Here is a 57,671-nt window from a genome sequence, read left to right on the forward strand (position 1 = left end):
AGAGCTCCTACCGGCTCAAGGAGAAGCTGAAAGCGGGGCTCGTGCGAATGGACGACGCGACGACGACGTAATCCGGGTGGGGAATTTTCGATGCCCCGAACTGAGGACATTTGGGTGACCCTTGACACGCGAGTACAGATCCAGCAGCACGGCCAGATACAGCCAGCCCTCCAGCGTCCAGACGTAGGTGATATCGCCGGCCCAGACTCGGTTGGGCTGTGGCACTCTGAACTGACGGTCAAGCGTGTTTGCCGCCACGGGCAAGCCGTGCGACGAGTACGTCGTGGCCCGCCACTTCTTCACGGTCTTGGCCCGGAGGCCATCGTGGCGCATCAGCCGCGCCACGCGATGCTCTCCCACCTGGTGGCCCTGCTTGCGGAGCGCCCGCCAGATGCTCGGACTGCCGTAGGTCTGGCGACTGTCCTGATGGAGCACGCGGATGGTGACCAGGAGCGTCCGATTGGCGGCCGCCCGCCGACTCTCGGGACGTCCGCGCCACGCATAATACCCCGCAGGGGAAACCGCCAGTGCTCGGCACATGAGGCGGATCGGATAGCGACGGTCGTGTTCCTGAATGACTCGGTATCTCATCGCGACTCCTTCGCGAAGAACGCCGCCGCACGCTTTAAAAAATCCCGCTCCTGCTTCAGCACGGCATTTTCACGCCGGAGCTGGATCAGTTCCGCCTGTTCGGCCCGGAGAGATTGCCGGGTCTGTCCACGCTCCTCTGCCTGCTGCTGCTCCGCTCGCCATCGGTAGAGGAGATGATCGGCAATCCCCAGATCCCGCGCCACCTGGGCGACGGGATGCCCTGACTCCCGGACTAACCGCACGGCTTCTTCCTTGAACGTCTCCGTATACGACCGTCGTGTCTTCGTGCTCATCCTGTCCTCCGATTTTCTCATTCTCCCACGTATGGAAGTGTTTGTGAAATCGGGGGAAGGTCACTCTAAAGAGTTACCGATTCTGAGGACTAGGCCTCTCACCAACCTCAGCATATAGTTGAGAACAAGAGCGACTCAACTCACCCGTGCTGGTCCCAGTGAGAGACAAAGGAGGCGCGATGAAAAATCGATATAGCCAGCGAGTATCAGTAGATTGTTCCGCCATGTTTGCCGGGGAAAACGTTGTTTCCGAAGGGCGGATTCTCGACCTCTCCCTCCCAGGATGCCTCATGGAAAGCTCGAAAAAGATGTCCGCCGGTGAATATATCCAACTTCGGTTATTTCTGCCGGACCACCAGGCTCCGCTACATGTCGCACTTGCCGCCATCAGATGGGCCGAAGGCTCGAAGGTTGGCATCGAGTTCATCCGCACATCCCAATCTGAACAACATCGACTTGAACAATTCGTGCGGCGGAGTTCCAGATGCGATGCTTCATCGACATTGAGCGATAGGGGTGTCCTTGCTGGAACAGCGTGGAATGAGAAACAGTCGTAGCTGTTTCCGCAGATTGATCCCCAGGGAAGTACTTGCCATGCCGAAACACTTCAAACTCCGTACTTACCAGAGAGCCATGATTTGCGGAACGGGATACTATCTCTCGGAAGATTTTCTGGGGAAAGGCACCGTCTGGGATATGTCATCGGGAGGATGGCGTATCCAAGGAGACCATCAAGTCAAGATCGGCATGCTACTCACCCTGCGAATGGAGCTGCCTGAGGAGAAAATGCCGTTGGAAATCGAGCAGGCTGTTGTTCAGTGGGTCAGCGGAGAGGACTTTGGAGTCCGTATCAAGAAAATCCGTCGGTCGGCGGCCATTAAACTAGAGCGTCTTATGGGACACCACCTGTGCATACTTCCTCCTGTCGAGCACTAGACATCCTTCACCTCTTCCGTCGCTTCTTCCAGATCAGTAAGATCAAGATCTGCGCGTTCCTTCAACATGGAGGGATGCAACCCATACTTCTTCAGCATCTTGTAGAAATCCGCCCGATATCTCCCGGCGAATTGTGCAGCCCGCGAAATATTCCCGCCCGTCATTTGCAGCACATTACGCAAATAGGAGCGTTCAAACTCTTCCTTCGCCTCGGTTAGTGGCTTCAAGCCGATATCTGACGCCACACCAGCCGTAGGGAGTAACTCTGGCAATACCATATCTTGCCGGGACATTACGACAGCCTTTTCGACAGCATTTTCGAGCTCTCGCACATTGCCAGGCCATGGATACACCATGAGTCGATGCATGGCTGCAGGAGTAAAGCCACGAACATCCTTATTCGAACGTTTAGCGCTCTGCTTCAAAAAATGCTGCGCAAGAAGCGGAATATCGTCTTTCCGCTCCCGCAGCGGGGGGATAGCTAGAGGGACTACGGATACTCGGTAGTAGAGGTCATGACGGAAGGTTCCGGCTTTTACGCTTTCTGTCAGGTCCTTGTTCGTGGCTGTAATGATGCGCACGTCTACCTTGGTTGCGTAGTCCGCCCCCACCTCCCGCACTTCTCGCTCCTGTACCGCACGTAGAAGTTTCACTTGCATGGGTAAGGACATTTCAGCAATCTCGTCGAGAAAGAGAGTGCCCCCATTCGCACTTTGGAAGAGACCTCGCTTGGCCGCGACTGCATTGGTGAAGGCGCCGCGAATATGTCCGAATAATTCACTTTCAAAGAGGGTCTCGCTGATTGCCGCACAATTTAAGGCTACAAATGGCCCTTTGGAACGACGACTATTGGCATGAAGTACGCGCGCGAGCACTTCTTTCCCAGTTCCGGTCTCTCCGGTCAACAGAACGGTCGCATCTGAATCTGCAATCTGCGCAACTTGCTGGAACAATCGTTGCATTGCGGGACTTCTGGCAATCACGTTCTCCAGTCCGTATAGCTCCTTGACTAAAGATTTTAGGCGCTGAATCTCACGCGTCATTCGTAACTGAATCAGCGCCTTGTCGAGGGTCGCCTTTAGTTCTTTATCATCGAACGGCTTCGTCAGGTAGCCGAAAGCCCCGCGTTGCATCGCCTCGACGGCATTGGGAATGCTCCCATGAGCCGTAAGAATGATGACCGGCAGGCCCGGCTGGATCTGCATGAGTTCTTCGGTCAAGGCCAACCCATCTTCAGCTCGCAACCTCAAGTCAGTAATAGCGATGTCAAACGTTTCCTGCCGAGCAGCCGTGAGCGCATCGCGACCACCGGTGCACGGCGTCACAGAAAACCCAAGCGCCGACAGCCGCATCCTCAACAGATGCAACAATCCTTCGTCATCATCTACAACGAGAATGCGTTCCTGCTCCATGACGGCCCCTAGGGTTTGGAGGACTCCGGCTGTTGAGGTGAAAAAACATTCGACGGAGGTTTGATCGGGCGGGTCTTTCCCCTCATTTCCTGATCAATGCGCTTGAGGGCTTCTAACTGACTCGTGAGCTCCTCAATTTTTCTATCTCGATCACTGACTTGTCGTTGCAAGCTTTGGAGCGTAGCCGGCTCGACCGACATCCGCGGGTGTTCTCTTCTGGAATTGAACAATTCCGCCTTCCGCTCCTGGTCTTGAAGTTCCCGTTGCAACGCCTCGAGCGACTGAGCCTCACTATCCTGCAGCGCCCGTAATTGCTGAATTGTGAGTTCGCGATCAAGCAAGTCGTGTACGGTCCGCTCAATTGCCTGGGCCAAAAGCCTCTGTGTATGTGCAGTAGCCGGAGCATTCCAGACGGAACGCATCCAGGACTGATCGGCAGGCACTTCTTCTGACTGCAACAATTGCAGCCAGAGGCGACTCGACGCTGCCAGCTGACTCTTCGGCGCGACAGCAATAACTTTCTCAAAATACTGGCTTGCTGACTCCCGACTTTCATACAGAGACGCCAAGGCACGCGTGAAGAATACATGATCGCAGGTATTCTTACTAGCGCATTTTGGCACTAACTGGATTTCTTTACGTATAATGGCCTGCAACGCCTTTCCGTCGCTGCCATCACCATAAAAATAGGGTGTCTGGCCGGGGGGCGGAGACACAGTGCTGCAGGCTGACAAGAGGCCGAGTCCTAGCAGTACTGCCATGTTTCGCAGATGCCACACTATGCCAGTATCCCCGGTTTTGTCAGACACAAAATGAACCGCACAGTCGTTCCTTTTCCGACTTTACTTTCGACCCAGATACGCCCACCATGGGCTTCCACTACCTTTTTGGCCAGCGCAAGCCCCAATCCACTGCCGACCGAGACATGTCGTGTCTTGGTGCGGCCCTGATAAAAGCGCTCGAAAATATGCGGAACTTCCTCCGTCGGTATACCCGGCCCACAGTCTGTCACATCGACGAACAGCAACCCTTCATCACGCCGCGGCTCCATGTGCAACTTCACGGCCGCCCCCTCCGGGCTGTACTTCAACGCATTCGAGAGCAGATTGTCCAGCACTTGTTCGATACGAGCGCTATCAGCCCTCACCCAATGGCGTTCGACCGGAGCTTCGACCAGGAGTCGCACTTGTTTCGCATCCGCCAACAACCTGATTTTATTGACTGAGATGTCAGCGACCCGCCTCAGGTCGGTCGGAGCAAACCGGTACTCCATCATGCCGGACTCCATTTTCGACAAGTCGAGAATGGTCGAAATGAGGTACATCAACCGTCGGCTACTGTCGGACATGATCCGCAATGTCGTCCGCTGGTCCTGCGTCAGCGGGCCGGGAATTTCATCCAAGAGAAGATGGGTCCCCTCCTGAATCGAAGCCATCGGCGTACGCAGTTCATGGGACACATGGGCAAGAAACTCGCTCTTGATATCGTCGAGTTGCTGCAGCCTGGCCCCCATCCACTTCACCGTATCACCCAATTCTCGAAGTTCACGGGGTGCCTGACCATCCATTGTCGCCCGGAAATTCCCCTGCCCCATTTCCTGAATCGTCGACTGCAGTCGGCGCAACGGTCGCAGGATATTGTAACTTGCCACCGCAGCCATACCGAGCCCGAACATCAATGCCACCAACACCAACTGCCGTGTGACCGCTTCTGCATGAACTGAGCTCGCATGCGACTCATTCACCCCCACTGCGATACGCGCCTCATGGAGCCCGATGTACTGCTGTAGAGTCGACGCCATCTTCCCGGCCAGAGCGTCTCTCCGTTCATCATAGGCTGCGCTCGATTCCGCGGGTCGCCCAACGCCCTCAGCAAGTTGGGTGTGAAAAAGAGCCAAATGCGCCTGCTGGATCCGCTCGACTTCCCTCACCAACCGGATCTCCGGCTCGGAGGTGTCCCGCATGAGCAAGCCTTGCAAGACCAGTTGAAAATCTTTGCTTTCGGCGTCGAAGTGCTCGAGAAACGTGGCGGCCGGCACAGCCACATACTTTTTCTCGCTCTGAACTTGCTCGTAAAACGAGCTCAGCAGCCGTTTGGCCGACTCAATTTCAGGATGATGATGGGAGCCGACCTCGGTATTGAGGCCGGCCAATGTTCGAATTTGCAACAAAGCATAAATGTTGACGGCTGTCATCACCGCGATGATGACCACATACGTCAGAATCAGTCGCCAGAAAATCGAGAGGCGCACGACGGCGCATCCTCCCCGGTGAACCGCACGAGAACCAGAGCAATCGGCAGTGCAGGTTAAGCCATACACCACTTCGTGCACACCCTCAACAAGTTCTCCATATTGTGCAACGCACAGGGATGGATTCTGGATGGCTGGTACGCCTCCTATCGGGCGGAGTCGTGGAACTGCGATTGATACAAACGTTGTCGTCTGGAGGTTGCGGATAGGGCAACAAACAGGTGGCCGCGAAAGATCAGCATGCCGACCATGAGCGGTGGGGTCAGCAGCAGCGCGATCATGCCGGTCAGTTCCGCTGAAATCCCGAAATCTGTCAGCCAGGCGCTGAGCACGGTAAACGGCACAAACACCAGTTGAATGAAATCCAACCCGGCCCCCCGCCCCAGCTGACTGGATAGTTTAAAAAAGAGGGAGAGTCCAAGAGGCGCCAGTACCAAGGCCATGGGCAGGAACCATTCGATCCAGTTATCGAGCACGAAATCGTAACTCCGCTTCAAAACATCAAGGGGCGAATCGTGCCGGGTGAGATAAATGACTTCCGGGGCTGGATTCAGAAGGATAAACACGAGCAGCAAGCAGGCCGTGACTAGAAACTGGCTGTCAGGGTTCGCGCGCAGGCTCGTATCCAGCAGCAAGGTGGGAATCCACAACACGAACCCGACGCTTATCACGTCCCAGAAATAGTGCCCCATACTCTCGATCACGTCGCCGAGGGTAATGGCCCGCATACCCTTAATCGCCTGCTCGATCAAGCTGAGGATAGCCCCGATCAAGCAGGCATTGACCGCACCCAGCAGAAACCCGCCCAGCATCCCCAGGGGGCGGGCGATCTGGTGAGCCAATAACATGAGCAGCGTAAATACAATCACGGCGGGTATCGCCAGCCATCCACGGACCAGGGAACGACTGGTGGCGTGCAGGGCCTCCCGATAGAGATGCAGGGTAGAGGTCACGACAGTCAGCATGGATCAATCGAAAGGAGGTAGATGTTCATCTCAGAATGCCTCCGCCTGGAGAACCCTGTTCCATCTATCGGAGGCGGACAATAAGCCGGATACACCCGACAGGTCAAGTCGATCAGCACTGCCCTTGGATCTGGAAGCGTCGCGGGATACAGCCCGCCACGCGCTATTGACTTGCGCGTCGATATGATTATGTTCTTTCACTAGATACACCCACCCAGGAGTGAGCCACATGGATATGAACAGGATGACCATCAAGCTACAAGAGGCCTTGCAAAGCGCATCAGCCCTCGCCATGCGCAGGGGGCACCAGGGCATTGATGTCGAACACCTGCTCCTTGTCCTGATGGAGCAAGAAGGAGGGATTGCGGGATCCTTGTTTGAACAAGCCGGGGTGTCTCCTGCCGCCGTTCGCCAAGCAGCAGAGCAGGCCTTGACCAAGGTGGCTCAAGTGCATGGCCCCGGCGCGGCTCCCGGGCAGATTCATCTCACTCCCCGCCTGAGCTCGCTCTTGACTAAAGCTGAAGACCGGATGAAGGAACTCCGTGACGAGTTCGTGAGTGTTGAGCACATTATCCTGGCAATGGTGGAAGAAGGTGGAATCTTTCGCCGGCTCAATCTCACACACGAACGCCTGCTGACGGCCTTGCAGCAGGTACGAGGAAATCAACGAGTCACCAGCCAGGACCCGGAAGGCACGTACCAGGCGCTCGAAAAATACGGGCGAGACCTCACGAAACTCGCCGGGCAAGGCAAGCTGGATCCGGTCATCGGCCGAGATGACGAAATCCGGCGGACCATCCAGATTCTCTCACGTCGCACCAAGAACAATCCCGTCCTCATCGGTGAGCCGGGTGTCGGCAAAACGGCCATCGTGGAGGGACTTGCACAACGCATCGTCAAAGGCGACGTACCGGAGGGGCTCAAGCAAAAACGCGTGGTCGTCCTCGATATGGGTGCGCTCGTCGCCGGGGCCAAGTTTCGCGGCGAGTTCGAAGAACGATTAAAAGCCGTCCTCAAGGAAATTCAGTCGGCGCAGGGGCAAGTCTTGCTGTTCATCGACGAACTCCACACGGTGGTGGGAGCCGGCGCTGCGGAAGGTGCCATGGATGCCGCGAATCTACTCAAGCCTATGCTGGCCAGAGGCGAGATGCACCTTATTGGCGCCACCACCCTCGACGAGTATCGTAAACACATCGAGAAAGACGCCGCGTTGGAACGCCGCTTTCAAACGGTCCTCGTGGATCAACCGACCGTCGAAGATACCATTTCAATCCTCCGCGGCTTGAAAGAACGCTACGAAGTGCACCACGGGGTGCGGATCAAAGACGCGGCGCTGGTTGCAGCAGCCAAATTATCGAACCGCTATATCGGTGACCGGTTCCTGCCTGATAAGGCCATCGACCTGGTCGACGAGTCTGCCGCACGCCTTCGAACGGAGATCGACAGCTTGCCGGCCGAGTTGGACGAAGTCTCGCGCAAGGTGCTTCAGCTTGAGATCGAACGGGAAGCGCTGAAAAAGGAAACGGATGCGGGCAGCAAGGCACGGCTGCAATCGATTGAAAAAGAACTGACCGAGAAAAACCGCGATCTCCAGGCGCTCAAGACGCGCTGGGAGTCCGAGAAAAACTCGGTCAGTAAGCTCAGAAAAATCCGTCAGCAGATCGAAGAAGTGAAACAAAAAATCGAGCAGTTCGAACGAGCGTACGACCTGAATAAGGTCGCTGAGCTGCGCTACGGCGAGTTGCCACGGCTCGAACGGGAGCTTGAATTGGAACAGCAACACCTCGGCAAGAAACAAAACGAAAGCCGCCTGCTCAAAGAGGAAGTGGATGAGGAGGATATTGCCGCCGTCGTCAGTCGGTGGACCGGCATTCCCGTTACCCGCCTGGTCGAAGGCGAAATGGAAAAACTCCTTAAGCTGGACGAACTCCTCCACCGACGTGTGGTAGGGCAGGAGCAGGCTGTCACAGCAGTCGCGGATGCCGTCTTGCGGGCGCGTTCCGGCATCAAGGATCCCAATCGCCCCATCGGATCGTTTTTGTTCCTCGGGCCCACCGGTGTCGGTAAAACAGAACTGGCGCGGGCGCTATCGGTTACGCTGTTCGATGATGAGTCGAACCTCATCCGCATCGACATGTCAGAGTATATGGAGAAGCATACGGTCGCGCGACTGATCGGCGCCCCTCCCGGCTATGTCGGTTATGAAGAAGGCGGCCAGCTCACCGAAGCCGTGCGGCGACATCCGTTCTCCTTGATTCTATTCGACGAAATCGAAAAGGCGCACCATGACGTCTTCAATATCCTCTTACAGGTACTCGACGATGGGCGGCTGACCGATTCCCAGGGCCGAACCGTGGACTTTAAGAACACCGTGCTGATCATGACGTCGAACATCGGGAGCCAGCACATCCTGGAAGCACAACAAGCCGGGGCCTCCTATGAAACGATGAAAGCTCAAGTGACCGGCGAACTACGGGCACACTTCAGGCCTGAATTTTTAAACCGGGTCGATGAAATCGTGGTCTTCCACGCCTTGGGGAACGAACACCTGACGAAGATCGTGGACATCCAGCTGGAGCGGTTACGTGCCAGACTGGTGGAGCGGCGGATTACCCTGACGGTGACGCCGGACGCGCTGCAGAACCTCGGGCGGCGCGGATATGATCCCGTGTATGGGGCGAGGCCGCTGAAGCGGCTCATTCAGCAGGAAATCGAAACCCCTATGGCGCGCCAGCTGATCAAAGGCGAGCTACGGGATGGAGATACGGCCGTGGTGGATCTGAAGGACGGGCACATTGCCATCGTACCGACGATCGCGTCATAGATGACGACCGCACAAGTGTAGAGGGGCGGAACACTCGGACGGCGCTATCCGATGAACACCGCCCCTCCCTTTGTGTCCGTGTCTTTGCCGCTGAAGCGTTTCTTATCGATCCGCCATTCGGTTTGCGACACGTCCAGGCGATGCCCCTTGATCGTGTGGAAGGAACCCCGGCTGAACACGACCCGGTTTCCCTCTTTTAACTCCAAGGTAAAGACGACCGTCCCCGACTCTTCGTGCTTCAGCGACACACTCGTCGGACTCTTGGCGAGCTGATAGGCGCGCCGCTCATTGAAGGTCAGATTGCTATCGACCACTTTCGCCATCATGCGGCCCACGTCGTCGAACAGCGCGAAGTTCACGAGCAATGCCCGCGCCGGTTCCTTGATGGCCACTTCAAATTGCGGCACCCCTTCGATATCGATGATGCCGTTGGAATTCCGATACAGATTGGAACCGACTTCAATATCCATCGCCGCGACTCCTTATCCTGCACGGCACCGGGAGGTGCCCGTCATGCCTTCTTGATACGGTCCAAAATCAACGCGATACAGCCGCCTAACAATCCTCCGCCCAGAATCGTCGTCAACAACTCGACCAGCTTGAGCTCCCACACCGATCCTTGAGCCTGGAGCGCTTCGCGGATCCCGCCCTGCAGCAGAATCACCGCCAACGCCATGGTCGCACCGACAATGAACCACCAGGCGAAGACTCGCGCCGTATGGATGACAGGAGATTCCTTCACAACTCGACTCGTCGATCAAAACTCCGGTACTGAATCGCTTCGGCCAGATGCGCGGGACCGATACTATCAGACTCGGCCAGGTCGGCAATAGTACGCGCCACACGAAGGATGCGTCCATGGGCACGGGCAGAAAGCCCTAACCGGGTCATGGCCTGCTCCAGCAGCTCACGGCTCTGCATATCCAATGCACAATACTGCTTCAGGTGGCGCGGTTTCAATTGGGCATTGGTGTAAATCCCATCGCCACGATACCGTTCCGCCTGGCGCGCCCGCGCAGCCATCACCCTCGAGCGGATCACAGCGGAAGAATCGCTCGTGGCCACGTCGTCGCCAAGCGCGCGAATCGGCACAGCCGGCACTTCGATCTGCAGATCAAGACGATCCAGCAACGGGCCGGACAAGCGCCCCCGGTACCGTCGCACTTGCGCCGCACTACAGACACAGTCCTTGGTCCGATCTCCATAGTAGCCACAGGGACAGGGGTTCATTGCAGCCACCAGCATGAACCGGGCAGGAAATCGCAGGGAACCACTGGCGCGCGTCACGGTCACATGCCCATCTTCAAGTGGTTGCCTCAGGCCGTCCAGCGTCGCACGCCCGAACTCGCCGGCCTCATCCAGAAACAGCACCCCGTTGTGGGCCAACGAGACTTCTCCCGGTCGTGGTATCGTTCCGCCACCGATCAGGCCGGCATCGGAAATACTGTGATGTGGGGCCCGAAACGGCCGCCGCCGCATAAGAGGCTGCTCTTTGGACAATTGCCCGACCACGCTATGAATGCGACTGGTCTCCAGCGCCTCCTCCTGAGCCAACAAAGGCAAGATTCCGGGCAGGCGACGAGCCAGCATCGTCTTGCCTGCGCCCGGGGGTCCCATCATGAGCAGGTTATGTCCGCCGGCTGCAGCCACCTCGATGGCCCGTTTCGCATGCGCCTGCCCCTTCACGTCGGCAAAATCTTCATCTTCGGGAAGCCCGGAAGAGGCCGAACCATCCTGCGACACCGACACCTTCGCGATAGTCAACGCGCCGCGCAAGAATTCCACGGCCTGCGGCAACGTATGAATCGGGAACACTTCTGTGCCCTCGACTAGAGCCGCCTCCCCGGCGTTCTCAGCAGAGACCAGCACCGGATGACGACGGCGACAGACGGCACCGATCGAAAGCGCGCCGGGGATAGGCTTCAGGCGACCGTCCAGCGAGAGTTCACCTACAAACACAAAATCCTTCACCGCTTCAGGCGGAATGAGATCTTCTGCCGCCAGAATGCCCAGGGCAATGGCCAAGTCCAGGCCGGCACCTTCCTTCTTGATATTGGCGGGCGCCAGATTGACCGTGACTTTTTTCACAGGAAAGTGAAAGCCGCTATTTTTGAGCGCGGCACGAACCCGGTCACGACTCTCACGCACCGTGGCATCGGGCAGTCCGACGATAGAGAACTGAGGAAGACCGGAAGAGATATCGACTTCCACGTCAACCAGATGCGCGTCGACGCCCACAATCGCTGCACTTAAAACGTTGGCCAGCACAGTCCCCCCGGGTATCCGTCGTTCGGATCGAAAAGTGCACAACAAGCAATCAGCTGCAAACCGGCTTCAGTGGCCGAATTATAGGCAGTCGATCCCGCTGAATTCAATTGCCACTTCCCCGTCTCTTGTTGGCCCTCCTCCCTGCTGTAGCGTGCCCTGCGGCTGTTCTGTATAATGCGGCATGCCCACAGCATGTCACCCTCGGCGCAGTGCAGTCCCTCCATCTAGAATAATGGGGCCGTCGGGAACCAGTCAGGGGACGGTATTCAGACGCTCACATCGACCGCACCTTCTCGCGACCGCGCTGTCACTGGCGCTTCTTTTCCCTGCCATCGCTCTCAGCCAACCCTGGAACGACAAACCGGGCTCAACGATGCAGCCGGTCGCCCAGCCGTCACGAACGTCGTCGGTGTATATCGGGTCCGTCATGGCCCTGCTCGCCACGTTTGAAGACGCCGGCATTCTGCCACCGGAAGGTACGCCTCAGGCCAATGGCATCATCAAGGCCGTCATTCAGTTTCAATCGGCTTTTTTAAAGAGTCATCATCCCGCGATCCGGCAATTCTTTACCGACGCCCATCGCGTCAAGCTTGGCCCTCGCGCCGAGGAAGTCGAAACCTCCTTTCGTCGAAGCGGCTGGTCGGCGGATACTTTTGACGCAGTGATGGCGGTCGGTCAAACGGACAATGCCTGGAACACCCAGGGACTGAGTGATGGATTCCGTGAATTCAATATCGGCAAGCCGGACTTCGATATTCTTGCGCGACTGTATGAACAGAGCCGCGCCGCATTCTCCACACAGGGCAAGACCTTTCAGGAAGTCTATGCCCAGCGGCGCCGGGAAATGCCCGGCACAAAGTCGGAATGACCGTCCCCTAGCAGCGAGCGCCGACGATAGCGGTCGCATTTTTTCTCACGATTTGTAGCCCGAGGAGGCATCATGGCAACGAAAGCGTACATTCTCATCAAGGTCAAGGCAGGCAAAGGCAAGTCGGTGCTCAGCGCCCTGAAGAGCATTGCCGGCGTGGAGCAGATTCACGCCTGTTTCGGCCAACCAGACATTTTCGTCTTTATCAATGTGGCGGATGAACGGGCGCTCTCGGATGTCGTGATTACGCGGATTCATGCGATCGAGGGAGTGGAGGAAACCGACACTCACATCGTGGCGGAAACCTAGCTACAGGTATTCGACCGGCACAACCCGTCCACCCTGCTTGGCTGAAGCATAGCAGGCTTCGGCAATTTCAACCGCACGCTTGCCGTCTTCGATCGTCACCGGAGGCGGCAAGCCGTTGCGCACAGATTTCACAAAAGCGCGGAGCGTCCCGAGCACAGTCGGCTCCGCAATGCTCGGCCAGTTGCCGGCGCCATGCCTGGCAGAGACCAGCGCCACTCGCTGCCCGCACCAGTCCGCCGATAACTGCCCTTCGCTTCCAATCAACTCCACTCGCCCGACCCGTCCTGACGACACCCGCGACACATCCACAAGGCACACCAGACCGCCACTAGTGGTCAGACGTCCCACGATCCGACGCTCTGCGCCATCCGGCGGCACCACATCCATCTCGCAGGACACCGTTAGAATCTCGTCTCCTGTCAAGACACGAGCCAGGTCCAAGAGATGAATACCGGTCTCGAGCAAAGAGCCGCGTCCGCCGAATCCCCGCCCGTCCTCACTCATCCCATGAGGCTCCATTCGACTGGCCAGGCTAAGATATTGGAGGGTGCCGATCTGTGCCTGTTGCTCCCGCAGCACACCCACGGCGGCATCAAACCGTAACGTGTGTGCAGTCATCATGATCTGCCCGCTTCTCTGCGCGGCCTGCGCAATGGCACGGGCGTCCGTTGCCGATATCGCCAGCGGCTTCTCAACCAACAATGCTTTCTGCGCCTGTACCACAGCCAGGCAGATCTCCCGATTGAGTTCCGGCGGAGTCACGACGACGACGGCCGCCACACGAGGATCCGCGATCAACTCATGATAGTCGGGATAACAGGGCACCGCCGGCGCGAACGCCAGACCATTTCCCCCGGCGGTCCGACGGCGGCTGACCGCCGCCAGACGTGCTTCAGGCAGGTCCTGCAGAAGGTGCTTGGCGTAGCGGCTACCATGATGGCCGACGCCGATCAGTCCGATTCCAAGAGGTAAACCCGGTTCGTGAGACATCGTTGTCGCGCACTCTACCGACCGCCCGGCAACGGGTCAATATGCCGTGACCACTCAGCCCTCGCCTCGATTGACAACGCCCAAATACGCTCCCTATAGTACCGGAGGAATTCGCCCGAAGCCGACGTCAATCGAGAAAGGACCTCATCGCCCATGACTACTCAGGCAGCACCCTTTTCACTGGATCAGATCGGAACCGGTACGGCTCGCTTCCCGAGTGGTATGGCCATTCCCACCGCGACGGATGCCATGGTGGATCCCTATATCCGCACGCGCGTGAGCAAAGACGTGCAGGTGGAATGTATCCAGTTCTGGCCGCAAGACAAGACCGCCTACCCCGGCATTGTGCTGTTGCATGACTGGTGGGGCATGAATTCTCAGATTACGGATCTTGGCGCCAGATTGGCCTGCGAAGGCTACGGAGTGATTATTCCCAAGTTATACGGACGACTGGGCGGCATGGTCACCGCCAACGCCGAGGTGGCAGAGGCACTCATGGCCAAGTGCAATGAAAAGCTCCTGCTCCAGGACATCAATACCTGCTGCGAATATCTCAACACCACGGAACACACCAAGCGCAATATCCACGGTGTCGTCGGGTTCGGGATGGGTGCGTCTCTGGCGATCCGGTTCGCCTGCCAGCGCAAGCGACTGCGGGCCGCAGTCGCATACTATGGAAAGGTCACCGCTCCCGACCAACTGACGAATATGATGAGTCCGTTGCTCTATCACCAGGCCGAACAGGACACCTGGGCGACGCAGCAGGATGTCGATCATCTCCGGGCCGCCGCGAGCCAAGGGAAGCGCATCGAGATCAAGACCTACCCGGGGGCCTCTCACGCCTTCTGTGACGAGACACGTCCGGCCGGCTACCAACCAGAGGCCGCAACCCAGGCCTGGGATACCACCGTCGCATTTCTCAAAACCTCTTTTCAAGGAACATAGCGGACACCGATGGGCAAGGCCGCCGGTCATGGAGGGCCGTGCAGTGCCTCTCGCCCGCTGCTCCGCACGGAAAGAAAGTATTCGCACTCATGCCGAATCATTCAGTTCGCACCCTGCTCATCGCCTGTTGTGTCACCGCCTTGCTGGCGGCGGCAGTCGTTGCCGGAGCCGATGAGCCGTCGCCCCAAGCCAAACCGACTCTTGCCAATCGCCTGCCCGCCTTTCACGACCTGGTGCGGGCCGATGCCGCACCGCTGGCGGCCCTCCCAACCCAGGGCGATTCGCTGAGCCTGTTTAAGACGGTAATCGGCCCGCAGCTGGGCTTGAACGACGTCGCCATGACCCTCGGAGCCAAGGGTCTCACGCCTGCCATGAGCCAGGAACTCCTGATCCCCGATCTCACCAAGTCGGCCAATGAACTCGTGCGGGGACTTGCCGCATGGCAACTCACAGAAGCCGCCAAAGATTCCAGTATCTCCGCGGGAATAGAACAACGGGAGAGCCTACAGCGACAGATCGAATCCCAGATGACCTGGTTGACCGAAGGCACGACCCTGGAGACACCTCTGCGCCAGCTGTTGGCGCTGCTCAAAGAATTCCCGACACAGGAAGCAGCCGTCCCCCTACAGGGAACGGCCGCTCAAATCGAAGCATGGGCAATCGATACCGTACATCGGGAATGGTTCCGTCTCTACAATTGGAAGGATCAGGTCCGTCAGCAGCGTGGCCTCACACGATTGTGCGGCACATGGCAATGGTCGATTCACAATCATCAGAACCATCGCGAGGAAAAAACGGCCGTGATCTTCGCCCCGCCTGGAATCGCGTCGTCGACCAGTCCTGCGGAAATCATCGTCCTTGGCGACAGCGTCTATTTGCGATGGGAAACCAGGGCGGGTGTGCAGGAAGACAGTCTGTTATTTTCCGGAGAAGGCCAACGCCTGGAAGGAACATTTGTGAATACGGCAGGCGGATGGGGGTCGATTACCGGCAAACGTACCGCGACCTGCGTGACGGACGGAGGGGGAAAACCTGCGCCGTCACCACGTCGCCAGCATCACTGAACACGTTCCGCGCGCCAGGCGGTCCAGGCCACACAGGCCCATCCGGAAATAAAGGAGACACCGCCGAAGGGAGTCATCGCCCCCATCCACTTGATTCCCGCCAGCGCCACGATATACAAACTGCCGCTGAACAAGAGAATCCCGATGCAAAAGAGCCAACCGGCCTTCACCGCCAGCGAATCGTCCGTCTCACGAACCAGCCAGGCTACGACAAACAGACCGAGAGCATGGTACATTTGGTAGCGTGCCGCCGTTTCATAGACGGCAAGCATGGAGGGATCCAGAATCGATTTGAGCGCATGGGCGCCGAAGGCACCTGCGGCCACGGATGTTGCAGCGAACAGGCCGCCGAGAAACACAAACCGGAACGAGCGCGCCGACACAGCCATACGATCCTCCTGAACAGCCACGGCCCTTGGCAAAGGCACGGCGCGCGATTCTAACACGACTCTCGCTAAAAAATGGGCACACCTACCCCGCTTGAATGTCCCCGTTGCCTGATGGCGAATCCTGACGCCGCTCAATATTGCGAATGCGGCTACGACTTTACGCCGCACTTCCAGGGATTCCCCATAAAACCCGCCTCCGACATAACGGTTCGCAAACGCCTGTTCCCGGACGAAATGGGGCGCGGCAGTTTTCTGCTCGGCATTCTGCTGATCTGGCTGGCGCTCTCTGTCGGCGAACTCTATCGCATACGCATCGAACTGCCACGCCGCCCGAAGATGGAATTAGGGCTCAGCAGTCTGATGGTCGGCATGACCGATCTTGCCGCCGCGCTTGTCGTCGGGGCGATCGGCTGGGCCTGCGTGTGGATTGTGCTGGCAGCTCAGAGCAAGCGTGACGGCAGTCTCTGCCCGAAGCGCACCACGTTCATCGTCACGTTGGTGGCTGCCGGCGTGCTCTTCGTGACTCGAACGATCGACCCGAGCGTGCTCGTCCAGCACGTGATGCAGATTCTGTTCATCCTGGCCATCGCGATTGCGTCGTATTATGCAGGCTGTCGGAACTGGTTGGGGAAATGGTGATCGCCCCCGGCCGACTCTGCTTCGGATGACCGAAAAGTGAATCGCTGAGGGAAACTGCTGCGGAGACGGGAGGAAGACCTGATCGTATCGACTGCGACCGCGTCACTTTTGGCAGAAGTAGAGATAGAAGTCGGCAAATTCCTCAGCGGGAATGCCTAAATGCACCCGCTTCGTCGTATTGCCACACAGCAGGCTCCATTCCGCCGCAATCTTTGCCAGTTGCTCATCGTTCACACCGTGCGTGCTCCACAGATTGACCGACGCAGAGCTGAGCACAACGGTGATCGTCTGCAGTGACGGCCCATAGCTGAACTTGAACTCATACCCGCCTCGAAACAAGAGGATCACACCTTCACGGGATCGAAACCCTCGATGCTTGCACTGCGTGCACACCAGTACGTCCAACCCGGTATAAGGATCGTAACCGGAGGCGTCGGTGCTCAGGAGCCCGTTGCATTTGTGGGTCGGACAGCGGAGAGGGGTCGGACCGTTCGATGCGACCAGGTCAGGACCAGGAACTGCTCCCGCGGGTGGTTCCTTGGGATCTGTCGGCCCTGAAGAATTATCGTGCGGCACAGTGACCTCGGCGGTGCGTTGTACCATCCCTGAATCTCCCGCAAGAGCGCGTCAAAAGTACGATGCCACGGTCAACTATGGCAAGTATATCAGACATCGTCATATGCCCAGGACGCGGAATACATCGGCAAATACCCTTCTGAAAACGGTCCGAAACCTAGAAGATCGATGAATGCGCCGCCCCACTCTAGCACGTTGAGTTTCTTCATAAAGGTTTTTGACGGGGCTCAATGTGTGCAGAGAATAGTTCGCACATCGCACCGGCTCAAATTGCAAGCTGCCAGGTCCTGTGACCCTCTCAATCACCATTGACAGAAACAGTCTGCTCATGTATCCATTGGATACATGAGCCCTGAAGAATTCAAACGCGCCAGATTGGCTCTCGGTCTCACCCAACAAGCCCTTGCGGACCAGCTCAAACGCAAGCGGCTCGCCATTGCTCGCTATGAAGGCGGGACACGCGCAATCCCCGGCGTCGTCGAAGTGGCGCTGCAATCCTTCGCACAGTCATCCCGGATTCCGCTCGTCGGGGTTGTGGCTGCAGGCGATCCCGTCGAACCCATCCCTCAAACCGAACGCATTGAGGTCCCCAAGAGCATGCTCGGGCGAGGAGAAACCTTTGCTTTGCGGGTCAAGGGAACCTCCATGCGCGACGACGGCATTCTCCCCGGCGATGTGGTCGTCGTACAGAAACAAGATGTGGCTCGAAACGGCCAAACCGTGATTGCCCTTTTGAACGGCGAGGCCACGATCAAAACCTATCACCGTACAGCAGGCGTAATCGAGTTGCACCCGGCCAACGAAGCCATGACGCCTATCCTGGTGCACGAAACCGACACGTTTCACATTGAGGGCATTGTCGTCGGCGTGATCCGGCATCTGAAACGCTAGGTGCGCTCATCAGACCGCGTGAGCGAAGACCATGGATCGTCAGATTGTCTGCTTTGCCATCCCCTCTCTGCAAATCGCGCTGGCGCGGTTGAGCCAGCCATTACTCAGAACCCGTCCGCTCGCGATCGCCACGATCGACACTCCTCGTGCGCTTCTTCGTGAGATCTCCACCGAGGCGGAACAAGACGGCCTCCACGTCGGCATGACACTCGACCGAGCGCGCCGCCTCTGCCCGTCCCTGCACGTTCGTCCCCCGAATCCTCGCCAGGTCGCCACAGCCAACCATTCGATCCTCGGTGTGATCCAGCGGTATGCTCCGACCTGGGAGCCCGTTCTCCCCGGTTCTCTCCTGATGGACCTCACCGGGACCACACGCCTCTTCGGGTCAACCTGTGATGTGGCGGCCACAATTCAAGCGGAGGTGCTCACACAGTTTCACCTCGAAGGCGTGGCCGGCGTGGGAAGCAATAAACTCGTCGCACAGACAGCCGCGACCCTGGTGGAACCCTCCGAACTCTACGATGTCCAATCGGGATCGGAGCGCTTCTTTATGTCCCCTCTGTCGATTCGAGCCTTGCCCGGCGTGCATCGCCCCTGCATGCGCACGGTACTGAAGCGATTGCACGATCTCAACCTCCGCTCGTTGGGAGACGTGGCAGACAGCCCTCTAGACGCCCTCGAAGCGGCACTGGGCAACTATGCCGGACAACTATCCCGATGGGCACAGGGCATCGACCCAACGCCGGTCCTTCCGCCGGTCGCCCATCCGGTCCTGAACGACACCGTCACCCTTAACCCCGATGAGGTGGACGATGCACGGCTCCAGGGACGACTGGCAGATAGCCTGCAAAGACTCTGTCGCACCCTCCGTAGCCAACACCGGATGTGTGGCGGGCTCTCCTTGACCCTTCGCCACAGCGATCAGCGCGAGGTCACCTCGAAGGCGCGGGTGATTCCGGAAACCTGCTGGGAGATCGATCTCTCCGGACTGCTCCAGGGGCTCTTTCAACGCGCCTTCCGGCGGCGTATCCGTCTTCGCGTGATGACGGTCACGTTGACCGACCTCACCGGCTTTGCTGAGCAGGGATCGCTGTTCGAAGAACGGCCACCGGAGGAGCAATGGGCTCGTAACCGGAGCCGGCGACTCGCCGTCGCCCTCGACCACCTGCATCAACGGTTCGGTGAACAGGCGATCCGTTATGGGAGAACGCAGTGAATGTCGTCCGGCTTCGTGCATCTCCACACCCATTCATCCTATTCGCCCATGTGGGGCATCCCGACGCTTGAAACCCTCTGTCAGGCTGCTCGCACACAAGGGCAGGACAAGCTTGCCCTCACCGATACCAACGGCCTGTATGGAGCCATCCGGTTTTTAGAGGTCGCGAAGCACGAAGGGTTGAAACCGATCCTCGGGGCTGAGCTCGTTCATAAGGCACACCGTGCAGTGCTGTTGGCCAAAACGCCGGCTGGTTATGCCAATCTCTGCCGTCTTCTCTCCGCTCGTCACGAGGAGAGCACCTTCGATTTCATCGCGGCTGTGGCAGGCTATCGAGCCGGGTTAATCATTCTGTCCGACGACCTGTCAGCATTAAAAGCTTGGCGCAAGGACTCCCCGAAAGATTTGTATGTCGAACTTTCTCCGGGATCGGATATCCAGGAGGCGCTCACCTTCAGCCGGGACAACAGGCTGCCGCCGGTGGCCACCACCCGCGCAGCCTGTCTTCATCCTGCCGACTTCGATGCGCATCGTCTGCTGCGCGCCATCGCCGACAACACGACATTGTCCCGGCTCCGCCCGGAACGCTGTTGTGCACCATCCCACTGGCTCATGCCGCCGACAGTCATTGAGCGGTACTTGCCGCATGTGTCCGAATCGCTTACCAACAGCCGGCGTATTGCCGACGACTGTTTCACCAACTGGAGCTTCAAAGAAACGATCTTCCCCTCGTTCCGTCAACTTTCGACAGAAGCTGCATTTGAGTCGCTGCGCACGAAGACCTACGAGGGCGCACAGCGGCGCTATGGCGCCCTATCCGAGACGGTGCGGCACCGGATCGAAGCAGAGTTGGCTGTGATTCGAGAAAAACGCTATGCCGACTACTTTCTGGTGGTCGATGAGATTGTCCGGGAAGCGCCTCGTACCTGTGGACGAGGATCCGCAGCCGCCTCAATCGTCTCTTATTGTCTGGGCATCACCCATGTCGATCCGATTCGACACAATCTGCTGTTCGAGCGCTTCCTGAACCCAGGCCGGCATGACCCGCCGGATATTGACATCGACTTTCCATGGGACGAACGTTCGAAGATTCTCGAACGGGTGTTTGCGCGCTATGGGGCAAAACAAGCGGCGATGGTCGCCAATCAAAATACCCTTGCCCCGCGTGCAGCCATGCGTGAGATTGCCAAGGTCTACGGCCTACCGGCCGCTGAGATCGGCAAGGTGCTGGATCTGCTTCATCGACGCGCCGATTTCGTGAATGTGACCGAGGATTCGACCTTACAAACCTGGGCAAACGAAGTCTGTCGCGCCCTGCAATTGCGCCCACCCTGGCCGGACATTATCTTCCGGGCCGGACAACTGCAGGGACACTTCCGCCATCTCAGCCTCCACCCCGGCGGAGTGGTCTTGGTTCCCGATGAGATCCGCCGGTATGTTCCGGTGGAAACCTCTGCTTCCGGTTGGCCCGTCATTCAATGGGAAAAAGACCAGGCTGAGGATGCGGGGTTGGTCAAAATCGACCTGCTCGGCAATCGTTCCCTCGCCGTCATTCGTGATGCCCTGGTTGCCGTCCACCGCAACACCGGCCGCCTGATCGACTACGAACTCTGGGATCCGATCAGCGATCCGGTCACACAGGAATTGATCCGCCGCGGGGATACAATGGGCTGCTTCTATGTCGAGTCTCCGGCAACCAGGCTCTTGCTCAAAAAACTGTGGACGACCATGCCGAAGGCACGCCGGGCCCACGCGGATGTCTTTGAATATCTGGTGGTCGTGTCTTCCATCATCCGTCCCGCCGCCAATGTCTATGCCGATGACTTCGTCCGCCGATCCCACGGCCATCCCTACCGCTCGTGGCATCCCTTGCTGGATGAGGTCTTGGCTGAGACGCACGGGATCATGGTCTACCAGGAAGATGTGATGAAGGTGGCGGTGGCCTTGGGCGGATTCTCCGTACACGACGGCGATCAGCTGCGCAAGATCCTCAGCAAGAAGCACAAGGAACGGCAGCTGCGAGACTATCAGCGACAGTTCTACGAAGGGGCTGCTGCACGAGACGTTCACCGATCGACGACCGACAAGATCTGGGCCATGATCATGAGCTTTTCAGGCTATAGCTTTTGTAAGCCGCACAGTGCGAGCTACGCCCAGGTATCCTTCAAATCGGCCTACTTGCGGGCACATTATCCGGCCGAGTTCCTGGCCGCCGTTATCAGTAATCAAGGCGGGTATTATTCGGCCTTCGCCTATCTGTCAGAGGGACGGCGCATGGGGCTCACGATTCTTCCACCGGACATTAACGCCAGCGACTGGGCCTATCGTGGATCGGGCCGGGCCGTCCAGGTTGGCCTGATGCAGCTCAAAGCCCTACGCAAAGAGTTCGCTCAGAGGATTGTTGTGGAGCGGAAGAATCACGGCGCCTATCGCTCGCTACAGGATTTTCTCGTCCGAGTGAATCCTGAGATCGCCCAGGCCACGCTGCTCATCAAATCGGGCTGCTTCGATTCCATCGCCGGAGAACTGACCCGGCCGGCGCTGATCTGGCGACTCTTCGCCGCCCAGTCGGGGAAACCTGCGGGCTGTCTGCCGATTCCACCGGAGTACTCGGCTCAGCAGAAGCTCGGCCATGAACTGGAGCTGTTCGGCTTTCCCCTGAGCGGACATCCGCTGGAGTTCTTCAAAGACGTAGTCGCGGGCCGATCGCATCTCCCGGCACGGGACCTGGCACAACATGTCGGGAAGCACGTGACCCTCCTCGGTTGGATGGTAACGGAGAAAATCGTGTCCACGAAGCAAGGCGAGCCGATGGAGTTTGTCACCTTTGAGGATCAGACCGGCCTGTATGATGCCACCTTTTTTCCCGACATCTACCGGCGGTGCTGCCACCTCCTCGCCTCAGATCAGGCCTACCTCGTCACCGGTGTGGTGGAAGAACATTTTGCGACCGTGACGGTCACAGTCACACGACTTCGCCCCTTATCCGCTCCCGGCGCAGAGGATACCATCGTACTTGAGGAGGACGCGGGAGAACCGTACACTGAGCGGCATGACACTCTCTCCCCTGATCCGCTTCGGCACCTCCACCTGGACCTATGAAGGCTGGAAGGGGCAGATCTATACTCGCACCTATACGAAAACCGGCTTCACACGCGACTGTCTCGGGGAATTCTGCCAATATCTCTACAAAGGCGAGCCACTCTTTCGCACCGTGGGGAATGATGCGACGTTTTACCGGCCTCCCACAGCGAGCCAACTCTCACGGTATCTCAACCAGATCCCAGAAGACTTCGAGATGTGCGCCAAGGTCTGGGAAGAAATCACCATCCCCACCTATGCCACACATGCCAGGTACGGGATCAAAGCCGGACAGCGGAATCCGAACTTTCTCAACGCGGACGCCTTCATCAAGCTGGTTGTACAACCCTATCGGGACGCACGATTCGGCCCGCACACAGGGCCGTTCCTATTCGAATTTCAACGCCACGGACTGTCCGTCCAGGAATTCTGCAGCGAATTAGACGGGTTCTTCGCACGTCTGCCGAAAGACTTCCGGTATGCCGTTGAAATCCGGAATGCGGGGATGCTGGGCCCTCAGTACCACGAGGTGCTCAGACGACATGACGTGGCGCATGTGTACAATCACTGGACCTTCATGCCGTCCCTCGCCGAGCAGCATCAACGGATGAGGACCTTTACCGCACCGTTCAGTGTGTTTCGTCTCCAGACCCCCCTCAAGATGACCCACGAGGCAGCTAAAAAACGTGCCGAACCGTACAACAAAATTGTCGGTGAATTGCCTGAGATGCGGCAGGACACCGTACGACTTGTTCGACAAGCAGTCGGCGAAAATCGAACCACTTATGTACTGGTCAACAACCGGGCGGAAGGCAATGCGCCCCTGACGATTCAGGCCCTCGTAGAATCACTGCGCGAGTAAGGGCACCTTCTGACAGTGTGATGTTGGCCCATCACCTGCTTCCCACGCAGGCGCCCTCCAATTCGACCCGGCTATCCCCGCTCTAAGCTTTCCCATCACCACACGCAACCGGACCATCCGGTCCAGGGGTTCATTCGACGAGCCCATACCTTTATCGCGCCCGCCTCCGTCTTTCGATGCATAGCGCAGACTGCTGATCGCGACTATTCTTCATCAAGAGCGTTTCACAACGGATACCAAGCCGAGGTGGGAATCTCCTACCACCTTCAGGGGGTATATATGAGTCCTGTTGCCACTCCAACCACACCGCCGCTCCAACTCATCACCATCGATCGCCGCGTAGAAGACCATCACAGCTCCTGCAAAATTCCTGCTCCAGGCACACAGGCGCCGACAAAACGCCATACCTACCGTATGATGGCGTTGGCTGCGGTGCATGCCTATATCGTGTTTCACCTTATTTCATGGCATGTCTTCGGGATCGAACTCTGGGGAAAGACGGCCATGATGGGTGTACCGTCCTTGGCCAAAGGAACCATCAACGCGGCCTCGATCATGGTGCTGCTGATCTTGGGCTCCATCCTGATCTGGGGGCGTGGATTCTGTGGCTGGGCCTGCCACATGCGCGGAGCGATCGAATTTGCCGATTGGATTCTTCGTAAGTTGAAGGTCCGCCGGTATCTCGCCCTCCGAGAGAAGAATATTCTGGTCAACACCCCTCACCGCTGGCTCCTGAGAATCGGGGCCCTGTTCGTTCTCCTGCTGCCGGTCATCATTCTGATTCACAACGTCGGATTCACGCCCAAAGTCAATGTGATGACTCCACCGCCTATTGCAGACTTGCCAGGGTATGAAGGTAAGGCATTCGCCAAGGCCGCCTTCTTCAATTTCGAAATCAAACCGACGTGGAATGACTTCCTGCTGGCCTTCGGGTTGGCGGTCTTTATTCAGTTCACCATGAGCGTCCTGTTGAATCTGCGCTACGGCCAAGGCGCATTCTGCCGAATTCTCTGCCCCTATGCCACGATGATGATCCCGCTCATGAACATCTCCCCGGTTCAAAAAAAGATCACACGCGTGGCTCAGTGCACCGGCTGCCGGGATTGCAGCAACGCCTGCCCCCAGGGTATCGATGTCAGCCGCGAAATTTTTCATTTCAACGGCAAGGTGGTGAACACGGAATGCATCAAGTGCTACGCCTGCATCGATGCCTGTGATGACAACGTGCTTCAGGATACGGCGGCGCCGGGCGTGCCGCAAACCGATCGCTTGAAGCCGTACGAAAAACGCCCCTGGCAGCAGGAATTGATTCGAAAAGACGGGCTGCTTACTAATGCCAGACACATGCAGGTGTTCGAACCTCTCGGACCCGTTGCTGATTTCTCATCGATGATCGTGGCGTTGATTTGCGGAGGAATCACGTCCCGCTTCGGAGGCTTCTGGTTTTACCCCGGAGCCATCATTTCGTTCATTGTGTTCAGGGAATGTTGTTTGCGCGTGCAGCGATGGCGGGCTGTGGAGAGAATCCAGACATCTATCGTATCCGTCAAATCGTGATGTGTCGACCGGCAGTCGGTTCAAGATAGGTTCTCATCAATCGTTTACAAGGAGGCGCATATGAATACAGTCGCACGAGTGAGAGACTACTCAGGCCTGGTTGCAGAGTTTACGATCTACTTGAAGGAGAAAAAGTCTTATTGGCTGGCGCCGATCATTTTCGTCTTAATGGCCCTGAGTGCGCTCGCGTTCTTCCTCGAGGGAAGCGTGTTAGCGCCCGCCATCTACTCCGTGTTCTAATTCTTGTACGCGCGCCCGCCCCCAGAGCGGGCGCGCGCCGCTTGCCCCACGACACAGCCAGCATTCCTCGCTGCCGCATTGCCTCACATCGCAACACTTGTAAGTCCGAAACCTTCCGCAGGAATCACTGCCTGCCCGGTTGCAGCTGCGTACGCCTAACTCTCACCGGGATCACACGTATTCATCGTGATCGGGCGGTGAGATGTGCTTGTCGTTTTATGTAATAAGTTGTATGGTGCGCCCATCTAGTCACGACGTGCTCATGAACGAGCGCGACCATCACAATCCAAAGGAGGTCTCCGATGGCAAAACAACCAAGCGGGCGCGGATCCGTGAAGTTAAGCGCTGCGGCAAGTGCGATCAAGAAACGGCTGAAGGGTGTCAAGGTAATCGATTGGCATGAGGTCGGCACGCCGCATCCGGAAGTCGTGATCGGCACCGTGCAGACGGGCGTGGCGAACTTCAAGGCCAACCTCGGCACGCTGGCGAAATTGAAGGAACTGCGTGATCTCCATATCCTCATCAACGGCACGCCGCGGCCGGACATCGCCCAAATCAAGTTCACGCTGCGAGGCTAAGTACCGATCGTGCAAGGACCAGCCGGACAGTACCCGACATTGCAGGTCCATCCGGGCCGACGATGCAACCTGCAATGCTTGCATTGTTATTCCGATTCGGGACCGGCGGTGTCTGAACAGTTGGAGATCGATCTGCTGGAGGGAGTGGTCGCCGATGCGGCCTCCATCGGATACAGGGTTATGTCGGTGTCGGGCGGCGAGCCCTTGTTGTATCCCGGGCTTGCCCAACTCCTTCGGGCGGCCCATACCTCGGGACTCGTGACCACCGTCACGACGAACGGCATGCTTCTCGATCAGCGTCAACTGAACGTCTTAGGGGCTGATTGCGACCTGGTCGCGATCAGCCTCGACGGCATCCCGGAATCCCACAACTTCATGCGGAACTCCACGCGGGCATTCGACGACATGTGCGCGCGTTTGCCGGCACTCCGGGCCTCCGGCATCCCCTTCGGCTTTATCTTCACGCTCACGTTCCACAACGTACACGAGTTGGAGTGGGTCGCAGATTTTGCCGTCGAGCAGGGCGCCTCCCTTCTGCAGCTCCATCCGCTTGAACCGGTCGGCAGAGCCACCTGCAGACTGGGCGAATCCTATCCTGACGGCGAAGAGAATGCGGCGGCCGTCTGCGAGGCCGGACGTATCCGCGAGTTGTACGAGGGCAAGCTGGAAGTGCAAATCGATCTCGCAACGGTTCCGGCGATGCTGGAGCATCCGACGCGCGTCTTCGTGAGGGAAGCGACATTGTGTGGCGCGCAGACCGTGGCCGACGTCATTGCCCCGCTGGTGATCGAAACCAGCGGCATCGTCTCACCGTTGCAGTATGGATTCCCGCGTGCCTGGTCCTGGGGAAACATCAAGGAGCGATCGTTGCCGGATCTTGCCGCAGACTGGCTCGCCCGCGACTATGCAGCCTTCCTCACGCTGTGCCGCCTCGTCTATGAACAGGCGGTGCGCAACGACGACGAGCCGGTGTTGAATTGGTACGAACAGGCGTATGCCGCGGCCGCGCAATTTTCCCCCACGCAGGTGCGCGAGAACCTGATGCAGACCTGTTCATCTGAAAGAAGCAGTCAGTAGCAGGCGGGTCGCATCCCTCCCTCTCACAGAGCCCACCTCGGAAGATCACCGCAGTTTGTCCCTTGCCACTCGCCGTCTTTGTGCTCCTTCAACACGATCCCGGCGAACCGCTCGAGTTGACCGGGAGTCCTGGTATCGGCCGGATCACTCGCGTTCACAAAACTATCCTGCGCTGAATCCCAGATGTAGACCTTGATCTCTTTACCCGGTTCATTGGGGACGAAGTGGAGGGAGTTGCACTGGTCATCGTAATGGATCTTGTGTGTTTTGCCCCACATACCCTGGGTATGGTCGACGATGTTCGGCGGCAACGACGTCGATGAAGGCGCACGACCGGGAACGACGGCCGATGCCGACTCCCCCTTGACCGTACCGATGCCCTCCACATTCAAGGTCTCCTCCCGTCCGCACATGTTCATCACGGTCATCTCCGAGGTGGTGATCTCGAGAATTCTCCATTGGTTCGCCAACCAGAAGTCGTGGTGTTTCTGGTCGCCATAGTCGCAGTCCGGTTTGCCTTCCAGTTGATGGTCTGCACGAAAAATGCCCGTGAGGTTTCTATTGTTCCTATCATGCACCTGGGCGAAACAGCATTCCGGTCGCTGGGGACAGTGAATCGCTCCGAGCAGAAACACATCCGCCACGCGGGTGTCGCAATCCGGTTCGGATAAACCGGCAGCCTGATTCTCAGGCCCATTCGACGCAGACGAGGCTTGTCCCTGCGTGTCGTTCGGCACCTCAAGTCCGGAACGTTGCAGCACACCGGGATGCCCAGAGCTCAGGAACGCCCTTTCCTGTTGCACCACGTGGGACAGTTCGTGGCCAAGGAGGGATACGGTTCCTCTTCTCCCCAAACCGGCCGCCGCCGAGCCCAACACAATTTCATGGCCGACCGTGTACGCCCTGGCCTGGACGGCCGTGGCCGAATCCGCGGCCTTGCCATCGCGATGCACACGCACCTTCCCAAAATCATGCCCGAAACGCGACTCCATCTGCGCGCGCAGTCCGGCCTCTAGCGGCTCCCCCGGCGACGCAAGCACCTCATGGACGAGGGATGGGGTCGCGCCAGTCCAGGCATGCGGAAGTCTCTCTGACACCTGTCTGGCGCGACAATCCGGACAGGCGTTGCCGCAGGAGCAAGATCGATCACCCCGACGGCCATCAAACGAGGCACTCCGTTTCGTGGACAAAACAGCCGAACTGGGCCAGTAAACCTGAAGTCTTCGTATCATCATCGACCTCCTGTCGCCATGCTTGCACCTTCTCTTCGGTCCGGATCGCTACTGCATGAAGCTGAATTGTTCCGCGTACCACTTGAGATACGAGCCATCGGAGTTCTCTTGATTCATGAGATTGATGCGATCTTGCTCCAACCCTGCCTCATCGAGTCGATCGTACTCACGGAGTTGATCATCTGTGACATCGTGCAGTCTCTCAAAAGTGAGTCTGTCCTCGCCTGCGATCTCAACGAAATACCGATCGATGGTCGCATCATACCCATACTTCACTGAATTCCAGCTCCCTTCTGGCGTCTGGAAATGAATCCACTTTCTGACGCCTCCGACAAGCTTTTCGAGCCGGACTGTATCCTCCTCAGCCGCTGCGAGGTCCACGAGCGAAGGATGGCGATAACCAGGCTCATTCGCCACACCAGGGTGCACATGGGAGATGGTCAACCACCTGACTCCCGGTGTATTTCCCGGATAGACCACACCGTTCCTTGAGCCGACCACAACCGCATAGGTCCCGGCCGGATACTCACCCGTTCCAGAAATCGCCTTGAGTATCGCCACCTCAACTTGATCCGCGCCGCGATTCGTGGCCCATGCCGTGTAACGTTCCAGCAGTGATTCTCTATCCGCAGCCTTCGCCACGATCGTTCCTGGTGACACCGGGCCTGGGGTCGGTACCAGCGCGGTGCAGTTGGTCGGGTTGTCTGAGAACCGGCACCAGGTTCCGTTCGGCTGCTCCTTCCACCTATGGCCGTTCTTCAGATCGACCTCGTTGATGTACTTGCCGTCACCGTCGCTGATCGAAACCTTCTCCGCACGCTTCACGATGGCGAGTTCTTGATCGGCCAGGTCCTTCGGCAATGCATCGGGAAACTCCCTCCGATTCCCCGTTCTGGCCAAGAGTGCCGACTCTTCCGATGACAGGTCGGGAAGTCCCCTTGGAACCTGTCTCGGCGACACAAGCCCCTCTGGAGAGAGCAACTCAGTGATCGTTCGGCTGCTCGACGCCTCGTCGGGAATCAGCTTGGACGGCATCGTCGGACCATTGGGTAGATTCGGAAACACCAGTGTCAGGTCACGGACTACGCCCGCCATGCGCGGGATCTGTTTCATCGCCGCCAACGATTTCTGCACCATCGCCACCGGACCGATTTCGATGCCGACCAGCGCGAGCAGAAGTTCCACGATCGTCGGGCCGATCAACTTGCCGACCTCATAGGCGAAAATCGGTAGGCTCTGCTGCAGGAGGCCATCGAGTGCAGCCGCCTGGTTTCTGCCGAACTCTTCCCCCAGCGTGGCGGCTAATATCTCGCCATCGGGATCGTTCAGCAGCAGGATCGTCTCCCGAGCCGCCGCCTCGATGGCCGTCCACTGTTGCGGATTCAGCAATTGCACGAGGTCGAGCATTTCGTCCACCAGGCCCCGGACAGCGCCGATCGCGAAGGGTGCCGGAAACACCACATTCAGGGCGGCCATACGGCGCAGCCGTTCCGCCAAGGCCTCGAAGCCCGCTCCTTCCAGGCCCCTGCCCATGCCGTCGAGAAAGGCCGACGCATTCTGAAACTTCGACACCAACGGATCCTCGAATTCCCCGCCGGTGTGGGAAAACAACCGGCCTGCTCCGGGAGGTGACAGCACCCCTCCATCCTCCGTTACAAAGGCTTCGACTTCCGGGCGGCCTAGAACGTTGGAGACCGAATAGTCTCCTCGCTCGTTCGTCCCCTTGTGAAAAATCGTCTCAGCATTGGTAAAACGGGAGTAGCGGCCGGAGAGTCCCTCCCATTCGAGCCGGTAGAGCCAGAGACGGCCGTACTCGTGCAGAATCACGATGGGCTCTCGCAGTGCAATGGCCTCCACAATGGCATGGCTGCGTTGCCCCTCCGGCACACTCACCGCCAGTCGCTCGCGCGCAATCAACGTCGCCGGCCATGAACTCCCCCAGCTTCCCACCTCCTCGCCCACAAAGAGCGGCGGGCGTTCCTCCAGAAACTCCTTTGAATCGGGTTCCTCTTCGTCGGTGTAATACATCGGAGCCACGGACGGACGGGCCTGCACCCGAATAGGAGCATCGGACTCGAACTGGCCTGCGGCGCAACCGGCTTCGGCTTCCGCCGGATCGCGACGGGAAACCAATCCCCGCCGTTCAGCGATGGGTGACGGAGTCTTGCGATATTGAAGGACGTGCGCGACTTCGTGCGCCACGATGCGCGGGGGAGGATTCAGTGACGCGAAGGCCAATGTTTCCGGCCAGGCAGCCGCACGGGCGCCGGCCCCTGCCAGCAAAACGGATGCACCACGAAAGGCTCGAACGTCAGAGAGGTCGGCCTGGAAGGCCCTCTCCATGCTGGCTCGGTAGGGAACGGGTTCTGCTTTTCCCCCGTGAGTCCCTGCGGGCGGAAAGATCGCACATCGGCCGATATGGTGCTCGATCCGGGGTGGGCGGGAGGCGGCCTGTCCCTCCTCAGGTTGCCCATCACGGCCTCCGACCGGAGGGCCCATCGACGGTCCTGTCCAGCAGGACCCCAGCGTCCCCTCCTGCTGAGGCGATCCCGCTCTGGCCTGCATGACCCGCTCCATAACCGTTCCAGAAAGGGACGCGAACAGCCTTTACTTCCCTCGCCCCTTGCCGCGCACCGGCCGCGGAGGCGTCGGCTGATCGCCGAACCGTTTTTTGTCCTCTTCGATAAGTTTCTCCAAGGCCACGATTTCAGACTGATATCCGGCCACCTGTTGGTCGATGTGTCTGGTGACGGCAGCCCTGGTTTCCGTGAGATTGGCCACCCTTGCCTTCAAATCTGCCACCGTCGCTTCCCGAGCGGCGATCGTGGCCGCCTGGGTAGGTGGCTTCTTGAATGCAGCCTCCAGGGACGACTTCGCTTCACCGATGATTTTTGTCTGCTCTGCCAGGATCTGATTCAAGGTCGCCATCTCTATGCTCCTTTACCCACGGACTGCTAGGGTTTGTTGAAACCGGATATCGGGGATGGAATGCCGCCGAAATTCACCGGGTTGGCCTGGGCCAAGTTGCCCATATACACCGCGTCTTTCATCCCGTGAAAATCCACGGAGGGGATCGGCACATTCGTCTTGATATGGTTGCCCATGACGATGGCGCTCCGTCCCGCGAGAGACACCGTAGCCGTCCCCTGCGCAGCGACGCTGGCATGCCAGCAAAAATTATTGCTGAAGAAAAGCCGTTCGAACCGCCGAAAGAGATTGTCGCTCACGGATTGTTGGGCGATTTCGATCAACGCTGACCGGCCGGGTCCGAGAAACTTGTTATCCAGAATTTGAGCACTGAAGCCGAAAATCACCTGCCCCGCGCCGAGGGTGATCACCTGTTCCCACCAGCCACGCATCCAGAGCGCGCGATGTTCCTGATTCGCATCCAACAGCGCCGCGTTGGCATAGGTGACCAGATTGCTCTGCACCCGGGCCTCCAGAATCAGGTCTGCGACGATTCCCCAGGACAGCGAACTCACCATCGTATTATCGGGTGAGACTCCGGTGTTCATCACCTCGCACGATTCCACGCACAACTCTCCGATTTGCAAGGAAGCCCCGATGCCGATCGACGGCACTTGCTGATAGCCGCAATTGAGCACGCGGTTTTCGGTCAAGGCGCATTTCGCAAATCCGACCAGGCTAAGGATGCCCCAATGTCGCATGTCTTCGACGAGATTCTGGCTGCAGGTCAGGGACGTGTGGAAGACCACCGTGACGCCGCCGCCGCCGCGTACGAGGCGGTTATCGACGACGACATTCGCCGTGCCGCCGCTGGTCGCGATGGGCCAGGCCGTGTTGGTGACACGATTGCCTTGCAGGCGGACACGACTCGATGCCGCGAGCAAGATACCGAACCCGACCTCCTGCCCGTCACTTTCCACCCGGTTGTCCAGTACCTCGGCCCCTTCGTTGCCGATCACGACGATCCCTTCCTGCACGCCGAGGACCGTGTTGCCGGCGACCCGGCCGCCGATCGTCCCGAGACTCCCCTTCCCGCCAAGCCGGGCGAGCAGGAGAGCAATAGGCCGCACAGCCCCCGCTTCCTTCAGTACCGAACGGAGTTGGTTGCGCTCGACAACGGCATTCCTGCCGCTCACCGCAATCCCTCCGTACTCGACGGAGGCATACAGAAGAATATTATCGCAGATGACGCAGTCATCGGCGGCGACGTCGATCCCGAACGCCTTCAAGGTACCGGCTTCCACTTGCGCACCGAGCCGCACGATGTAGTTACCCGCGATCCTCGAGCCCGCAGCGAGCGAAAACGGCACGCCGGTAAACAGACCGTTGTTCAACACGATGCCGAACACAAACCCCAACACGCGATTCTCTTCGATTCTCGCCGGGAAGGACACATCCTGCAGCAACAGACCCACGAGTCCACCGTCGCTCTTCCTCCCGTTCGTGGCATCGAAGCTGTTGCCCACAACAGTCAGGCCCGTCGTATCGGCGGCCGTCCAGAGGCCGTACTGTACATTGTCGACCAGACAGTTCATCACACTCACGTCGTTGCAGCGAGTGATGATCATTCCGGCGATCTGACTCAAGGCCCGCGCATGCAGGACGCAGCGTTCGACGGATGTGTTCCGGCAGCGATCCATTGCCACCATGGCCTGCATCACCTGGCCCTGACTCCCCTTCCTCTCCAGGTCGAAGGAGATGCCGCTCACGGTGACATGTTCCAAGAGCAGGCCGTCAGGATGGGCGATACGCAGAAGTTCGGGGCCGTCCGTCCGCACGACCCGCGCGCCCAATGTTTCACCATGTAATGAGACGTGTGATTTCTCGATGCGGATCGGCGCCTGGATCTCGTGATCGCCGACCTTGAGGCAGACGCAGCCGCCCTCATCGGGCAACGAGTCGATTGCCGCTTGAATATCTTCACCGGGCCGCACGACCACCGTGCAACAACCCGGCGTCAACTCCGTCAGCGGCGGGAAGACCGTCCGACAGTCGTGAATCTCACCGTTCGGTTCGATGATCGCGAGGTGCGCGTGGTGATGATAAATGCCGAGCGGCGGCGCTTGATTGAGCCGCTCGATGTCGGCATCCGCCGTCCGGGCCGCGAAACACCAATAGTCGCCGCTGTGGGCCGTGCCTCCCGCGAGGACTGTTAGGGTGGCTTGTACGCCAAGCTCCAACACAAAACTTGGATTCGCTGCGGACAGTTCGATCAACCCGTCGGCGGTGAGGTCCAGGTTGATCAGTTGCGACCCATCAGGCTTTCGCACAATGCCGAACTGGTCCCACCGAATCACGCGCACATGCTTGGCGGCATCGACGACACCCTGCGGAAAATCGGCCGCCGGCAGCGCAGGACTAAAGGTCAGCGTCTGATTGGCATCATCCACCGTCACCTTGCGCATCTCGCCGGGTAGACCGGCAAACTCGCGCTGATCGCTCGTCAATTCCACCCAATCTCCGGTCTTGATCCGCAGGACATCGTCGCGCCCCAGACTCTCCACCCGCACGGTCGTGCGTCCGGCAAGGATTTCCAATAGCGAGGTGGCCACATGGGCGTTTTCCCGCGACCATTTCACCTTCGCGGTGGTCGTCGTCGCGCTGTGCACCTCCACACGGTAGAGGTGGTTCTCCAGGCCGCGGTACCCGCCGGTCGGCGGCACGAGACAGGGATCCGGCTCCGTGGTGACGGCCACCGTCGTGGTGGTAAGCCTTGCCGAAGAGGAACGGTTCCCGGTCGGCCAGCCTGGAATGTCGCTGAGCGGGGTGTCACAGGTGATATCCGGCGGAATGTTTGCCAACACCCTCACTTGCCAGGCCGTCTGGTAACGCGTGGTCGAATCGACGTTGACGGCCGGCTCGATCAGATCCGGCGCCTGGAGGTGGGTCACTTCCCGCCGCCACACGTCCAGATAGACTAACGACCGTACCTGAGCCGGCACCGTGACCGGTCCGCCATAGGGTTGATTCTTTACCGGCAAGGCTGCGGTCCCATACCCCTCTTCGAGAGTCGGCTCGAATGCCGGGGCGGTCCCGTGGTTCTCCGCCACATACCCGTCGACATACATACGGCCCTGGCCGACCGTGAGTTCGCCGCCGCTCACCGCGATCTTGAACCCGTCGGGCGTCTCATCGGGCACACCGGATCGGCCCACGACATCGATCGTTTCAGCCCGCCATCGGCGGTCCTGGAGGTCTACGTACTCGTTCCAGTCGGCATCGAGGTCGACCCGCCCCTGCTGCCGCAGTACGCCCTGGTAATGTTTCTCAGGGTTAAATCGTTTACGGCTGTAGTCACCACTCATGTGCGCTCTCCTGCTGATTAGTGGGGTTTACTTCAATGGTTCGGACACCGGTGGGAAGACTGGTTCCCACATCCTTGCTCAAAGTCTTTTCGTCACGTGGCATGGAAGAGTCCCGCCTCCAGCCCGAACCTGAGATACTCCTGCAAGCGAATCTTGAGATTGTCTTCACGCTGGGGAGCGAAGACATCGTGGAACACCCCCATCTCGGACTCATCGTCCGCCCCGCGGCTGATTTCCTCAGGACAATGACCGGCCAACTGACCATAAGCCGCTTGCCCATACCGCCGCGCCGTGAAGGCCGGCCTCACGCGAGCCTGCGTCGCCAAGGTCAGCGCGAGTATTTCCGGATCGGTGAGGCTGCCTTTGGGCTGATCGGCTTCCAGCAACGCCGCATCCACGGCGAGAGCCGGCTGACAGCGATACCGGCGCGGCACGATGGAATTCAGCGGCACGAACGAAAATCGACAGCAGCCCTGCTGGTTCTGATCGGACAGAACCGGATGGGTCCAGGCATCGCCCGCCGCCAGCGCCGCGGCGAAGATCGTGTTGGAGGCAAGATCGAGACGCACCGTATGGACTTTGCCGATCACCGTGGAATTAACAACGGTCAACGCCCCGCCGGCAGCCAGGCCATCAGGCGCTGCAAAGGCCACTCTGGTCGGCGCCGTCGCATCGAGCAAGGTATTCGTCATGGAGAGTTCCGTGCTGTCCACCAAGGCCACACCCCCGAGAAGACAATGATCGATCTCGACCTGCGTGCCGGCCCGCTCGACGACCAGAGAAGACTCAGCGGGGGACAAGGACTCGCCCTCACGCGTGAGGGCAAGTCCCGGCACCAGCGTGCAGTGGCGCAACCGCAAGATACGCGCTCCAACGCCACCGGCTGCCGTCACCCGCACGCGTCCTCCGGTAATGAGCAGCCCGTTCAGCGTGAGTTCCGAACCGGGCGCCAGACTGATCGTCCAATCGCCGCCGAGAACGACGGTCGGTCGATGTTCATTTGCGGCGCGCACCTCCACCTTGGCGGCCGCCGGGATCGTCAGGGTTAGGGTTTCCGGAAACCGTCCACTGTCGCCGATCTCCACAATCCCGCCGGTCTGCGCTGCGGTGAGTGCGGTTTGTAAACTCTGCTCCTGAGTCACCGTCTCGAACCCGCCGCCAAGCGCGAAGGTCTTGCTGCGCTCGTAGGACCCGCCTCCGGTCGGCATACTGAACCCGTACTGACAGGTCACCCGCAGGTTGACCGGCGGAGTACCGGTGGGAAACGCGATCCGTCCGAGCACCGGATCGATCGACACCTTACTCACCGGCAGGTGCGCCCAGGTTACGCCGTCGTCGGACAGGTTGCACACCTGAACATTGCCGAGCGTCGTCGTGACGTTGTCCGCTTCGATGAACAGGCTCAACTGCGGCCCGTAATACCGATCGAGATACCGGTCCAACACCCTCCGACTGATCGGTTCCGGCACGTTGAGGGGTTCGGCAATGTGGGTGATGTCGGTCTCCGATTGCGGTCGCGTGAACAGTTGGAAGTTGTTCCCCAACGGACTGAACAGAAACCGCTCGTCATCGACTCGAAAGGCCGGCGAGCGCCGCAGCGAAAAGGCGTCCAGCCGCCAGAGGAACAATCCGATGTTGGGAATGTTATACCGCCCCTGTTGAGTTTCAATCCGCCGCACGTCCACGGAATGCGCCAGGCTGTTGAAGGCCGTCTCGCGCCGCTCCAGCACCTCCCAGTTCCGCAGGTCCGGCGTGGCTCGATTGGCCGGACGGATGTGGTTCATGTACTGGCTGGTCTCAAGCCATTGGAAGAACTCCACGACGCGCGCGTTCCACCCCGTCACGTCTCGCGCCAATTGTTCAAGTACCGTCGCCGTTCCCTTGCGACGCCGATAGGCAATCGTATTGGCCACCTCGGCGCGCGCGCTGCGGGTTCGCTCCGTCACACCGTGCAACGTCCGGTAGCCGATCAGGTCTCCGATGTAGGGAGCCACCCAATCGGCGCAGGTCTCGATAAACTGGTCATCGTAGAGTTGATCGAGATTCTCTCGCAGCACCGCAATGTCTTCGGCCAGCACCTCGCACAATGCGCGCAAGACGCCACCTTGTTCGGCATCACGAATGCGATACAGCGCCGGAAGAAGCTGATAGACCTTGTCTGCTTCTGGATTCATTGCATAGCCTTCAGTTGAGTCAGTGATGCAGGATCGAGCAACAACAATTCCGCCGCCGGGACCAGGCCATCCGCGCCCATGGCCGGGCGGTCGGCGATCAGACGAGGTTGAATGGCGGGTGTCGGCACGTCATTGCGGGCGAACGTATCGATATCGACCGCGACCACACCCGCGATGGACTGTATCGCCGCAATCGCCTCACTCAACGCCACCGGTTGGCCGAACGCCCTCGCCTCGAAGACGTACCGTCGTTGCAAATCGGCCGTCACCTCAGCCATCACGGTCTCGCTCACGTGGTCGGAGTGAATCGTAACCGTCCCCTCCAGCCGAAAGAATGCCTGCCGATATGTTTTAACCGTGAAGGCGACAAAGGGATCGCCATAAGCGCGGAGCGCTTCTTTGAGCTTCGTGATGACGGACCCGTCTTCGGCGAGGACCTCCCCGCCCGGCCCGGCGACGGTGAGGAAAATACTGCGTTTCCGTCCATCCCACACCCACACGGCTTGGGCCTTGGCGATGCCGGAGAAGGTCCTGGCGAAGTCCTCATAGTCCTGGAGCGAAACCGCACGCGCCAACGTCAAGACAGTGAGCGGGGCGTTGATTCGGGCGTCGTCTCTCGACTCCGGGTCCTCGGCCCCTTGCGCCGCGGCAGGATTCACGACCCCCTTCAACCCCAGCGGACGGCTCATCAACAGACTCAATTGACCGGCCTGCACCAGCCCGCCGAGTCCCGTGCCCTTCCGGTACTCCACGCGCACGTTGTTCTGGCCGGTGGGCAGCCGCGCCCCCGTGATGCCGTCACCGAAGCGTATCGTCGTGCGCCCCTCGTCATCCTTCCTCGTGATGTAGATGTGTTCCGTAGGACCATGACCATAGAAGAACGGCACCTCATGCCACAGGACCTCGTTCACATAGACCTTGAGCGTGGAGGCCGATCCACTCGGCGTTTCCGCCCCCACGTAGGTCAAGGGCGGTTGCCGTAATGTGAACGCCTGATAGGGCACGGCTGCATCACCGCTTCCCAAGGGCTCCTTCACGCTTTCGCCATGTGTGGCGGCGGCGACGTTGGCGTTCACGCGTACGGTCGTCCGCTCGTAGACATGCGCCAAGGAGGTCGCCAACTGCAGGGTGGTCCAGTCGCGATCGTGGGTGATGGCCGTCTCAACGGCGTCGTCGATGAAGACGATCTCTGAAACCGAGGCGTCGCCGGCGTCGGCTGCGACCCATTCGATGTCGGCCGCACTGATGTCGAGAACACCCGAGAGACCGTCACGATCCATCAGGGGCAGACGCAACAGCGGCGGCACGCCCTCGATCAAGGCCGCGCCGAATTCCGCCGGTGTCATGGGCACAAACTCCAACCCGATCTTCTTCGAGGGACCGCCGGTCATCCGCAACACATCGCCGGGCGAAAGCGTGACCGACTCGCCCTCGTCCAACAGCAAGGTGGGAGGCGGCGGCGTACCGATCGGTGCCTTCCGTCCCCTGAACGGCGCAGGGCGGGGATGCCTGATGCGAATCGCCTGACGCTTCCCGCTCACCGCGAGGGGACGCCCCGGCGCGAGTCCCTCGACGAGCTGCTCCAGCGACAGGGTCTCGCCATAGACCGGATAGGACAGCGGGCGCTCCGCCAACGCGATCTCTTCGCTCTGGGCCGCCACCGTCATGGTGCGCAACAGGTCCAACTTGGAATCGGCGTTTTTCGTCCAACCGGTACTCAGGCTGAGTCTCGTCCCATTGCCGGCGAGACCATAACGGGCCACCGAGCGATGGGTGACAGCCGTCACCGTGCCGAACGTCCACATGCGCGAGCCACTGTCCGGATCGTCCTGTTCAATGACGACAAAACTGTTGTCGAGAATCTTGTCGTTCCGGCTGCTGAGGGTGAGGAGACTGTCCAGTTCGGCGCCATCCAGCGCCCACTCGCTGAACGTCCCCTGAAACACCCCGCTGCTGTACTGAGGCTGCAACGGCGCGTTGTGCCCGAACGGCGAGACCGTGCTCCGCATGACATAGACACCGGGCTTACTAGCGGATACGCTCCCTGCACTGGTCGAGATCGTGGCGAGGAAGACCCGCGCGCGGTCTGCTTCGCGGCTGGACTCCACGACGGTCACTCGTCGGATCGACGCGTCGTAGCCGCTGCCGTTCGGGGCGACGATCAGCAACAGGTCGCCGACCGTCACCGTCACGTTCGCGCCGGCGAGCCAAAGCTCCGTCATGTCCCAGGCGAGTGTCTGCGTCTCAGTCAGCTGCGCACGAAACGCGTTCCATGCTGGTCTCGCCTCGATGGTCTCGACGGTCTCAAAGGTGTGCGGCTGCTCATCGGGCCCCGGAATGCTTTGCACCTTCGTTCCGATCGCCAGCATCGTGGGCTGAGCCGCCAGCTCCGGTACGCCCGGCGCCTCCTCCATGGTGAAGGCGAGGTGCGTCGCTGCGGCCAGTCCTGGCCCGAGCTGATACCCGAGCAACCGGGATTGTTCCAGGATGGACAGCCGTTCCGTCGCGGTGCGGAGATAGGACTCGTTGGCAATTCGTTCCTGATAGAACGTCAGGATGTCGCCGGTCACCGCCCAGGCGTCCAGCAGCGCGATCGTGAAGTCGTCGTCATCGCGTGTGCGCAATCCACGTAACACCGGCCAATGGCCGTCGGAGAGCCTGGCCTGCAGGCTCCGGCGAAACGTCTGATGGGTTCCGACTCGATAGGCGATCGCTGAGAGGCCCGGCCTGTTGAAGAGCAGGGCGGGAGTTTCCGCGGCGATCCCGGCACAGCAACCGCATTCGTTTTGTGGCGATTGACTCATTTCCCCCCTCCCAGGCTGATGGTCAGTCGGCCGTGCTCCGCAAAATTGCGGTCGTTGTCCAGGCGAGCGATTTCCAGCCGACCGATGTCCATGCGGCCATTGTCCAGCGCCGAACTTTCCGGTCGGCCCTGTCGCTGAAACGTGCGGACGTCCACCGACTCGACCCCTGCCACCTGATGGGCCGCCGCATAGATCGAACTGAGATAGACCGGTTGCGCGAAGGTAAAGTTGTCGGGATGGAAGAGTCCGCGGCGGGCGTCCGGTAGATCCCGATTGCTCAGCACATCGAGCAGTTCGCGCTCGACATCGCTCCGGAAATGCTCCGGCGCCACACAGACATGCAGCTCGATCTCCAGTGCCACGAACTGCGGTCCATCGATTTCCACATCGTGGCCTGCCATGCGATACCGCTCGATATGCGCGCGGATGTCCGCCTCGAATTCGCCGGTCACTGCCACGCCGCCTCCGCGATCGACCGTGGCGAAGACGGTGTGCCAACTGCCGGTCCAACGAAACGTCGCGGCGGCCCGTTGGATATCGGCGCGGCGTTCGGTCACCTCGGCATAATCCACCGGTGTCACGGCCCGCTCCTGGATGCGATAGGCCACCGGGGCTCGCTGACGCACATCCTGCAAGGATTCCGGTTCCTGCCCGCCAATGGCAGGCAAGGGATTCCGCACCCGGGTGATTTCCGGAATGCCGATCGCAATATGGACCAATGAGTCCGCCCCGATATTGCCGGCGCGACCGTTGCCGACCCGATAGCGGGCGGTGAAGTCGGTGCCGGATTCCGGCCGCCGGCCATGCACATCGTCACCGAAGCGAATCGCTCCACCACCGTCGTTCTCGATCTCAACTACATACTCGTCGGCCGCCGCGTCACTATTCAGCAGGTCTCGTCGTGCGGTCCACGTCGTCGTCTCACTCTCTTTGGTCCCCGTCAGCGTTATCGCCGGTTGCACATCGCGCAGGGCCCACTGCATAGCGGCCCACGCAGACTTTGCGTGATCGTAAGCGGGCCCCGCATGTGTCAGGGGAGCCTTGGTCAAGCCTGGTCTGAAACGGGGTGGAATCATCCGGGGAGAACGGGGCGTACAACGGTCTTCCTCCTTCGAGCGCGGCATGGACAGGAACGGCTCCGGGACCACACCCAGCGCTTCTTCGGCCAGCGTCACTCCATGGTCGGCCAGCAGCAGATTACCGCGAGCTACGCTGACACCGTCTCGATACCCGGCGCTGGTCGCGGCTGAGAGACAGAGGGGAAACGGCAGCGCATCGTCGTCATGCCACGTGATCTCCGTGACGAGTTGAGCGGTCACAGGATCGGTCAGCGGCGTCCCGCCGCTTGTCGTTGCGACAATACGATCGAGCCTCACCGCATGACGCCGCGCAGGATCCGCATCGGCTGCCACTCCCGTTTCCGGACCGAGGACTTCTTCGAACAACAGGATGCTCCCCGGCGTCAGGTGAGGATGATGACCCGCGAGCGTGGCCGAGACCGCACCTGTGGGCAAGCAACAACGTTGATTGCTCCAGGTATAAAACGACAGCTCATTGTGATCGGCATACAGAGACTGGAGCGGCTCCATGGCTTCGAAGATCGTATCGGCGCGTTCATAGATACGGGGATCGTCGGCGATGATCGTGAGTTGCCCGGGAATGCGGGTGACGAATCTGGTGCCGACCGGGATCGCAGGATTGGCGGGATCGACCCGCACCACATCCGCCGACACCTCTACCTGTAGCCAGGCCCTGGCGTTACAGCCCTCGCTCATGAAGTAATCCATGAGACGGGCGTGGCGGCGGACCGAGACGCGTCGACGGGCCGTCCCCAGATAGGCCTCAGTGGCGACCGCATCCTGCTGGTAACTCAGCTGATCGGCGGTATAGGCCAGCGCCTCCACCAACATGACGCCGAGATCGGCCGGGTTACGTTCGGTCCATTGCGGCATGAGCACGGCCATGCGGTCCAGCATGACACGCCTGAAACTGGCATAGTCCTTCGCCAGGTAGTCGATAGCCGGCGCGGCCCCCTGCTCCTCCGGACAACGATGGTACGGTGCACAATCGAAGGGGCTGGGACATTCGACTTTGAACGAAAAGTCGATAGACGTCAGTTGCGGATCGATGCCGGGAGGCACCGCGTCGTTGAGCGTATCGGTCACCAGACGCAGGGTATACAGGGAGAAATCGCCGGCCTGATCGACCTCCACGGTCAACACGCCGGCGGACGGGCCGCTCCCGGCGACCGCATTGAGCACGCGGATACCGACGATGCGCTCTCCGCCTTCAATCCGGATGTTGGTCGCCGTCAGAGTCAACGCGCCCAACGGTTTCACAAAATGCAGTTCGAGTTTCCGTTGGCGCTCGGCCTCCGTCGACGCGGCGCGATCGATCACTTCGAGAAAGTCGATCCCGTTCAGTGTCGGATGGTCTCGAACGACCTGACGGCGCAATTCATCGCAGCAGGAATACGTCACGCTCCGCCTCCTTGCACGAAGGTCCCTGTCACACGAGTGCCGGTGCGCCGGATGACGTATTGCACGATGACCCGCAACGTCGACTCCACCGCCTCCACCCTCACACCCTCCACCACGATCAACTCACCCAGCCAGCGCTGCAATACGCTCTGCACCAGCACCTGGGTCGTGGCGGCCAGCACCTCGCTATTGGGCGCAAACACCAGTTGCAGGAGACCACTGCCGAAATCCGGCCGCATCACGCGTTCGCCGGGGCTCGTGAAGAGCACCTGCTCGATCAGGTCGCGAATATGATCGGCCTCATCCGTCCCGGCGGTCCGGCCGCGAGCATCAAACCGATAGGGAAAATCGACGTGCATCATCGTCAGACTCCCGTGACCCTGGTTTGCGTGACGGTCGCAAGCAATGGCGTTCCGGAGGGCACACAGATCGCCTGGCTGTCGATCAGCAGCAGCGGCAGCCCGTTGCTGGTGATGCGCGTCGCGGCCGTGATGTACTGCGCCGTGACGCAGGGGCCATTCGCCGCGGCAGGCGGCGGTAAGGTGCAGCCGGCGACGGCATAGAGACTGGTCATTGGCACGGTCGGCTGCCCGCTCACGAGCACGCGCGGATTCGGCGTCACCGGCGTCGCCTGCCCGGCATGGGCGCACATGACCGTCGCCCCGAGATGCAGTAAAAAGCCCGGCATTAGCTCACCCTCCATGAATGGTTCGCAGGCTGCACACAACTATTCGCGCACACACGACACAATGATTCGCTTCGGGCCAGAAGCGGCATATCCTTCCGCATGATGCTCACAACGACTGTCCGGCAAGGCCGCAGTCAGTGAAGGCCCGAGGCGTACCCTTGCGGTACGTTGAGGGCTTGAACGCAACGAGAACGCCGCTGGCGGGCGTTTTCAGCATCATGCTAAATGATCGTCAGCGCGCCGTTGTTGATGGTGACCGCCGGCCCCACCAGCGTCACCATCGCGCCCTTCCCGTTTTGAATATAGATGCCTGTGTCGTTGACGATGAGCGTGGCGCCGGTCGCGCTCTTGAGCATGATGCCGCCGGTCGGGCCCGGCACGTCGCTGATCACGATGGCATTCTGAGCTGCCGTCTGAATCACCATGTTCGGGCTGACCGGAATGCCCGCCAACCCAAGCGCCGGGACCTCGGCCACGCTCCCGTACCAGCAACCGCTCCAGATCGGGTAGTCGATGTTGCCCTGCTCGAACTCCACCCAGACCCCCGAACCGATCTGCGGGAGCATGTACACCCCCATCTGCTTGCCGCTGGCGGGAAAACAGGGCATGGCCCAGGAGGTCGGAATCAGTCCGGCGACGTCCGGCACCTGTACCTGCAATCGCCCCATCTGCATCGGATCGATGTTGTTCAACACCGTGCCACGGTGCTTGCCGTAATATTTCTGGGCCTCACTCATGCCGGCACCATCGGCGTCAGCGACACAAGGCCGTTCCGCGTGAGACGAAAACTCTGCTTGCAGGCCCCGCGCTTGATGGTCGTGGTCACACTCTCCACGTAATACAACCCGTCGAACGCCAATCCCGCACCGCGCACCCCGACCAGGCCCCGGGCCTTCAGGAGCCGGCCATAGCGCCCGACATCGAGCGACCCGCTGCCCGTCACCGCCTCCATCGACTCGCTCGAAGCCTTCAACCCTTCGTTGAGGGCTGCAGGCACGGAGAGTTTGCCTGTTGCCTTCAACATCGACAGTTTCGTGACGGGCGGTCCCAACAGGCCCAGCGGAGGCTGGAGCGGATTGATGTCAGGGATGGGAATGGGAATGGGCACCTTCGTCAGCGCATTGTGAATCATCACGATCGGTAGATCCTTCTTGGTCGAATTGAACTGAAAGTTAAGCGATTCCACGTTGCGATCAAAATCCATATCGACGTTCAGCGCCGGCTGCGGAACCCCGACCTTGACCTGCGGTCCCCAGTAGGCGGTGTTGGTACCCGGAACCGGGCCCGGGTCGATGTAGAAGACATACCCCGCTTCTTCCGCCAGTTGGAGGATGTAATTGAGATCGGTCCCCTGCTGGGACGGAATCCGGATCGTGGGAATCGGAACATCGAAACCGATCGGTGGAATCGCCAGGGGAATCACCCCGAAGACCGCGTACTTCGCCAGAATCGTCATCACCCGCAGGTTGGCGGGCATGGCGGGAAAGGGCAACCCGTCGAACGTCTGCAGGTCCATGACCTTGGTCAGATCTTCCCCGGTGATCGTCAAGGTCGATTCACCCGGTTGCTCGCCGGAGGTGATTTCCTGATTGGTAATCACCCCGTCCATTAATACGTGCGGGATCAGGTTGATAGTGGCCACCAGGATCACACGCATCAGCGGCGTTCGGGTCGCCGCGACGAGAAACGTCTGCTGCAAAACCGATTTGTTCTGAATCGTAAATCGTAACTGAAACCCGCCGGCTGTGCCGGTGGCACTCGTCACTTCGACCTCGGTCAAGGCCTCCAAGACCGGCTGAGGCACCGGAAAGGGCAGCACCGGCCCGGCAAGCAAGGTGAGCTGGATGCCTTTAAGCACCGGGGACTCCTGTTGTGCCTTGGGGCAGCGCGATGTCGACCACGCTGTCCAACCGTTCCAGCAACGCATCCGGGCGTACCGCATCGTTGGCATCGCACAACCGCCAATATTGTTCCGGATCGCCCAAATAGGTCGCAGCCAGATGGTCGAGGCGCTCTCCGGCCGCCACCCGATGTTCCTCTACGACGGTAAACCGGTCGCTCCCCGGCACGACGCGCCGCCGCAAATACACCTGCGTGGTGCCGTCCGGAGCGAGCCGCGAGGTGGTCTGCACGTTGTAATACCGGCTGGTCGGTGGAAACGGATTCGGCTTCATCGCGCCGTCCAACAACGCTTGCAATGGATCGCCCATGTCGCGTGCCTCCTATCGACCGAAACAGGTTCTTACGGGATGCCCGTCAGGCCGAGCGCGCCCAAGGTGCCGCCCTGCGCCTTCGCGCGCAGCCCTTCCTTCTGCTGCAGATAACTCATGAAGAGACTGCCGGCCTTGTGCGTAAACCCCACATCGTCGACCGAGAGCACCCGCATCCCGAGGCTCACCTTCGCACGGATGGGATTCAAGTTGGGGTCGAACGCCTCCTCGGTCACGCTGAACTCGGTGACCCGAACCGGGATAACGCGGTTCTGTCCGAACACGAACAGCGGCAAGGCCGTCTCCATCGGCAGAATTTCAAGGGTGCCGAGACTGGAGAGCATGTGGTTGGTCGTGAGTTGCCCCGTGCTCGGGTAGAGCAAAGTCTCCAGCGCCGCCAACTGCGGTGCGATGCCCGCCTCTCCTGCGGTGCGATCGCCCGCCTCCATCTCGTCCGTCGCGTCGATTTCCGCCTCCAACTTTATCGTCTCTACCGCCGGGCCTTTGAGACGCAGCGCTTCCGAGCGATCGCCCCCCTCGCCGGCGCCCTGCACCTGCAGCGTGCGACTGAGCGACTCGGGGTTATATTGCAGCGCGATGATCCGCTGAACCTGCGCCGTGGCCGGATCGATCAGGACGATGCCGCCCTTGAGAAGTTTGGGAGAACCGGGAAAACTACTCATGACCACATCACTCCTCGATCTCACGCATCAAATCGTCGGCTCCACGACCCGTCATCGACCGGCTCCGTCTTGATCGGGTTGCGCCTGCGACGCTCCAGGATCCGGGGTCGCAGCCGAAGGCGCGGTCGGGGCTTCCCCCGGAACCTCCTGCTCAGGACAGCAGGCACCACGCACCCGTTCCTTCGCGTTCAATTTGTCGCGTAGTTCTCCGTGGTATCGAGCGCGCGCCGTATACGCATCGGTATCCCACGGAATGTCGCCGTTCCTGTAACGTTCCAGCCACTGGTTGTTCTCGCGCATATCGGCTTGGATCGCGATCATGTCCCCGATGAGATCGAAACAATCCTGCGCAGGAGTGATCTCCACGGCACAGTCGACCGGGGGCAACGGCTGAGGCTCTTTCTGATCCTTCGATATAACGGCCTTCCTCCGCATCGATCCCTTCGCCCCCGAGCCGGCGTCTGCTTGCACGACATGCGTCAGTTCATGCGCCAGCAGGCGGCGACCGCTGATCGACTGTGGATCGAATTGCCCGGTTCGGAACACGACATGCGACCCAACCGTATAGGCCAACGCATTGACGGCCTGCGCCGATTCCGAGGCCGCGGCATCCGCATGCACACGCACGTGGCCGAAGTCGTGCCCGAAGCGCGACTCAAAAAAACCGCGTGTCGGCTGATCCAGCGGATGCCCCGACGACCCCAATACCTCATGTACCAACGGCGGCGCGACGAGAGAAGCAGACTGACCCGGAGCCACGCGTCGTTGCACGACCGCCGATGGGACGCCCGGCGGGTGCGCCGCTGAGGCCTTGGCGCTCTTACACTCCCGCTTGGTGAGGACGAGGAACCCATCCGGGCAGTGGTAGTCATAAAAGCACAAGGGCGTCGCGGCCGGCGGCGTTTCTGTGGAGATTTGTCCTGGTCCCATGCCGACCACGATATCGGTCGCACGGACGATGACTCTCACCACCAGGCCGTCGCTGAAATGCACGAAACAGCCGTAGTTGCCGTTGGCGATCGGCGGCTCGCAGTTGATTTTCTCCACCTTGGCCTGGGATGTCGGCGTGATGTCGTGTTGCACATAATTTTCGGCGGCCCGCTTGCTGATGCTCTGCGGATCGGCGCGCCAGCTCGGGCAGCGACTGCCGCCCTCGTCGGTCGTCCCCTCTTTCGGCTCAGCCCCGTCTGACGCCGGCTGTTCCCCGACCGGTGCCGGTTCTTCAGCGGCGGCGCGGCTCAACAGGCCGCCTGCCCCGGAGAGGCGCCGTTGAATGAGTTGGTCCGACGATCGTTGGCTCGGAGCGGCTCCATCGATCGGCATGCGCATCACCTGCTCCGCCACCCGATCCGCCTCCTGCTCGTATTCATCGCCTGGCTCATTGATGCGCAACTTCGCCTGCGCCGACATGCCGATCAATTTCTTCTTCTCGCATTCCTCGCAGGTACCCGACAACCCGCTGGATCCGCCGCAGGCGCAGGCCCGCTGCAGGAAGCCCGCGTGGCTTCCGACACCGGACTCGGCAGTGGCTCTCTGGTGAATGGTCTGTGTTCTCATGGGCGCTTACGGAATGTCCTTCATTCCACAGTATCGGCGTAGATGAACGATTCCCTCGAAGATCTCGTGGTCACGGTTGTTCGGCATGGACGTCAGCTTCGTGGGAGACAACAACCCCATTTCTTCGCCGACCTGGTGACTTTCTCCCAACTTGATGCCGTGTTTTCGCAACCAGTCGTTCAACAGCTTGACGTCAGTCGTGTCCGCCCCTGCCTTCGACAAGCCTTCACTCTTGAGCCAGACGAAAACGGCTGAGTACCGGCCGTGGGTCTGCCGCATGATCGGGATCGGCATGACCGGAAGACTTCTCGTCGTCGTCATGGGTTCACCTCGGCCTGCCGCTCACGCAATACGACATGGCTCATGGGGCCTGTCGCCCGGGTATACAGTCGGAGGACCTCACCTGTTTGTCCACCGGTCATCTGGGCGGCCGTCTCATGCAGGACGGGGGATTTCGAGGGGCTCGGCTTGGACGCCCATAACTCGCCGGCCGCCGTGCGGAAAGCAATATGAGAGGGCCCGTCCATGGGGCCGCTGAATCCTCGGCCGTAGAGTGCCAGATTTGCTTCACCCTCACTCTCTGTCGGCACCGCCTGAAACTGCGTGGCCATGTAGTAGTCCCAGATGGCTCCCGCCTCGGATTGACCTTTGTTCACCTGCTGCATGTAGGTCTCCAACGGAGACCGGCGCTCTCGCACCGATCGGCCTACCGAGTCGAGGTATTGCCGTGCGAGCCCCCATACCTGGTCCGGTGGATCAATGAGGCCATAGTTGCCGAGCGCCCAACCCAGGCAATTTCCACCGATGTCGCACAGCACCCCGTCCCGCTGTCTGACGATGAACGCCCACGCACCGTTACCCAGGTTGGGATAGGCCCCGAGGTAGTCCTGCGCACTGTCGCGGTATTGCCATGCCGGGCTCTCGGGAGTCACGGCGGCAGGGATCGGCACCAGGTTGAAGAGTTCTCCGCTGATGACGACCTCAAGGCCGACGTCGAGTCCTGTAGAACGGTGCGTTCTTTCATCTTCGTTCCCCGGCTGAGCGGGTCCACTCCGTTGCAGCGTCTCCTGCGGTCCGCTCGAACCTTGCTGCACGACATGGCTCAACTCGTGCGCCAGGAGTCTGCGGCCTTCCACGGTCGATTGGTTGTATCGCCCGGAGGCGAAGACGATATCGCGTCCCACCGTATAGGCTGAGGCATGCACGGCGCGGGCCGATTCCGCAGCACGCTCGTCCGCGTGGATCCGCACATTCCCGAAATCGTGGCCGAACCGCGGCTCGAAGAAGGCGCGCGTGGCACCATTCAGCGGTTGTCCGGGTACGGCCAGCACGTCCTGCACGATCGGGGGCGCGACACCCTCTTTTGTAGCTTCCGATCCACTCAGATGGCGTTGAACCACAGGTGGAGGCGACGATTCCGCCGTGACCTTACCGGGGGCTCCCGGTAGTAGCATCACCTCCCGGGAAACCTGATCGGCCTCCTGCTCGAACCGGTCGCCGATGCTGCCGAGGCGAGGGAGAAGGCCACCTGTGTGGCCGGTTTGCCCCCGGAGGATTCGTTTCGTCTGCCCTGTGACGGTTCGGGCTATCATCTTGGTGCGCCTCACGGTCCTGAATCCGGCCATTGCACAATCGGAATGCGGGACTGGATGAAGTCTAAAAACATTCCGCGCGTGGTGTCGGACCAGCCGGTGCTGGTGAACTCGAAGGTGTCGCGCACGAAGGCATCCGCATCCGCACAATCGCAGTGGCATCGCAACGTCGTGAGGATGCCGCTGATGCTTTCGTACTGACTGAACAGGGCGTCGTGATAGGCAGATTGTAAATTGTCGAGTAAGGCCCCGTAGTCGCCGGCAAGGGTGCGTCGCCGAACCGAGGCGAACGTCGGCTCGAACTCGGCCAGAATGGCGCTGAGTTCGCTCAAGTAAAAGTCGAGAGGGTACTCGGTTCCATTGGCGGCCCGATACAGCGGGGTCGAGCGCGTACAGGAGCCGCCCAAGTCCGGATGAGCGGTGGTGTCGTACCGAATATGCTGCGCCTCATGGACGAGCATTTCCCGAACCCACTGAAGCCAGGCCGCGCGTGGATACCCTCCGACCAGGCGCGGCGATGGAGAAGCCGTTGCCTCCCCGGTCAGCCTCTCCATGTCTTCCGGCACGAACATACAGTAGGCATCGCGAGGACCGGAGAACGGAGGCACGGCGCCGGCCAGGCTCGCGCAGTGCCCGGCGGCTGCCCCGGTGGACGCACCCATGTCGCGATCGATGAGGACGCCGTAGAAGGCAGAGAGGTCGATGCCTTCTGCGGCGGCAAAGGCCTCGACATGCACGGCCCGACTCCCATGTCCGGAAGCCACGACTGCCCCTGGATCTCGTCTGGATTCTTCTGTGCGCGCGGTGCGGCCGGACTCTTCCGCCGCGTATTCCGAGGCATTGAACCGCGCGGGGTCGCCGGAGATCGGCTGGGTACAGGCCCTCCCTGTGACGCATTGACGCTGAATCGTGAAGGCCGCCGGAGTCCCGCCTTGTTGGATCACATGCGTGAGTTCATGCGCCAGGAGCTGCCGCCCGCCGCCCCCGTGGGGCGCGTACTGTCCCTGCGCGAACACGATATGGCGGCCGCTCGTATAGGCCAGGGCCGCCACCGCATCCGCAGACTCCGCCGCCTCGTCGTCGTGATGCACCCGGACCTGCCCGAAGTCATGTCCGAAACGCGGTTCGAAGAAGGCGCGGGTCCCTCCATCCAGCGGACGACCCGGCGACGCGAGGACATCCTTCACGATCGAAGGGGCCGGCCCCGCGCCCGTGCCGGTAAAACCGTCCACACGGCGTCGCACGATCGGCGCCGGGTCACGCTGTTCAGCTTCTGTCGTCGCGTGAGGGTGCGGCATGCGCATCACCTGGGCTGCCACACGGTCGGCTTCCTGTTCGAACGCTTCCTCAGGGTTCCCCATCACGAGTTTCTTCTGTAGCGGCCTCCCCAACAATTTTCGACTCCTGCATTCCTCGCACTCACCGCTCAATCCTGCCGATCCGCCGCACGCGCATTGTCGCTGGATGAGCGAGCCGGACGGCGCGCTACCCGGAGCCTTGGCGGCGGATTGAACGGTGGCCGTTGCGCTCATCGCCCCACACCCTTTGCAATTCCATCAGCCGCGTCGCTCCCCACCTGTCGTGGAGTCGCCTCGCCCGTGCTGGAGATCGAATCGACCCGCAGGCGCGGCACATCGCCCAGGCTCACAAGCCGCTCCGCCATGCCTGGTTCTGCGAACAGCGCCGCCAGCTGTTCCTGCAACCCCTGGGCAACGGCGTGGCGGTCTTCATAGCGCACACCCTTCAACGTCAGGCGATCGATCGTCACGATGACGCGTCTCATACCCACCCCCTGGTCTCTGCATCCGACAGGGGCCGGTCCCGTTTTGCCGCCTCGCTCTGTGCCGCCTGCAGGAGATGTCCCATGCGCAGGGGATGCCTGGCCTGCGCCGCGAGGAAGGCGGCGTTGAGGGCGATGTTTCGGATGCTCCCGCCTGCCATATGCAGCCGCGCCAGCTTGGCGTAATCCAGCCCTTCGACCGGTGCCGACGCTGGAAACATGGTGCGCCAAATGGCTTCCCGCTGCGCGGCATCGGGAAAGGGAAAGTGGACCACAAAGCGCAACCGCCGGTGAAAGGCCTGGTCGAGCGCCGCCTTCATGTTGGTCGTAAGAATCGCCAGCCCGCGATAGGCCTCCATGCGCTGGAGCAAATAACTCACTTCAATGTTGGCGTAGCGATCGTGGCTGTCCTTCACCTCGCTCCGTTTGCCGAACAGCGCGTCGGCTTCGTCGAACAGGAGAATGGCTCCGCTTTCATCCGCCGCATCGAACAAGCGCCGCAAATTCCGTTCCGTCTCGCCGATATACTTGCTGACGACGGCCGAGAGGTCGATGCGGTAGAGATCGAGATTCAGCTCGTTGGCCAACACTTCGGCCGCCATGGTCTTTCCGGTTCCGCTCTCGCCGGCGAAGAGGGCCGTAATGCCGAGCCCCCTCGTACCGTGACTGCCGAACCCCCAGTCCTGATACACGGTCAACCGATGCCGTACCTGGGCGGCCATCGCCCGCAGGGTGGTCTGTTGCGGCACCGACACGATCAGCGCCTCCCAATCGGCGACCGGATCGATCCGTTGCGCGAGGTCATCGAGTTTGGACCGGCCTGCCGTTCGGCAGGCACGCCAGAGCAGCCCCTCCGGTCGTTCGTCCCCTGCCAATCGTTTGCGCACCTGCGCACCCGTGGTCGCGATCGTTCCGGCACTCAAGCGAAACTGCCAGGAAACTCCGTCGAGGGAGCCGTTGACCAGCGCGGCATCCTGACCGAGCGCCTGTTCCCACAAGGCCCGTTGCTCTACCGCCTGCGGCCGGTTCACGACCTGTGGAACTGCCTGCCGCGTGAGCGACGGCAACTCCTGGCCGATCACGAACACCAGACCGCCGAGTTGGTCGATGAAGCTACCCGCCTGTTTCGGCACCTCATGCTCCGCGCACTCCACAAGCAACGCCGCATGGAGCAGAAACGCCTCCCGCTGCCATAACACCGCCAGCGCCTCGATCTCCGACGCGCTGGGCGGCACGAGCGCGGCAGGAAGCATATACAACTGCAGACCCAGTTCCGATGCCACGGAAGCCGCCACATCGCCCTGCCCTTGCAGATCGTCGCCCGTCAAAAGAACGAGGCCCGACGAGGATCGGCCGGCTTCGATTGCGGAGAGGATCGTGGCCACGGTCTGTCGATGGGCGACGGCCAACAACTCGCCTGGTTGTCTGGTACGCAGGAGAGGCCGCAACCGTGGATCGAGATAATTGACGCCTGCCAGATAGTGCAACACGCGCTCGTCGATACGGAGGCGCGCATTCGCCACTCCCAGACTCTCATCGAGTTCCACGAGCCGCCACCGGCGCAACGGTCCCACCGGCGTCAACGCGCTCCAATGCGGCGCTTCGAGTGCGGCCAGGGCCAAGCCGAAGGTGACGGACGACCGATGGCCGGGAGCCAGGGCCTCGCCACAGACACGCGCTAACTCCGAATTCATCTCGACGCCTGCGCAGAGCAACAGCACATCGCGTTCGAAGCGGCTGAGGCCGAACAGGTTGGTGAGGACATCAATGGCGGCCTGTGCGGGTCCTTCCGCATCGATCTCGTCGATAGTGTGGCCGGCGGTCTCCGCAGACTCCCCACCGGTGAGCCTGGCCTTCAGGCGGTCGAACTCACCGACCAAACAACGTTGGTTGGCCTGGACCCAAGTGTCGTACGCGACGCGGTCGCTCATGTGATTGTCACCCGATAATTGAAGAACACCGGCGGCTCGGCCGCACGATCGATCAACGGACTGTCGATGCCATCCACGCGCAACCGGGCCAAATGATCACCGACCGGCGCCTGTTCGAGGATGAACGTAAAGGAGTCCGCCGGGCCGGACCACGATTCAGGCAAGACCTCTCGGCTTCCGAGCAAGAGGGAGACCGATTGTCCGGCTCGAACGTCCGGCGCACAGCCCAGCGTGATGGTCGCCCTGCCGCTTCCATCCCTGGGCACCGTCAGGGGAAGCGCGGTCGTGATGAGAGGGCCGACAATCAGCCCTAGCTGGTTGCTGATCCGGGGCTCGGTCTCCGTCGGACGAACGAGTCGCACAGCCACCCGGTAGAAACCGACGGCCAACGACGGCGGCACGACCACCTGGAGCTGCGAGGCCGAGTCGCCGGCCAAGGCCGCCACCTCGTGCACGATGTCGAATCGAGCATTCGAAAACACCACGGTGCGATTGGTACCGTTGAGGTGATGTCCGGTCAGTTCGACGGTCGCCCCCACGGCGGCGACCGGTTGCCCATCGATCGCCTGCACTGTCTGGATGGTCGGAAACGGGGGCAGGAGATCGGCCTGGACCACCACGCCCCGCTCGAGTTTCGTCACCGGATCGACCGGCCCGCGGGTGAGCACCGGCAATGTCGGCTTCGTCGGCTTCGAGGACTCGATCAACACCACCGTCGCCACATAGGCCGCGGTGGGTCGGTAATGGGACTGCACGGCGGTCCAGAGTTTGGACATCTCTTCGGTGCTGAGGGGATCCGGAACCAGCTTGATCTGTTCCACTTGATCCGCCAGCCCGCATTCGGCCAGAGCCCGCAAGGCCGGCGGCAACGTCGTCTCCACCGACGGAGAAGGATTCAGCGCGGTCGTGATGGCCTTCCGATCTAAGACCGGGGTCTCATGGAGCAACTGCATGGCATAACCCAACAGGATCTCGCTACCCAATTCCTCGGCGCTGTAGGCGCTCACGAGGTAATGAAGATCCAGGGCCAACGGCGGATTGCTGAGCCGTTGCGTGCCCGATCCGTCGCGGGACGGCAAGGCATGATTCCGCCAGCCCGTATTGAATGTGACTTGATGGAGAAATAGATTCAGTTGGGTGCTTTCAGTGCCATTGGCGGGGACCACCCGATCCGGCGGGACGGCGCTCACCGTGACCGTACTGCCGAGCAGGCCGCTGACGTTGTGGTTGATCAAGCCGTCGTTGAGGAGGTCTCGAAGCACGGCTGTGACTCCGGCAATGGCCAACGCGCTGCTCACGCGCCCCTCCCCTGGCGGCGCGCCAAATAGTCGGCCAACGACATCGACGGAGGACGCGCGGCCGATTTTCGCCCGGAGGGCGAGGGCGGAGGCAGAGCGGTGACCTCGATCCGTCCGATCGTCACATGCACGGGAGGCTCGGGAGACGTTAGCCCTGTGGCATCGCCCGGTCGCCCTTGCTGTCTCGTGGACACCAACGAAGGCGGAGTGACGCGTGCCGACATCGGCGTCGCCTGTTGCGCCTCGACTAACCGTGGCGGAGGCGTGATCGCTCTCTCTTGCGCAGCGGTTGCCTCACTGCGCCGTTCCTCCGGCCTTGCATTGTCGCGGGAGAACACACGAGCTGCATGCCGGTCCGATTCGACGATCTGATTGCGCAGGGATACCGGCGGCCCTTCTCCCGGGGCTGCACTTGGGACTGCCGTTACTTTGACGACGGGCGATTCGCTCGACGGCTCCGTCCCGCGCGCCCCTGTTTCCGGCAGAACGATAGACGGCTCATCGACAGGAGCTTCGATGCGCCGTTGCGCATGGAGGAAGGCCGCCAATGGAGGCATCGGAGCAATCGAATGACGCGGCGCCTCGGCCGGTTGGCGCTGCTCACCCGACGAGGCCACCCCGTCGATCACCGGAAGATCGGGCGTCGGCGGCTCCGGCCGATCCATCGCAGGGGCAAACATGGAACGGGTGCGCGGTTGAATCGTAGCGAGCGTTCCGGCCTGTCGTTGGACGAGTCTGGTGAGAAAATCGCTCATGAGAGTGCCATCCCCACATACAGGCGGCGCCGGTGATCGGTCATGCCGAGGATCTCGCCTTCCGTCCAGCCATAGGTGCGCGCCAGCAGATCAATTTCCTGCAGCAACCGCCGGCCTCGCACATGGATCTCGTTCCAGAAAAATCCCGCGATATCGAAGACGCTCTGCCACGCGTGCCCGCAGGCAGCGCACCTCAAGTCGATGAGGATCTCGGCCAACGGATCGAGCTCGCTCAGTCGCGCCGCCAGGGCCGCCTGCAACTCATCCGTCCAATCAGATTCGTCCACCGTGTCAGGTCCGTTGCGCAGGCAACGCGAGAGAATCACACGGCGCGCCCGATCTAAGTCCGAAGCGGCTGCGGCGGCGGCAAGATCCCGGCTGTTCGGCCCGCGCACATCCCACGAGCGCCCCGCTTGCTCCACCCTGTGCCAGGTCGCGTCCGTCATCGAAGCCGATCCCAGCAAACCCTCGCTGGACAGTTCAAATTCGAGTCCGTTGCAGCAGGCAGGACATTCCGCATACCCATCGATGCGATCACCGAAGGTGTTTCGACGGGACTCCAACAACCGCCTATCCCGCTCCCCCACCGTCCACTCGCACAGGGTTTCGAACGGCTCGTCGGGACAGGCATACCGCAGCAGCAACAACGCCTGGTCGAGGGGATGTCGGCCGGCCCCCTGCTCCCAGATGTCGATGACCGCCGCTGCGGAGAGTCCTGACTGGGATCTGTGCGCCATCGTCACGGCTCCGTAAAGGTCGGCTCCGACGGTTCTGTGACTTCATAGTCGCGTTCCCAGCCTTCGTTTTCGAGCTTCAGGGTCTGGATCGCAACCGCATTCGCATTGGCATCGCAGTCAGACTGGGCTTGATACTCCGACACCCAACAACGGAAGACCTTGTAGGCGATGGCCAGTTGTCCCGCCTCGTTGTACAGTTCGATGATGATGTCCTTCCGGAAGTCCTTGAGCGATACTTCCGCGCCCAACCCGGACCCGAAGTTCCAGACCTTGTTCGCCCATTGCTCGAAGGCGGTGTCGTGGGTCACCCCCCGCTCAAGCGTAATGGCTTCATACTTGGTACGGCCGGGGGACTTGCGGCTGGTGCTGGGATCGCCTCCTTCGCGGTGCTCAACCACTTCGGTGGAGCGCTTCAACGAACCGACCTTGCTGACCCCCGCGACGTAACGCCCGTCCCATTTGACCCGGAATTTGAAATTCTTGTAGGGATCGAACCGATGCGTGTTGACGGTAAACTGCGCCATGTTTTCCTCCTCTTAGCAGGATGCTGAAAAAATCCGCACCTTTGTTCTCGCATCGCACAGAGGCTCGACCTACGGGAATAGTACGCCTCGCCCCTGCGCTCGCTGCGGCCGCGGCGGACGGCCTTTTTGAGCATCCTGCGAGTGGTGATAAAATCGTTTCCCTATCCACCCATACACTCATCCGGCCCCGACACCCGGCTGTTCCACAAGCCGCTAGGTCGCGATCTGGCCGGCCATCTGCTGGAGCTTGATGATGACGAACTCCGCAGGCTTGAGCGGGGCGAATCCGACGACGATGTTGACGATGCCGAGGTTGATATCGTTCTGGGTCGTGGTCTCTTTGTCGCACTTCACGAAGTAGGCGTCCCGCGGTGCGGTGCCTTGAAATGCACCCTGCCGAAACAGGTTGTGCATGAAGGCGCCCAGGTTCAGCCTGATCTGCGCCCAGAGGGGCTCATCGTTCGGTTCGAACACCACCCACTGCGTCCCGCGATAGAGACTTTCTTCGAGGAACAGGGCCAGCCGACGAACCGGCACATACTTGTATTCATCCGCCGCCGCATCGGCGCCCCGCATGGTCCGGGAACCCCATACCACTCGACCGTGGACCGGGAATGTCCGGAGACAATTGATACCCAGCGGATTCAAGAGTCCGTTCTCCGCATCCGTCATATCGAGCTGCAGCCCGGCGACGCCGCTCAACGAGGCGTCGAGCCCCGCCGGCGCCTTCCACACTCCGCGTTGGCTGTCCGTTCTCGCCATCACACCGGCAATCACGCCACAGGGCACGAAGGTCTCTACTTGTCCCCCAAGCTGTGAATCGGCCTGCTTGATGCGCGGGAAGTAGATCGCCGCGTTGCGCGCCATATCGCCGTTCAGGTTCATCCCGGGTGCCCCCGACTGTGCAGCGCCCACCGTCGCCCAGGCCGCCTTCGGATCGACGATCAGCATGGCCCGCCGCTTGACACAGTAGCTGAGCGCCTCCTGATACACGTCATCCGGCACATCCCCGCCGCGCGCGTCGGGCAGGATACAGAGCAGGTTGAAGAGATCTATTTTTTCCAGCTGGTAGAGTCCGGTTTTACCGGTTTGGCTTCCTTTGTAGGCCGCCGCATCGAGCACGGCGCTCTCGACGGCAATGTCTGCCGGAGCCGCATTCTTCGCGGGCGTGGATTTCGTGGTGGAAGTCCAGACGTCGGCATCCGCCGACGTCCCGGCATGGGCCGTGGGCGAGCTATTCGACGGCATCGTCGTCGTAACACGGACCAGATTCGATTCCGCCAGGAGCACACGGTCCGCGCGACGCGCGCTTTCCTTCGTCGTGAGATTCAGGAATGTTTCCGTGATACCGGTGCCCCCGTCGCGCACAATCAAGTCGAACAGATCGGCGGGTGCCACGCCGAGCCGGGTGGCGACGGCGATCAGATTGGGATCAGTCACGGACTTCTTCTCGACCCGCGCGCGAACCTGCATGCCCCACGCGCCTTCCGATGCAGCCTGCAACGTCAGGTTCGGCACTTCATAGGTCGCCTTCGCGGCACTCCCCGCGGTTGCCTTATAGAGACGCACGATCACGGCTTGTCCACCGCCGTTCAGAAAAAAGTCACGCACGGCGTAGCTCAAGGTCATATCGCGATGCAGTCCGCCGAAGATCCGCTCGTAATCCGAAAAACTCGTGATCGTCACCGGTTGATCGGCCGGGCCGCGCACGGCCTTTCCCAGAAACCCCGTGATCGACGTGGCGACTCCGGTGATCGTGCGCACCCCGCTCGGCAGCTCCTCGATGTACACACCCGGATAGGTTGGTTGCACTGGCATACTCATCCTCCTCGGCTTAGGACGTTCGCGTCTCGTTTCCGTCCTGTGTCAGAAATGTTCGTATCTCCTTCAGGTGCGCATGATTCAGGCTATAGATCGGCTGATTCGACGTGTCGCGTTTCAGGACCCAACCTTGCGCAACCAGCTTGTCCAACGCCTCGATCGCGAGACGTTCAGCACCTTCATCCAGGCACGGTGCGGTGATCCACCAATTCAGCACCCCTTCCTGGGTGTCTTTCGCGCCAGGATGATGAATCAGGTAGTCGAGAATGCTGCGCCTGAACTCTGCATCGTGCTCTTCCATCAGGCCTGAT

53 protein-coding genes are annotated in these 57,671 nt (G+C 60.4%); 16 read left to right on the top strand and 37 right to left on the bottom strand.

The genetic code is table 11. The annotated features are described in order from the left end of the window. Positions 1-15: 15 nt before the first annotated feature. Both NSND_RS00255 and NSND_RS00260 read right to left on the bottom strand, forming a co-directional pair. The gene (locus NSND_RS00255) at positions 16-591 is read right to left on the bottom strand and encodes an IS3 family transposase (protein WP_080877063.1); all 576 of its coding nucleotides are present in this window, start codon (positions 589-591) and stop codon (positions 16-18) included. Next, positions 588-884, bottom strand: a complete 297-nt coding sequence (locus tag NSND_RS00260) for a transposase (protein ID WP_159450544.1) — start codon at positions 882-884, stop codon at positions 588-590. The genes NSND_RS00255 and NSND_RS00260 overlap by 4 nt, the downstream gene beginning before the upstream one ends. 179 nt (positions 885-1,063) lie before the next feature. On the opposite strand from NSND_RS00260, the gene NSND_RS00265 reads away from it, so the two are divergent. Together NSND_RS00265 and NSND_RS00270 are read left to right on the top strand one after the other, a co-directional pair. Further along, on the top strand, positions 1,064-1,441 hold the full coding sequence (locus NSND_RS00265) for a PilZ domain-containing protein (protein WP_080877065.1): 378 nt from the start codon (positions 1,064-1,066) through the stop codon (positions 1,439-1,441). Positions 1,442-1,478: 37 nt separating this feature from the next. After that, positions 1,479-1,820 carry a PilZ domain-containing protein gene (locus NSND_RS00270; RefSeq protein WP_080877066.1) on the top strand — a complete coding sequence of 114 codons (342 nt, stop codon included), beginning with the start codon at positions 1,479-1,481 and terminating at the stop codon, positions 1,818-1,820. On the opposite strand, the gene NSND_RS00275 is transcribed toward NSND_RS00270, so the two are convergent. The 4 genes from NSND_RS00275 to NSND_RS00290 form a co-directional block, all read right to left on the bottom strand. Further along, positions 1,817-3,232: a sigma-54-dependent transcriptional regulator gene (locus tag NSND_RS00275; RefSeq protein ID WP_080877067.1), complete on the bottom strand. Its 1,416-nt coding sequence runs from the start codon at positions 3,230-3,232 to the stop codon at positions 1,817-1,819. The two genes, NSND_RS00270 and NSND_RS00275, sit on opposite strands and share 4 nt — an antisense overlap. An 8-nt stretch (positions 3,233-3,240) precedes the next feature. Continuing rightward, positions 3,241-3,993 (bottom strand): hypothetical protein, encoded by a 753-nt coding sequence (locus tag NSND_RS00280; RefSeq protein ID WP_143833333.1) that lies wholly within the window; start codon positions 3,991-3,993, stop codon positions 3,241-3,243. Between the two features lie 17 nt (positions 3,994-4,010). Then, positions 4,011-5,483 carry a sensor histidine kinase gene (locus NSND_RS00285; protein ID WP_080877069.1) on the bottom strand — a complete coding sequence of 491 codons (1,473 nt, stop codon included), beginning with the start codon at positions 5,481-5,483 and terminating at the stop codon, positions 4,011-4,013. A gap of 146 nt (positions 5,484-5,629) precedes the next feature. After that, complete coding sequence (locus NSND_RS00290; protein ID WP_080877070.1) at positions 5,630-6,448, bottom strand: hypothetical protein; 819 nt, start codon at positions 6,446-6,448, stop codon at positions 5,630-5,632. Positions 6,449-6,677: 229 nt separating this feature from the next. Here NSND_RS00290 and clpB point away from each other — a divergent pair, with 229 nt between their 5' ends. After that, the gene (clpB, locus tag NSND_RS00295; protein ID WP_080877071.1) at positions 6,678-9,272 is read left to right on the top strand and encodes an ATP-dependent chaperone ClpB; all 2,595 of its coding nucleotides are present in this window, start codon (positions 6,678-6,680) and stop codon (positions 9,270-9,272) included. Between the two features lie 44 nt (positions 9,273-9,316). Here the strand turns inward: clpB and NSND_RS00300 are convergent, their stop codons facing one another. From NSND_RS00300 to NSND_RS00310, 3 genes are read right to left on the bottom strand one after another with little or no spacing between them, the layout of a single operon-like run. Next, complete coding sequence (locus NSND_RS00300; protein WP_080877072.1) at positions 9,317-9,742, bottom strand: hypothetical protein; 426 nt, start codon at positions 9,740-9,742, stop codon at positions 9,317-9,319. Positions 9,743-9,783: 41 nt separating this feature from the next. Next, a complete protein-coding gene (locus tag NSND_RS00305) occupies positions 9,784-10,014 on the bottom strand; it encodes a hypothetical protein (RefSeq protein ID WP_080877073.1) in 231 nt (76 codons plus the stop codon). Beyond that, entirely contained in the window at positions 10,011-11,540 is a 1,530-nt protein-coding gene (locus tag NSND_RS00310; protein WP_080877074.1) for a YifB family Mg chelatase-like AAA ATPase, read from the bottom strand. The genes NSND_RS00305 and NSND_RS00310 overlap by 4 nt, the downstream gene beginning before the upstream one ends. A gap of 373 nt (positions 11,541-11,913) precedes the next feature. On the opposite strand from NSND_RS00310, the gene NSND_RS00315 reads away from it, so the two are divergent. After that, positions 11,914-12,408 (top strand): hypothetical protein, encoded by a 495-nt coding sequence (locus tag NSND_RS00315; protein ID WP_080877075.1) that lies wholly within the window; start codon positions 11,914-11,916, stop codon positions 12,406-12,408. Positions 12,409-12,480: 72 nt separating this feature from the next. Continuing rightward, entirely contained in the window at positions 12,481-12,717 is a 237-nt protein-coding gene (locus tag NSND_RS00320; protein ID WP_080877076.1) for an Lrp/AsnC family transcriptional regulator, read from the top strand. On the opposite strand, the gene NSND_RS00325 is transcribed toward NSND_RS00320, so the two are convergent. Then, positions 12,718-13,707, bottom strand: coding sequence for a Gfo/Idh/MocA family protein (locus NSND_RS00325; RefSeq protein ID WP_080877077.1), 990 nt, complete (start codon positions 13,705-13,707; stop codon positions 12,718-12,720). 153 nt (positions 13,708-13,860) lie between these two features. On the opposite strand from NSND_RS00325, the gene NSND_RS00330 reads away from it, so the two are divergent. Both NSND_RS00330 and NSND_RS00335 read left to right on the top strand, forming a co-directional pair. Further along, complete coding sequence (locus tag NSND_RS00330) at positions 13,861-14,652, top strand: dienelactone hydrolase family protein (RefSeq protein WP_080877078.1); 792 nt, start codon at positions 13,861-13,863, stop codon at positions 14,650-14,652. A gap of 89 nt (positions 14,653-14,741) precedes the next feature. After that, complete coding sequence (locus tag NSND_RS00335; RefSeq protein WP_080877079.1) at positions 14,742-15,716, top strand: hypothetical protein; 975 nt, start codon at positions 14,742-14,744, stop codon at positions 15,714-15,716. Here NSND_RS00335 and NSND_RS00340 read toward each other — a convergent pair. After that, positions 15,710-16,105, bottom strand: a complete 396-nt coding sequence (locus NSND_RS00340) for a DUF423 domain-containing protein (protein WP_080877080.1) — start codon at positions 16,103-16,105, stop codon at positions 15,710-15,712. The two genes, NSND_RS00335 and NSND_RS00340, sit on opposite strands and share 7 nt — an antisense overlap. A gap of 111 nt (positions 16,106-16,216) precedes the next feature. Between NSND_RS00340 and NSND_RS00345 the strand changes: the two genes are divergently transcribed. Next, the gene (locus NSND_RS00345; protein WP_143833334.1) at positions 16,217-16,744 is read left to right on the top strand and encodes a hypothetical protein; all 528 of its coding nucleotides are present in this window, start codon (positions 16,217-16,219) and stop codon (positions 16,742-16,744) included. Between the two features lie 102 nt (positions 16,745-16,846). Here NSND_RS00345 and NSND_RS00350 read toward each other — a convergent pair whose 3' ends face one another. Continuing rightward, entirely contained in the window at positions 16,847-17,347 is a 501-nt protein-coding gene (locus NSND_RS00350) for a hypothetical protein (protein WP_080877082.1), read from the bottom strand. 318 nt (positions 17,348-17,665) lie between these two features. On the opposite strand from NSND_RS00350, the gene lexA reads away from it, so the two are divergent. The 8 genes from lexA (at position 17,666) to NSND_RS00390 (ending at position 26,822) form a co-directional block, all read left to right on the top strand. After that, the gene (lexA, locus tag NSND_RS00355) at positions 17,666-18,211 is read left to right on the top strand and encodes a transcriptional repressor LexA (RefSeq protein ID WP_080877083.1); all 546 of its coding nucleotides are present in this window, start codon (positions 17,666-17,668) and stop codon (positions 18,209-18,211) included. Between the two features lie 31 nt (positions 18,212-18,242). Further along, positions 18,243-19,427 carry a DNA polymerase Y family protein gene (locus NSND_RS00360; protein ID WP_080877084.1) on the top strand — a complete coding sequence of 395 codons (1,185 nt, stop codon included), beginning with the start codon at positions 18,243-18,245 and terminating at the stop codon, positions 19,425-19,427. Further along, the gene (locus tag NSND_RS00365) at positions 19,428-22,529 is read left to right on the top strand and encodes a DNA polymerase III subunit alpha (protein ID WP_080877085.1); all 3,102 of its coding nucleotides are present in this window, start codon (positions 19,428-19,430) and stop codon (positions 22,527-22,529) included. After that, positions 22,480-23,370: a DUF72 domain-containing protein gene (locus NSND_RS00370; protein WP_080877086.1), complete on the top strand. Its 891-nt coding sequence runs from the start codon at positions 22,480-22,482 to the stop codon at positions 23,368-23,370. The genes NSND_RS00365 and NSND_RS00370 overlap by 50 nt, the downstream gene beginning before the upstream one ends. A gap of 279 nt (positions 23,371-23,649) precedes the next feature. Next, complete coding sequence (locus tag NSND_RS00375; RefSeq protein ID WP_080877087.1) at positions 23,650-24,927, top strand: 4Fe-4S binding protein; 1,278 nt, start codon at positions 23,650-23,652, stop codon at positions 24,925-24,927. 60 nt (positions 24,928-24,987) lie between these two features. Next, positions 24,988-25,167 carry a DUF5989 family protein gene (locus tag NSND_RS00380; RefSeq protein WP_080877088.1) on the top strand — a complete coding sequence of 60 codons (180 nt, stop codon included), beginning with the start codon at positions 24,988-24,990 and terminating at the stop codon, positions 25,165-25,167. Between the two features lie 302 nt (positions 25,168-25,469). Then, complete coding sequence (locus tag NSND_RS00385; protein ID WP_080877089.1) at positions 25,470-25,745, top strand: hypothetical protein; 276 nt, start codon at positions 25,470-25,472, stop codon at positions 25,743-25,745. A 9-nt stretch (positions 25,746-25,754) separates the two neighbouring features. After that, on the top strand, positions 25,755-26,822 hold the full coding sequence (locus tag NSND_RS00390) for a radical SAM protein (RefSeq protein WP_159450545.1): 1,068 nt from the start codon (positions 25,755-25,757) through the stop codon (positions 26,820-26,822). Positions 26,823-26,845: 23 nt separating this feature from the next. On the opposite strand, the gene NSND_RS00395 is transcribed toward NSND_RS00390, so the two are convergent. The 25 genes from NSND_RS00395 to NSND_RS00515 all read right to left on the bottom strand — a co-directional run bounded on the left by NSND_RS00395 (position 26,846) and on the right by NSND_RS00515 (position 57,661). Continuing rightward, positions 26,846-27,919: an eCIS core domain-containing protein gene (locus NSND_RS00395; protein WP_200810440.1), complete on the bottom strand. Its 1,074-nt coding sequence runs from the start codon at positions 27,917-27,919 to the stop codon at positions 26,846-26,848. Positions 27,920-28,102: 183 nt separating this feature from the next. Next, positions 28,103-30,619, bottom strand: coding sequence for an eCIS core domain-containing protein (locus tag NSND_RS00400; RefSeq protein ID WP_159450546.1), 2,517 nt, complete (start codon positions 30,617-30,619; stop codon positions 28,103-28,105). Between the two features lie 42 nt (positions 30,620-30,661). Then, entirely contained in the window at positions 30,662-30,982 is a 321-nt protein-coding gene (locus tag NSND_RS00405) for a hypothetical protein (RefSeq protein ID WP_080877093.1), read from the bottom strand. Positions 30,983-31,008: 26 nt separating this feature from the next. Further along, positions 31,009-34,326, bottom strand: a complete 3,318-nt coding sequence (locus tag NSND_RS00410) for a DUF6519 domain-containing protein (RefSeq protein WP_080877094.1) — start codon at positions 34,324-34,326, stop codon at positions 31,009-31,011. A gap of 92 nt (positions 34,327-34,418) precedes the next feature. Beyond that, positions 34,419-36,500: a hypothetical protein gene (locus NSND_RS00415; protein ID WP_080877095.1), complete on the bottom strand. Its 2,082-nt coding sequence runs from the start codon at positions 36,498-36,500 to the stop codon at positions 34,419-34,421. Further along, positions 36,497-39,304 (bottom strand): putative baseplate assembly protein, encoded by a 2,808-nt coding sequence (locus NSND_RS00420; protein WP_080877096.1) that lies wholly within the window; start codon positions 39,302-39,304, stop codon positions 36,497-36,499. The genes NSND_RS00415 and NSND_RS00420 overlap by 4 nt, the downstream gene beginning before the upstream one ends. Further along, the gene (locus tag NSND_RS00425; protein ID WP_080877097.1) at positions 39,301-41,784 is read right to left on the bottom strand and encodes a putative baseplate assembly protein; all 2,484 of its coding nucleotides are present in this window, start codon (positions 41,782-41,784) and stop codon (positions 39,301-39,303) included. The genes NSND_RS00420 and NSND_RS00425 overlap by 4 nt, the downstream gene beginning before the upstream one ends. Beyond that, positions 41,781-42,143, bottom strand: a complete 363-nt coding sequence (locus NSND_RS00430; RefSeq protein WP_369974230.1) for a GPW/gp25 family protein — start codon at positions 42,141-42,143, stop codon at positions 41,781-41,783. The genes NSND_RS00425 and NSND_RS00430 overlap by 4 nt, the downstream gene beginning before the upstream one ends. 5 nt (positions 42,144-42,148) lie before the next feature. Next, positions 42,149-42,472, bottom strand: coding sequence for a hypothetical protein (locus NSND_RS00435; RefSeq protein WP_080877099.1), 324 nt, complete (start codon positions 42,470-42,472; stop codon positions 42,149-42,151). Between the two features lie 221 nt (positions 42,473-42,693). After that, positions 42,694-43,209, bottom strand: a complete 516-nt coding sequence (locus tag NSND_RS00440; protein WP_080877100.1) for a phage baseplate assembly protein V — start codon at positions 43,207-43,209, stop codon at positions 42,694-42,696. After that, the gene (locus tag NSND_RS00445; protein WP_080877101.1) at positions 43,206-44,330 is read right to left on the bottom strand and encodes a hypothetical protein; all 1,125 of its coding nucleotides are present in this window, start codon (positions 44,328-44,330) and stop codon (positions 43,206-43,208) included. Before NSND_RS00445 ends, NSND_RS00440 begins: the two co-directional genes overlap by 4 nt. Then, complete coding sequence (locus NSND_RS00450) at positions 44,323-44,682, bottom strand: LysM domain-containing protein (RefSeq protein ID WP_200810441.1); 360 nt, start codon at positions 44,680-44,682, stop codon at positions 44,323-44,325. Before NSND_RS00450 ends, NSND_RS00445 begins: the two co-directional genes overlap by 8 nt. Before the next feature lie 32 nt (positions 44,683-44,714). Further along, positions 44,715-45,365, bottom strand: a complete 651-nt coding sequence (locus NSND_RS00455) for a hypothetical protein (RefSeq protein ID WP_080877102.1) — start codon at positions 45,363-45,365, stop codon at positions 44,715-44,717. Between the two features lie 51 nt (positions 45,366-45,416). Next, positions 45,417-46,922 carry an eCIS core domain-containing protein gene (locus tag NSND_RS21420; protein ID WP_200810442.1) on the bottom strand — a complete coding sequence of 502 codons (1,506 nt, stop codon included), beginning with the start codon at positions 46,920-46,922 and terminating at the stop codon, positions 45,417-45,419. A gap of 6 nt (positions 46,923-46,928) precedes the next feature. Beyond that, positions 46,929-47,243, bottom strand: a complete 315-nt coding sequence (locus tag NSND_RS00465) for a hypothetical protein (protein WP_080877103.1) — start codon at positions 47,241-47,243, stop codon at positions 46,929-46,931. Then, a complete protein-coding gene (locus NSND_RS00470) occupies positions 47,240-48,514 on the bottom strand; it encodes an eCIS core domain-containing protein (protein ID WP_200810443.1) in 1,275 nt (424 codons plus the stop codon). Before NSND_RS00470 ends, NSND_RS00465 begins: the two co-directional genes overlap by 4 nt. 11 nt (positions 48,515-48,525) lie before the next feature. Then, positions 48,526-50,046 (bottom strand): eCIS core domain-containing protein, encoded by a 1,521-nt coding sequence (locus NSND_RS21425; protein WP_200810444.1) that lies wholly within the window; start codon positions 50,044-50,046, stop codon positions 48,526-48,528. Continuing rightward, positions 50,043-50,297: a hypothetical protein gene (locus tag NSND_RS00480; RefSeq protein WP_080877105.1), complete on the bottom strand. Its 255-nt coding sequence runs from the start codon at positions 50,295-50,297 to the stop codon at positions 50,043-50,045. The genes NSND_RS21425 and NSND_RS00480 overlap by 4 nt, the downstream gene beginning before the upstream one ends. Continuing rightward, positions 50,294-52,225, bottom strand: a complete 1,932-nt coding sequence (locus tag NSND_RS00485) for an ATP-binding protein (RefSeq protein ID WP_080877106.1) — start codon at positions 52,223-52,225, stop codon at positions 50,294-50,296. The genes NSND_RS00480 and NSND_RS00485 overlap by 4 nt, the downstream gene beginning before the upstream one ends. Further along, positions 52,222-53,523 carry a Pvc16 family protein gene (locus tag NSND_RS00490; RefSeq protein ID WP_080877107.1) on the bottom strand — a complete coding sequence of 434 codons (1,302 nt, stop codon included), beginning with the start codon at positions 53,521-53,523 and terminating at the stop codon, positions 52,222-52,224. Before NSND_RS00490 ends, NSND_RS00485 begins: the two co-directional genes overlap by 4 nt. Further along, complete coding sequence (locus tag NSND_RS00495; protein ID WP_080877108.1) at positions 53,520-54,278, bottom strand: hypothetical protein; 759 nt, start codon at positions 54,276-54,278, stop codon at positions 53,520-53,522. The genes NSND_RS00490 and NSND_RS00495 overlap by 4 nt, the downstream gene beginning before the upstream one ends. Next, positions 54,275-55,015, bottom strand: a complete 741-nt coding sequence (locus NSND_RS00500) for a hypothetical protein (protein ID WP_080877109.1) — start codon at positions 55,013-55,015, stop codon at positions 54,275-54,277. The genes NSND_RS00495 and NSND_RS00500 overlap by 4 nt, the downstream gene beginning before the upstream one ends. A 2-nt stretch (positions 55,016-55,017) precedes the next feature. Further along, complete coding sequence (locus NSND_RS00505; protein ID WP_013248757.1) at positions 55,018-55,539, bottom strand: phage tail protein; 522 nt, start codon at positions 55,537-55,539, stop codon at positions 55,018-55,020. Between the two features lie 213 nt (positions 55,540-55,752). Beyond that, entirely contained in the window at positions 55,753-57,357 is a 1,605-nt protein-coding gene (locus tag NSND_RS00510; RefSeq protein WP_080877110.1) for a phage tail sheath C-terminal domain-containing protein, read from the bottom strand. 16 nt (positions 57,358-57,373) lie between these two features. Further along, on the bottom strand, positions 57,374-57,661 hold the full coding sequence (locus tag NSND_RS00515; protein WP_080877111.1) for a hypothetical protein: 288 nt from the start codon (positions 57,659-57,661) through the stop codon (positions 57,374-57,376). Positions 57,662-57,671: the final 10 nt, after the last annotated feature.

This window comes from Nitrospira sp. ND1 (genome assembly GCF_900170025.1).
Classification (GTDB): Bacteria; Nitrospirota; Nitrospiria; order Nitrospirales; family Nitrospiraceae; genus Nitrospira_A.

Excerpts from the sequence above, each read along its gene's own strand:
- NSND_RS00275 (WP_080877067.1), bottom strand. The coding sequence starts at position 3,232 with ATGGAGCAGGAACGCATTCTCGTTGTAGATGATGACGAAGGATTGTTG.
- NSND_RS00280 (WP_143833333.1), bottom strand. The coding sequence starts at position 3,993 with ATGGCAGTACTGCTAGGACTCGGCCTCTTGTCAGCCTGCAGCACTGTG.
- NSND_RS00435 (WP_080877099.1), bottom strand. The coding sequence starts at position 42,472 with ATGCCGGGCTTTTTACTGCATCTCGGGGCGACGGTCATGTGCGCCCAT.
- NSND_RS00405 (WP_080877093.1), bottom strand. The coding sequence starts at position 30,982 with ATGGCGACCTTGAATCAGATCCTGGCAGAGCAGACAAAAATCATCGGT.
- NSND_RS00450 (WP_200810441.1), bottom strand. The coding sequence starts at position 44,682 with ATGGGCGATCCATTGCAAGCGTTGTTGGACGGCGCGATGAAGCCGAAT.
- NSND_RS00430 (WP_369974230.1), bottom strand. The coding sequence starts at position 42,143 with ATGCACGTCGATTTTCCCTATCGGTTTGATGCTCGCGGCCGGACCGCC.
- NSND_RS00270 (WP_080877066.1), top strand. The coding sequence starts at position 1,479 with ATGCCGAAACACTTCAAACTCCGTACTTACCAGAGAGCCATGATTTGC.
- NSND_RS00350 (WP_080877082.1), bottom strand. The coding sequence starts at position 17,347 with ATGGTACAACGCACCGCCGAGGTCACTGTGCCGCACGATAATTCTTCA.
- NSND_RS00465 (WP_080877103.1), bottom strand. The coding sequence starts at position 47,243 with ATGACGACGACGAGAAGTCTTCCGGTCATGCCGATCCCGATCATGCGG.
- NSND_RS00300 (WP_080877072.1), bottom strand. The coding sequence starts at position 9,742 with ATGGATATTGAAGTCGGTTCCAATCTGTATCGGAATTCCAACGGCATC.
- NSND_RS00340 (WP_080877080.1), bottom strand. The coding sequence starts at position 16,105 with ATGGCTGTGTCGGCGCGCTCGTTCCGGTTTGTGTTTCTCGGCGGCCTG.
- NSND_RS00515 (WP_080877111.1), bottom strand. The coding sequence starts at position 57,661 with ATGGAAGAGCACGATGCAGAGTTCAGGCGCAGCATTCTCGACTACCTG.
- NSND_RS21420 (WP_200810442.1), bottom strand. The coding sequence starts at position 46,922 with ATGAGAACACAGACCATTCACCAGAGAGCCACTGCCGAGTCCGGTGTC.
- NSND_RS00415 (WP_080877095.1), bottom strand. The coding sequence starts at position 36,500 with ATGAATCCAGAAGCAGACAAGGTCTATCAGCTTCTTCCGGCGCTGTAT.
- NSND_RS00320 (WP_080877076.1), top strand. The coding sequence starts at position 12,481 with ATGGCAACGAAAGCGTACATTCTCATCAAGGTCAAGGCAGGCAAAGGC.
- NSND_RS00265 (WP_080877065.1), top strand. The coding sequence starts at position 1,064 with ATGAAAAATCGATATAGCCAGCGAGTATCAGTAGATTGTTCCGCCATG.
- NSND_RS00315 (WP_080877075.1), top strand. The coding sequence starts at position 11,914 with ATGCAGCCGGTCGCCCAGCCGTCACGAACGTCGTCGGTGTATATCGGG.
- NSND_RS00375 (WP_080877087.1), top strand. The coding sequence starts at position 23,650 with ATGAGTCCTGTTGCCACTCCAACCACACCGCCGCTCCAACTCATCACC.
- NSND_RS00470 (WP_200810443.1), bottom strand. The coding sequence starts at position 48,514 with ATGATAGCCCGAACCGTCACAGGGCAGACGAAACGAATCCTCCGGGGG.
- NSND_RS00500 (WP_080877109.1), bottom strand. The coding sequence starts at position 55,015 with ATGGCGCACAGATCCCAGTCAGGACTCTCCGCAGCGGCGGTCATCGAC.
- NSND_RS00370 (WP_080877086.1), top strand. The coding sequence starts at position 22,480 with ATGACACTCTCTCCCCTGATCCGCTTCGGCACCTCCACCTGGACCTAT.
- lexA (WP_080877083.1), top strand. The coding sequence starts at position 17,666 with ATGAGCCCTGAAGAATTCAAACGCGCCAGATTGGCTCTCGGTCTCACC.
- NSND_RS00365 (WP_080877085.1), top strand. The coding sequence starts at position 19,428 with ATGTCGTCCGGCTTCGTGCATCTCCACACCCATTCATCCTATTCGCCC.
- NSND_RS00330 (WP_080877078.1), top strand. The coding sequence starts at position 13,861 with ATGACTACTCAGGCAGCACCCTTTTCACTGGATCAGATCGGAACCGGT.
- NSND_RS00335 (WP_080877079.1), top strand. The coding sequence starts at position 14,742 with ATGCCGAATCATTCAGTTCGCACCCTGCTCATCGCCTGTTGTGTCACC.
- NSND_RS00360 (WP_080877084.1), top strand. The coding sequence starts at position 18,243 with ATGGATCGTCAGATTGTCTGCTTTGCCATCCCCTCTCTGCAAATCGCG.
- NSND_RS00410 (WP_080877094.1), bottom strand. The coding sequence starts at position 34,326 with ATGAGTGGTGACTACAGCCGTAAACGATTTAACCCTGAGAAACATTAC.
- NSND_RS00455 (WP_080877102.1), bottom strand. The coding sequence starts at position 45,365 with ATGAGTAGTTTTCCCGGTTCTCCCAAACTTCTCAAGGGCGGCATCGTC.
- NSND_RS21425 (WP_200810444.1), bottom strand. The coding sequence starts at position 50,046 with ATGAGCGCAACGGCCACCGTTCAATCCGCCGCCAAGGCTCCGGGTAGC.
- NSND_RS00260 (WP_159450544.1), bottom strand. The coding sequence starts at position 884 with ATGAGCACGAAGACACGACGGTCGTATACGGAGACGTTCAAGGAAGAA.
- NSND_RS00290 (WP_080877070.1), bottom strand. The coding sequence starts at position 6,448 with ATGCTGACTGTCGTGACCTCTACCCTGCATCTCTATCGGGAGGCCCTG.
- NSND_RS00400 (WP_159450546.1), bottom strand. The coding sequence starts at position 30,619 with ATGCAGGCCAGAGCGGGATCGCCTCAGCAGGAGGGGACGCTGGGGTCC.
- NSND_RS00385 (WP_080877089.1), top strand. The coding sequence starts at position 25,470 with ATGGCAAAACAACCAAGCGGGCGCGGATCCGTGAAGTTAAGCGCTGCG.
- NSND_RS00345 (WP_143833334.1), top strand. The coding sequence starts at position 16,217 with ATGGCGAATCCTGACGCCGCTCAATATTGCGAATGCGGCTACGACTTT.
- NSND_RS00255 (WP_080877063.1), bottom strand. The coding sequence starts at position 591 with ATGAGATACCGAGTCATTCAGGAACACGACCGTCGCTATCCGATCCGC.
- NSND_RS00480 (WP_080877105.1), bottom strand. The coding sequence starts at position 50,297 with ATGAGACGCGTCATCGTGACGATCGATCGCCTGACGTTGAAGGGTGTG.
- NSND_RS00380 (WP_080877088.1), top strand. The coding sequence starts at position 24,988 with ATGAATACAGTCGCACGAGTGAGAGACTACTCAGGCCTGGTTGCAGAG.
- NSND_RS00420 (WP_080877096.1), bottom strand. The coding sequence starts at position 39,304 with ATGAGTCAATCGCCACAAAACGAATGCGGTTGCTGTGCCGGGATCGCC.
- NSND_RS00510 (WP_080877110.1), bottom strand. The coding sequence starts at position 57,357 with ATGCCAGTGCAACCAACCTATCCGGGTGTGTACATCGAGGAGCTGCCG.
- clpB (WP_080877071.1), top strand. The coding sequence starts at position 6,678 with ATGGATATGAACAGGATGACCATCAAGCTACAAGAGGCCTTGCAAAGC.
- NSND_RS00440 (WP_080877100.1), bottom strand. The coding sequence starts at position 43,209 with ATGAGTGAGGCCCAGAAATATTACGGCAAGCACCGTGGCACGGTGTTG.
- NSND_RS00485 (WP_080877106.1), bottom strand. The coding sequence starts at position 52,225 with ATGAGCGACCGCGTCGCGTACGACACTTGGGTCCAGGCCAACCAACGT.
- NSND_RS00505 (WP_013248757.1), bottom strand. The coding sequence starts at position 55,539 with ATGGCGCAGTTTACCGTCAACACGCATCGGTTCGATCCCTACAAGAAT.
- NSND_RS00495 (WP_080877108.1), bottom strand. The coding sequence starts at position 54,278 with ATGAGCGATTTTCTCACCAGACTCGTCCAACGACAGGCCGGAACGCTC.
- NSND_RS00325 (WP_080877077.1), bottom strand. The coding sequence starts at position 13,707 with ATGTCTCACGAACCGGGTTTACCTCTTGGAATCGGACTGATCGGCGTC.